This window comes from Banduia mediterranea, assembly GCF_031846245.1.
Classification (GTDB): domain Bacteria; phylum Pseudomonadota; class Gammaproteobacteria; order Nevskiales; family Nevskiaceae; genus Banduia; species Banduia mediterranea.
The window spans coordinates 1-56,628 of the sequence record NZ_JAVRIC010000008.1 but is presented as its reverse complement, the minus strand read 5'-3'; the positions used below and the strand labels follow the sequence as shown (position 1 = coordinate 56,628).

Genomic DNA, 56,628 nt, shown 5'->3' with positions numbered 1-56,628 from the left:
GCTCAGCATGAAGACTCCGGTCGCCACGAACGAACGCGGCGACAGGCGCGCGATACCGCAGACGCCGTGCCCGGAGGTGCAGCCGGAACCGAGCCGCGTGCCGAACCCGACCAGCAGGCCGGCCAGGATCATCCAGGGCCAGGCCAGCGGCAGCTCGACCTGCCACTGAGCATTCAGCGCCGCGAATGCCAGCGCCCCCAGAAATAGTCCGGCCAGAAAACTGAGCCGCCAGGCAGGGGCCGTGGCGCGCGGCGGCAGCAATCCGCCGATGATTCCGGAAATTCCGGCGATCCGTCCGTTGAGGCCAAGCAACAGCACGGCGGCGAGCCCGATCATCAGGCCTCCGGCAAGGCCGGAGATGGGAGTGAATTCAGTCATCAGTGTGCCCTTTGTACATATACCCCTATGGGTATATTATACGAATTATTGGCCGAGGCGATGCGCACCCGCGACGCAGGTGAAATCGAATGACCGGATTGGAGCAGCGGGTGATTGACTGGGACGAAAAACGCGATGCGATGGTTTCCCGACTCAAGCGGATCGAGGGCCAGATGCGGGGCCTGCAACGGATGGTCGGCGATGGCGAGGACTGCGAGAAGGTCGCGCACCAGATGTCAGCGGCGCGCCGCGCGATGGACAAGGCCTTCTTCGAGTTGATGGCCTGTGCGGTCACTCAGGAAGTGGAGCGCCACCAGGCGTTGACGCCCGCGCTCGAGAGCGGTGTGAACGATGTCGCGAGGATACTCACGAAATATGGTTGAGGCGCTTCGCCAAGGCGCTTCGCCAAGGCGCTGTGGCGGCGGCTGACACCAACAATCCGATTTCAGGAACAAGCATGATATTCCGCCAATTCTTTGACTCCGAATCAAGCACCTATACCTATCTTCTGGCGTCCGCCGTCGGGCGTGAGGCGCTGATCATCGATCCGGTCAAAGAGCGGCTTGCACACTATCTGCAGGCGATCGAGGATCTCGACCTGAAGCTTGTCAAGGCGATTGATACCCACACGCATGCCGACCACGTGACGGCGCTGGGCGATCTGAGAGAGAGCCTGGGCTGCGTCACCGTCATGGGCGAATACACCAAGGCCGAGTGCGTCTCGATGCACGTGACCGAAGGCGAGATCGTGGACGTCGATGGTCTGCGCCTGCAAGCACTATATACGCCCGGGCATACCAACGAATCCTTCAGCTTCGTGCTCAAGCCGCAGTCCCCCGAGGCGGTCTTCACCGGCGACGTCCTGCTGATCCGCGGCACCGGGCGGACCGACTTTCAGGGCGGCAGTGCCGACCGGAGCTGGGATTCCATCGTCAACAAACTGTTCGTGCTGCCGGACGAAACCACGCTCTACCCTGCGCATGACTACAAGGGCTGGACGGCGTCTTCGATCGGTGAGGAGAAGCGTCACAATCCGCGGCTGGCCGGCAAGACCCGGGACGAGTACGTCCGGATCATGGAAAACCTGAACCTGCCGAACCCCAAAATGATGGACGTGGCGGTTCCGGCCAACCTCGCCTGCGGGCAGGAATAGCCGCGTGTTGTTGGCCGCTGCGCTCGGGGCCCTGGTCGGTCTTGTTCTGGCGCTGACCGGTGCCGGTGGCGCCATCATCGCCGTACCCTTGCTGGTTTTCGGGTTCGATCTGGACCTTGCCCAGGCTGCGCCGATCGCGCTGCTGGCGGTTGCCGCTTCGGCGGCGCTCGGCGCCGTGCTCGGACTGCGCGCAGGTATCGTGCGCTATCGGGCGGCGATTCTGATGTCGGTGGTCGGGAGCTTGCTCACCCCGCTGGGTGTGCTGCTGGCGCATCGCCTGCCCGAGCAATGGCTGAGTCTGGTGTTTGCACTGGTGCTGATCTTCGTCGCGCAGCGGATGTTCCTGCAGGCGCGCAGCGAGCTGTGCGGCGTGCCGCCGATCACCGCAAGGCCGGGTACGGCGGCCTGCAAACTCGACCAGGACAGCGGCCGCTTTCGGTGGACTGCCCCGTGCGCGCGTGCCTTGGCTCAGGCTGGCGTTATCACCGGTTTGCTTTCGGGTTTGCTGGGCGTGGGTGGCGGATTCGTCATCGTGCCGGCGTTGCGCCGTTCAAGCGACCTTCCGATGAACTCGATCGTCGCCACGTCCTTGCTTGTGGTGGCGATCGTATCCAGCAGTGCGGTGCTCGGCGCGGTCGCGGCCGGCAGGCTGGAAGCCGCCGTAGCGGCGCCATTTGCGGCGGGCGCCGCGCTGGCCATGCTGACTGGAAGACTCGTCGCCGGCCGCATCGCGGGGCCGCGATTGCAGCAGGGGTTTTCAGTGGCGGCAGGTCTGGTGGCAGTCCTGATGATCGGCAGCTTGGTTGTCTGAGCGTCCGGCTTCAGTGGTTCAGCGTCGATGCAAAGAAATCCCAGACGATCTCGCCACTGTCCACGGTCAGATTAGTCCCGCCCAGGCGTCGCTCGATCATCGGCATGCGAATCGCCAGCCCTGGCCAGACGTGGCCGGCGCCGTGCATGACGTACTGAACGCTGCGGTTGCCGCCCGTACATTTTTCGCGTGTGCGCGTTTCCACGCGTGTATCGCCGCTGCCGGTGACGGTGCGGGTGTCGAGGCTCTCGGAGCAGCCGGCGTGGTCCGCCCAGAAATCGAACGTGGCCTCCGCGGACAGCAGCGCCGGTTGTGCGACGCCGTTTTCGAGCTTGCCGGCGGCCTGTCCGCCGTACGGGATGATTGGATCGTCGGTGCCGTTGATCGCCAGCCAGGGCAGGGATTTGGACGGCCGGCACTGTGCGGCGAGTGTGCTCGGCAGATTGGAGATGACGCTGGCGGCGGCGCGGAGCCGCTGCGCGGATTGGCAGGCGTAGTACATCGTCATGAAGCCGCCGTTGGAGACGCCGACCATGAAGACGGCCGAGGCGTCGCCGTGGTCGCGGCGCAGCACATCGTCGATCACCGCGTTGAGAAAGGCGATGTCGTCGGCATTCGAGGCATCCCCGGCGAGGGTGACACCACGCCCGTCGTTCCAGTGTTTGTTGACGCCCTGCGGCGCAACCATGAGATATCCTTTTTCACGGGCCAGGCTCGGCAGGCTGGTCTGCTCCCAGGTCTCGCGCGCCGTCTGAGTGCCGCCGTGCAACAGCACCACGACCGGAAACGGGCCAGGCCCCGAGGGAACCTGCACCAGATAGCTGCGCGCCGTGCCATCCTGATACAGCGTGCGTTCGCTGGCCGAATCCACATCGCCTTTCGCCGGCAGCGCGTCGAGTGCGGAATTCTGCTGGACCGCGCGTGTCACGCGCACCGCCAGACAGCCGGACAGGCCGAGCACGCCTAGCGCGGCGAGCAGCAGGATGCTGGTGCGCAGCAGGATGAGGGGGCGTCGGGTCCGGGTCATGGTGGCTTTCTGCGGGGCGTGGGGCTGACAGTCAAACGCAGTTGCGGCCGGCCGCACAAGTCCGGTTCGCCGGGGCGGATCACGCAACTCAGGTGGAATGTCCGCTCGACACGAGAACCAGTGCAACCAGGATCGTGGTTTCGGCCAGTTCGACCAGGGCCCCGGCCACATCGCCGGTGAATCCACCCAGCTGTCGTATCGCCGCTGCGCGAAGCAGCCACAGCACGGCGGCGGCGGCGATCAGCGCGGGCATCGCCGCCAATGGTGTCGCCACAAGCGTGGCGAGACCGCCAAGGCCCAGTACCGGCACCAGGACATTCCTGGGCAGGTGTTCGGCCATCGCCGAACCGAGGCCGTCGCGCCGGACATAGGGTGTGCTCAGAAACAGCAGCGGGACCAGACCGCGGGCCAGCAGCGGCGGCAGCACCAGCGTCGGCCAGTCATGCGCGCTGCTCAAGGCGCCCAGCTTGAGTATCAGCACCAGTACGATCGCGCTGACGCCCATCGGACCGGCGGCGGCGTCTTTCATGATCGCCAGCATGCGTTCGCGATTGCCGCGTCCGCCGACGATGGCGTCGGCGCAATCGGCGAGTCCGTCGAGGTGCAGCGCGCCGCTGATGCCGACCCAGGCGCTCAATATCAGCGCGGCGCTCAGCAGCGGCGCCTGCCCGTCCAGCAGCCAGGAGAACAGCCACAGCATCAGGCCGATCAGCAGACCGACTGCGGGATACCACAGCAGCGAACCCGCGACAGTCTGCTGCGATGGACTGTCGGCGAATCGCACCGGAACGCGCGTCAGAAATTGCAGGGCAACCAGAAAGGCCCGCATCAGAGTTCGATCCGGGCGGCGAGCGCCACCTCGATGCTCAGCAGCTGGTTCAATGCGATGCCGTCCCGCTGCGCCAGCAACACCCGGATCGGGCCACCGTGCGTGACAATCAGCAGCCGTTTCGCGCCGTGCACCGCCGCCTGTTCGGACAGGGCCGCGAGCACGCGATCGCGCAGGCTCGACACCGCTTCGCCGCGCGGCGGCGGGTGCTGGTCCGGATCGGACCAGAAGCGGCCGAGCGCTTCGGGCACGCGAAGCTGCAGCTCGGCGGCGGTACAGCCTTCCCATTCGCCGAAATCCAGCTCGCACAGTCGCGCGTCGCTGGACATCGGGCGGTTCAGACGCTGCGCCAGCGCATCGGCGAAGTCGGCACAGCGCCGCAGCGGGGAACTCAGGATGTGATCCCAGTCCGCACCCGCCACGGCGATCTCCATTTGCGAGAAGCCTTGCCGGCTCAAGGCGATATCGCTTCGCCCGTGGTAGCGGCCGGGGCGCTCGGTTTCGCCATGACGCAGCAGGGTGATGGACATGCCCGACTCAGGCTTGGCGGCCGGCGACACCCGCTTCGGCGAAGGTCGCCATCTGCGCGTGCAGCAGACAGGCACTGCGCAGCAGCGGCACCGCCACGGCGGCGCCGCTGCCTTCGCCGAGCCGCATGCCGAGATCGAGCAGGGGTTCGGCGTCCAGGGCCTTGAGCAGGATGACATGGCCGGGTTCGGCCGAGCGATGTGAAAACAGCAGCCAGTCGCGTGTGTCGGGATTCAGGCGGCAGGCGGCAAGCGCCGCTGCACTGCTGATGAAGCCGTCCACCAGCACGGGTATGCCGAGCTGGGCACAGCCGATGTAGGCGCCCGCCAAGGCCGCGATTTCGAAGCCGCCGAGCCGGCGCAGCACCTCAAGTGGCGAATCCAGGTGCGGGCCATGCAGGGCCAGCGCGCGTTCGAGCACCGAGACCTTGTGTGCGACGCCGCGTGCGCCCAGACCCGTGCCGGGGCCGGCCAGCGCCGAGGGTGCGCCCAAGCCGTAGCCGCAGGCCAGCGCCGTCGCGGACGAGCTGTTGCCGATGCCCATGTCGCCACCGATGAACAGCTCGCAGCCATCGTCATGCGCGCGGGTCGCGCTGTCGTAACCCGCCTGAAGGGCCCGTGCAAGTTGTTCATGGCTCATCGCTGCCGTTTCCGCGAAGTTGGCGGTCGACGGTGCGATCAGCTGGTGCAGCACGCCCTGGGTTTGCGACGGTGAGCCCACCGTGCCTAGGTTCACGATCTCCAGCGCCGCACCAAGCTGGCGTGCAAGTACGCTGATGGCGGCACCGCCGCGCGCGAAGTTGTCGATCATCTGTGCCGTGACCGACTGCGGAAACGCGGATACCGGCTCGGCGGCGATACCGTGATCGGCCGCAAAGACGCTGATCCACACACGTTCCAAGGCCGGGCATTCGCGTTTCTGCAAGCCGGCCAGCCGGATCGCGAGGGTCTCCAGCAGACCGAGCGAACCGGGTGGCTTGGTCAGTTGCGCCTGTCGCGTCGCCGCGGCGGCGGTGCTGGAAGTGTCCGGGCGCCGGACGGAGCTGCGCAGCCAAGCGAGAGGATTGATGTCGCTCACAAGTCGGGGCCTTTGATTGTTCGGGGAATGCCGGCGGTCACGAAGACCACGCGCTCGCAGAGTGTGGCGAGGGCTTGATGCAGGCGCCCGGCCTGGTCGACATAGCGGCGAGTCAGCTCGCCGGTGGGTACCACGCCCAGGCCGGTTTCGTTGCTGACGAGAATGACCCCGCCGTTCAGCGCCGGCAGGCATTCGAGCAGCGCCTCGATTTCGCGGTCGGCAAGCTCCGCATCCTCGTTGCACAACAGGTTGCTTAGCCACAGCGTGAGACAGTCCACCAATAGGCACCGTCCGTTGGTGGCGTGCCTGCGCAGTACACGGGACAGCGCCAGCGGCTCTTCCAGCGTGGTCCAGTGCGAGGGGCGCGATTCGCGGTGATGGCCGATGCGCGCCCGCATTTCGGCGTCGCGCGCTTGCGCCGTCGCGATGTAGACCACCTCGCATCCACCTGCGCTGGCCAGAGTCTCCGCGTAGCGGCTCTTGCCGGAACGGGCGCCGCCGAGAACCAGGGTTTTCATTGAGCGGCTACGGCTGCCGGAAGCGGCGGGAATCGAACCCGCGTCCGCGATTGCCAGCACGCGCTCGACGTCCAGGTGATCTTCGAGGCAGTCGGCCAGCCGTTCCAGCGAGGCTTCGCGGCGGGCATCGGCGTCGAAGGCTTCGGGCGCGTCGAGACCGGCCCAGGCGAGCAGGGCGGCGCAGGCCTCGGCGCTGTCGAACAGACCGTGCAGGTAGGTGCCGAGGATGCGCCCGTCGCTGGAGATCGCGCCGTCGACGCGATCAGCGATGCGCACGGCCGGGCGGTCCAGCGCCGGGCCGTGGCTGAGGCCAGCGTGGATTTCGTAGCCGCGCAGCGCTGCGCCCTTGCCGAAGGCGAGATGGCCCTGAACCTGGCGCAGGGTCTTTTCCGCAGCCAGTTCGGAGTCCAGTTCCAGCCAGCCGAAACCTGCGCTGTCGCCGGCTTCGCTTTCGATCCCCAAGGGGTCGGCGATGCGCCGGCCGAGCATCTGCAGGCCGCCGCAAATGCCGATCAGCCTGCCGCCGTAGCGCAGATGCCGGTTCAGATAGTCATCCCAGCCGTGCTGCCGCAGGTGATCGAGATCGGCGCGCACGGACTTGGTGCCGGGCAGAATCACCAGATCGGCCGGCGGCGGCGTTTCAGACAGGGCGACGAAGCGGAAGTCCACCTGCGGGTGTGCGCGCAGCGGGTCGAAATCGGTGTGATTGCTGATGCGCGGCAGCACCGGCACCACCACGCGCAGCTTGGCTTCGCGCGTGGCCGGCGCCTGCGCGATGGCGTCCTCGGCATCCAGATACAGGCCATGCAGATACGGCAGCACGCCGAGCACCGGCTTGCCGGTGCGTGCCTCCAGCCAGTCCAGGCCCGGTTGCAGCAGCCCGATATCGCCGCGAAAGCGGTTGATGACGAAGCCGGCGACGCGCGCCTGTTCGCTGGGGCCGAGCAGCTCCAGCGTGCCGACCAGATGGGCGAACACGCCGCCACGGTCGATGTCCGCGATCAGGATCACCGGGCAGTCCACGGCCTCGGCGAAGCCCATGTTGGCGATGTCGCGGTCGCGCAGATTGATTTCCGCTGGAGAGCCGGCACCTTCGACGAGGATCGTCTGGTACCGCGTGCTCAGACGCGTGTGCGATTCGAGGACGGCCTGCATCGCGATGGTCTTGTAGTCGTGATAGGCGCGGGCGTCGAGATTGGCGACGGCGCGGCCGTGGACGATGAGCTGCGCGCCGATGTCGCTGTTCGGCTTGAGCAGGATCGGGTTCATGTCCACCGTCGGCGCCACGCCGGCGGCCTGGGCCTGCAGCGCCTGCGCGCGGCCGATCTCGCCGCCGTCCGCGGTGACGGCACTGTTGAGCGCCATGTTCTGGGGTTTGAACGGCGCCACCGCGATGCCGCGCCGTTTGAACACGCGGCACAGGCCGGCGACCAGGGTGGTCTTGCCGGCGTCGGAGGTGGTGCCCTGAATCATGAGGGTGCGGGCGGTCATGGTCGCTGTTCGCCTGACGATGCGCCGCGGAATCGCCGGGGGGCACCGGGCCAGTAGCCTCCCGAGGCTTCAAGCCCAATGGTCCGAGAAGCGTTCACGCCGCTGACCTCCGCAAGCCCGCCAGCGCCAAACCCAAACGCCGCCAGTCATCATCAAGCCCCGGCAAGCCAAACCGCAATCCCAGTCCCGAAAACCGCCGCACCAGTATTCCCGAGCGAGCCAGGGCCAGCGCGATGGCATCGGCATCGCCCGTCGGAACCCACTGGAACAGCGCGGTGCCACCGGCGGCAACAAGCCCGTAGTTTCCCAATAAATCCCGCAAGCGCGCGCTGTCCCAAGCCAGACGTTGACGCTGCGCCCGTCGCCACTGCCGATCGCGCAGTGCGGCGCTAGCCAGGACTCGTGACGGCCCACTGAGCGTCCACGGGCCTAGCGCTTCCGCCAACACCACCCGTAGCGCGGGCGCGGCGAGCACGAAGCCGACGCGTGCGCCGGCCAGGCCGAAGAACTTGCCCAGCGAGCGCAGCACGATCAAGCCGTCCGGCAGTTGCGGACCCGCGATGCTCAGTTCCGGTGTGGCGTCGACAAAGGCCTCGTCGACGATCAGCCAGCCGCCGCGTGCGCTCAGTCGCGCATGCCAGTCCCGCAGTCGCGAGGGGGCAATGTGGCGACCGTCCGGGTTGTTGGGATTGACGACGACGAGGACATCGACGCAGTCGATGCCTGTCTCAAGTTGTTCGATCGTCACGGTCGCAAGCGCGTGGCCGGCGCGGCGCCAAGCCTGTTCGTGTTCGGCGTAGGTCGGGGCCAGCACGGCGACACGGCACGGTGCACGCAGACCGGGCAGCGCCTGGATCGCGGCCTGGGAACCGGCGACCGGCAGCGCGGCGGCGCCGTAGTGGTCCTGCGCGGCCTCGGCGAGGCCGTCTTCGTCTTCCGGCAGACGCGACCAGCTTTGCGGGGGAATGTCGAAGGCGCGTTCCACGGCCCAGCTGTGCGGCGAAATGCCGGTCGAAAGATCGAGCCAGGGTTCGACCGGAATGCCGAAGTCGTGCGCCGCCCGGCGCAAGCGTCCACCGTGCTCAAGCATGGCCGGACCACCGCGCGAGCAGCCAAAGGCAGGCCAGCCACAGGACGACGCTGCCGTGGACGAGACGCAGGCTGCGGTCGATGTCGCCGACTTGCGGGATCGCACCGGTGCCGAGCATCGGCCTGAATCGTGGTTCGCCGTGATATCGCGCCGGTCCGCCGAGCTGCACCAGCAGGGCGCCGGCACCGGCCGCCATCACCGGGCCGGCGTTCGGGGATTCCCAGTGTCGCGCCTGCGTACGCCAGCAGCGCAGCGCACTGCCGGTGCGGCCGAGCAGGGCGTAGCTCAGCGCCGTCAGACGGGCCGGGATAAAATTCATCAGATCATCGAGGCGTGCGGCGAAGCGGCCGAAGTACACATGGCGTGGCGTTCGGTAGCCCCACATCGCGTCCAGGGTGTTGCACAGGCGGTAGGCGATTACGCCGGGGCTGCCGGCGATGGCAAACCAGAACAGCGCGCCGAACACCGCGTCGCTGCCGTTTTCGAGCACGGATTCGACGGTGGCGCGGGAGACGCCGACGGCGTCGAGTTGGGTGCAGTCGCGGCTGACGATGCGGCCGACGGCATGGCGGGCACCGTCGAGATCGTCCCGTCTCAGGGCCTCGCGGACGGCCAGCGCGTGATCGCGCAGGCTGCGCTGACCCAGGGCCAGCCACAGCATCAGCACGTCGAAGGCGAGGCCGGCGTAGGCGCCGGTCGCGAGGCTCATACGCAGAGCGAAACAGGCCATGACCGCCGGGGCGATGGCCAGCACGGCGGCCAGCGTGCCGCGAAGCCTCTGTTCGGGCGCACCGGTCTGCGGTCGAGCCAGTCGGTGTTCCAGTGCCGATGCGACGCGGCCGAAACCGACCAGGGGATGCCAACGTCGCGGTTCGCCAAGCAGGCCGTCGATGACCACGGCGAGGCTCATGGTCAAGACCAGGCTCATGCGAACAGCGCCGCGCAGGTGTGCGGATTCGAGGCGAAATACAGGTGCACGTAGGAGGCGGTGAGGCGACCTCGTCGGTAGACGGCTTCTTCGGAGTGCCGGCCGTTGGGATTGTGCGCGCGGGCGATCGGACTCAGCGGCGTGTCGAGGCTGGAATAGTGAAAGCTGTGGCCGCGCAGCTCGCCGGCGCCGAGGTCCACGGCTTGCAGACCGAGGGCTTGCAGGCGCGCCTGCATCGTGGTGGCGCCCGGCAGCAGACCGAACATGCGATGCGTTTGTCCGTCGCCATCGCTCAGGGTTTCGAACAGGCTCATCATGCCGCCGCACTCGGCGAGGATCGGCTTGCCGGCGGCGTCGAAGGCGTGCAATGCCTCGCGCATTCCGGCATTGGCGGCAATGGTGCCGGCGTGCAGTTCGGGGTAGCCGCCGGGCAGGTAGACGGCGTCCGCATCCGGCAGGGCCTCGTCGGCCAGTGGCGAGAAGAAGCGCAGTACAGCACCGAGCGCGCGCAGCGTGTCGAGGTTGGCCGCGTAGAGAAACGAGAACGCGGCGTCTTGCGCGACTGCGATGCGGCGGCCGGCAAGCCGGCGTTCGAGCCTGGGCTCCGGCTCAGGTTCGAAGGCGACCGGGATGATGGCGTCGAAGCTCAGCGTCTCGCCGAGCGCGTCCGCGACCCGGTCGAGCCGCGAATCGAGGTCCCGGATTTCCGCCGCCTGCCTCAGTCCGAGATGCCGTTCGGGCAGCGCGAAGTCGGCGGAGCGCGGCAAGGCGCCGAGAAAGTGCAGCTCCGGTGGCAGACTGTCGCGCAGCATTTCGGCGTGTCTGGCGCTGCCCACGCGATTCGCCAGCACACCGTGAAACGGCAGATGGTCGCGATAGCGCGCCAGCCCCGTGGCCAGCGCGCCGAAGGTCTGGGCCATGGCGGAGCCGTCGATCACCGCGAGTATCGGAATGCCGAAGCGCTGGGCCAGATCGGCGCTCGACGGATTGCCGTCGTAGAGGCCCATCACGCCTTCGATCAGCAGCAGGTCCGCGTCGGCGGCGGCCTCGGCCAGCAGGCGGCGGCACTGCGCCTCGCCGCACATCCACAGGTCCAGTTGATGGACCGTGGCGCCGCTGGCCTGTTGCAGAATCATCGGGTCGATGAAGTCCGGCCCGGTCTTGAACGCGCGCACGCGCAGACCCTGCCGCCGCGCGCGGCGCGCCAGCGCGGCGGTGACGGTGGTCTTGCCCTGGCCGGATGCCGGGGCGGATATCAGCAGGGCGCGGCAGGCGGGCACTACAGCTCCACACCTTTTTGTGCGCGTATCCCGGCCTGAAAGGCGTGCTTGACCACCTGCATTTCGGTGACGGTATCGGCGGCCTCGATCAGCGCCGGCGGTGCCGCGCGGCCGGTGACCACGGCGTGCTGGCGCGGCGGGCGCGCCTGCAAGGCCGCCACGACCTCGTTCACGTCGAGATAGTGGTATTTGAGCGCGATGCACAGTTCGTCGAGCACCACCAGATCGAGTTCCGACCGCGCCAGCATGCCGCAGGCCACGTCCCAGGCAGCGCGCGCGGCGCGGGTGTCGCGCTCGCGGTCCTGCGTTTCCCAGGTATAGCCCTCGCCCATGACGTGGTATTCGACCATGTCGAAACGGCGGAAGAAGGCTTCCTCGCCCGTGGAAAAGCGGCCCTTGATGAACTGCACCACGCCCACGCGCAGGCCGTGACCGAGACTGCGTGCGACCATGCCGAAGGCCGAGGAACTCTTGCCCTTGCCGTTGCCGGTGAGCACCAGCAGCACGCCGCGTTCGGTCTGCGCCGCGTCGATGCGTTCGTCCACCACCGACTTCTTGCGCTGCATGCGCGCGCGGTGGCGCGTCGCCGGCGTGTCTTCGCTCATCCTGCGGCGGTGCGCTGTTTGTGCGCTTCCGCCCTGGCGAGCCGCAGCGCGACGTCCGCGACTGCGGCCAGGCCGACATAGGCGCTCAGATGCAGGAGCTTGCCCGGGTAGTAGCGCAGGATGCGTTCGCCGAACCCGGCGAGACTGCTGTCTTCGTAATGGCCGGAGAAGAAGTAGAAGCCGCCTCCGGAACACAGGTAAGCGATGAAGGCCGAGCCCGCCAGGGCCAGGGCCAGCACCAGCAGATCGCCGGCGCGCCCCTGGCTATGGCGGCGCAGCAGCCGGCCGCCGCCCCACAGTGCGGTGTAGGCCGGCAGCAGCGCCCAGTAGGCCGGCGACAGGCACCAGTCGCTGATCGTGCCCGCGGCCAGCGAGCCGAGATCGATCAGCAAACCGAGCGCGAAAAACGCCGGCACGGCCCAGAACGGGCGCAGGTAGAAGCCCGCCAGAAACAACACCGCCCAGGACGCGCTGGGCAGGGCGTGCACGCTGACGAAGTGCTCGCCGCGCGTGAGCAGCATCAGCGCCGCCAGCAGCGCGGCGATGATCCATTGATGGCGAAGGCCGGGAAAGCTCATGTGCGCGACTCCGAGGGGCGCAGGCCGATGACCACACTGAGGTGGACCACCGCGGCGAAAGCGATATAGCTCATGGTGACGAACAGGAAATGCCCGTAGTACATGAAGAAGCGTTCAAGGTACTGGGCGAGATTCGGTTCGGCATAGCGGCCGCCCAGCCAGTAGAACGAGGTGTTGGAGATCCAGTAGGCGAGGCTGGTGGCGATGAAACTGCAAGCGACCAGCTTGAGCAGCCCGACACGGTTCAGCGCTGCGCCGCGCAGCAGCCGGCCGCCGAACCAGAGCACAGCGTGCGTCGGAACCAGGAACCCATAGGCACCGGTTACGCAGAAATCGCTGATGCCGGCGTAGTGGATCGCCCAGTAGTCGACCAGTACCGCCTCGATCATCAACAGCGGGAAGGCCCAGCGGCTGGCGCCGGCGAGGTAGAAGCCGCCGGCGAAGAATATCGCCCAGGAACCGTCCGGCACCGGGACGAAGTGATGGAAGCGCGTGGCCGCCATGAGCACGGTCAGTACGGCGAAAGCGCCGACTTGTGCGCGGCGGGACAGGGGTGATGTCGTCATTTCAAAACCCTCCGTGGGTCTACAGATCCGGCGTATAGCGCAGGCCGAGGTAGTAGGTGGCGCCCTCCTGGGCATAAGTGGCGGCGGTTTCGTAGTCCTTGTCGAACACGTTGTTGGCCGAGGCCTGCACGCGCCAGCACGGCAGCAGCTGCCAGCCGAGGCGCAGTGCCAGGGTGGTGTAGCCGCCGAGTTCGGTGCTGTTGGCGAGGTCGTCGTAGCGCTTGCCGGTGGCGTTGACGGTGGCGCCGAGGCTGGCGCGGCCGAGATCGTAATCCAGGTCCAGGCGGGCGGTCCGTTCGGCGCGGCGCGGCAGGGTGTTGCCGTGGCTGGCGCCGTCGGCGCGGTTCTCCGGGTCCATCCAGCTCAGGTAGGCGCGGCTGCGCACGCCGGCCAGCAGCGTGCTGAGTTGCAGTTCGGCACCGTGAATCACTGCCTTGTCGACGTTGCCGGGCGATTCGCTGGCGGAGTCGTAGGCGATCAGATCGTCCAGCTCGGTGCGGTAGGCATCGAGCCGCCAGTCGATACTGGCGATCATGCCGCCCAGACCCAACTCGACGCTCTTCGATTTTTCGGGCGAAAGTCCGGCGTTACCGTAGCCGGGGAAATACAGTTCGTTGAAAGTCGGCGCCTTGAAGGCGGTGCCGTAGCTGGCATTGAGACGCAGCGCAGGCAGCAGGTGAAAGCCCCAGGCGACAGAGCCGGTCTCGTTGTTGCCGAATTGTTCGTTGTCGTCGTGGCGCAGGCTGGCCTGCAGCTCGTGACGGCCGAAGTCGCCCTGGTACTGGAGATAGCCGCCGGTGTTGTCGCGCGAGTCGACCGCGTATTCGGTGGTGCCGTCGACTTCGTCGTCCTGGTAGTCCAGGCCGAGGCTGAGCAGTTGGGTGGCCGCGACTTGCAGGTCGTTCTGCCAGGCATAGTAACTGCGCCGGGTTTCGAAGCTGCTCAAATAGGTGTCGGCCTTGTAGTTGTCGGCCTCGTCGCGGCTCTGGCCGGCGTGCAGCGAGACCTTCCAGACGGTCAGCGGCGAAAAGCGCAGGTCCGCGCCGAAGGCCTGCTGGCGGTTGTCCGAAAAATCCTGGTAGCTGCCGTCGAATTCGTTTTCGCTGTCCGCGCGCAGATACGTGGCGGAGAGGTCGGTGCCGTTGTCGAAGCGCCAGCCGGCGCGCAGCGAGCCTGCGATGTTCTCGTAGCCGTCCTTGTCCGGTTCGCCGACGCTGGGACGGGTGTTGATGCCGTCGGTATCGCGGCCGGAGAGGCTGGCGGCATACCAACCGCCGCGGCCGACGTCGCCGCGAATGCCGAATTCCCCACGCAGGCTGTCATGGCTGCCGCCGCCGACGGCGAAGCTGGCGACCGGGTGGCCGTCGCGGCCGCCGCCGCGGCGTGTGAAGATCTGGATGACGCCGCCGATCGCCTCGGAGCCGTAGAGGCTGGAGCGCGGGCCGCGCACGATTTCGATGCGCTCGATCTGCTCGAGCGGAAGGTCCTGGATCGCGAAGCCGCCGGAGGTGGCAGAGCCGACCTTGATGCCGTCGATCAGCACCAGCAGGTGGTCGGATTCAGTGCCGCGCATGAAGATCGAGGTGGATTTGCCGGGACCACCGTTGTTGGCGATGGAAATGCCCGGCAGGCCGGCGAACAGGTCGGTGACATCCTGCGGTTGCAGGCGTTCGATCTCGGTGCGGGTGATGACGGTGACCGGCGCCAGCGAATCGCTGAGCACGGCGTCGGTGCGGGTCGCGGTGACCGTGACCGGGTCGAGTTCGATGTTGTCGGACAGTTCGGGTGCGGTGGCAGCCTGGGCCAGTACGGGACCGGCGATGAACAGCGCGAAGCTCGCTGCCTTGAATCGATACTGCATTTTTGTAGTCTCCCTGCCGATCGCCCCACGCGACGGCGCAAGTGGTCCGAGAACGACAGGGATGGGCAGGATTTCGGGCTCGGTGGGTGCACGCACGGCGGCAGCCAACCTTGACCGGCCACGCCCACCGCGAGCCATTCGCTGGTTTCAGGCCGGTCTCCGGGCTCACGAGTGTTTGGAGGTGACGCCTTCCCATGCCGAAGCACAGTGGCTGCAAGTCACATCCGCTCGTTTACCGTTGCGGGGGCAGCGCCGGAATAGTGGTTCCACCGAAGTGGTTCACGCACCGGCTTCCCGTTTCACCCCGTGTCGAAGGATTCGACGCGGGACACCTGAAACTGGCCGGGATCGTACGCAGTCGCACCATTGCCGGCAAGAGTGGGCCTTCATGCCGAGACCGGACTGACATCCACCGAGGTGTGACGGACACAGCGCCCAGACCCGGATGCGAAATCGAACCGCACGACCCGGTCGAACGAGTACGCGGCCGGCAACTGGAAGCGCGCGCATCAGCCGGAACCGGTTCTGCCTTGGCTGGAGCGCTTCCACCAGTGGCGACGCGGCTGAGCCTGGTCCGGCCCGAAGCTGAATCGGGCGGTTCATCGGGACTTTCCCTTTACGCACCGGGACGCCGCGCTTATCATTCGCGCCCGGTTGGACTCGGGGGTCGTCTTGCGGCCCCCGAGTCGTATCCACACTCTGAAAATTGGATTGGACCTGGCGTCGATGCCCTCGCTTAAACCGGCCTTACTCGCACTTGCCGATGGATCTGTTTTCAAAGGCGTTTCCATTGGTGTGACGGGGCAGACGGTTGGCGAAGTCGTGTTCAACACGGCGATGACCGGCTACCAGGAGATCCTCACCGACGCTTCCTATCTCGAACAGATCGTCACGCTGACCTACCCGCATATCGGCAACGTCGGCAGCAATGACCTGGACGCCGAATCGGGCCGCGTTCAGATCGCCGGCCTGGTTGTGCGCGAAGTGCCGCGCCCGCACAGCAGCTGGCGATCGACTCTGGATTTCAGCGAATACCTGAAGCAGCAGAACGTGGTGGCGATCGCCGGGATCGACACGCGTCGGCTGACACGCATCCTGCGCGAAAAGGGTGCCCAGAACGGCTGCATCGTCGCCGGCGGACGCATTTCCGAGGCCGCGGCCTTGAAAAAGGCGCAGGCCTGGGGCGGCCTCAAGGGCAAGGATCTGGCGCAGCTTGCCAGCACCGACAAGGCCTACGTCTGGGATCGCAGCACGTGGCGCCTTGAAACCGACGAGGACGCCGAATCGGGTGACGGCCGTTTTCACGTCGTGGCCTACGATTTCGGCGTCAAGACCAACATCCTGCGGATGTTCGTGGACCGCGGCTGCCGTGTCACCGTGGTGCCGGCGAGGACCCGCGCTGCCGACGTGATGCGGCGCAAGCCGGACGGCGTGTTCCTGTCCAATGGCCCCGGCGATCCGGAGCCCTGCGACTACGCCATCGACGCTGCCCGCTATTTCATCAAGAAACAGCTGCCCTTGTTCGGCATCTGTCTCGGCCACCAGATCCTCGGCCTGGCCGCCGGCGGGAAAACGTCGAAGATGAAATTCGGCCATCACGGTGCCAATCACCCGGTGCAGGATCTCGAATCCGGTCGCGTGCTGATCACCAGCCAGAACCACGGCTTCGCGGTCGACGAGGCGAGCCTGCCCGACGATGTGACGATCACGCATCGCTCGCTGTTCGATGGCTCGAATCAGGGCCTGGCCCTGAGCAACGCGCCGGCCTTCAGCTTCCAAGGGCATCCCGAAGCCAGCCCCGGCCCGCACGATGTCGGCTATCTGTTCGACCGGTTCATCCAGTTGATGGAAGCCGGCAAGCCGGAACCCGGGAAAAGCTGATGGCAGCGTCGCATTTTCGCGAACTTGAGGTATGGCGGTTGGCGATGGATCTGACGAAGGCGGTTTATCAGCTCAGCGCAGGCTTTCCGCGCGATGAGCGCTTCGGTCTGACCGCGCAGATTCGGCGCGCCGCAGTATCCGTTCCCTCCAATATTGCTGAAGGGAATGCTCGACACACCCCGCGCGATTACGCACGTTTTATTGCAATCGCTGCGGGATCGACCGCAGAGCAGCAGACTCAGCTGCTTTTGGCGCAGGAACTCGGATTCGGTCAGGCTGACCTTGCGCGGGGCGCTCTTGATCTGTGTGAGCGAGTGAGTCAGATGCTGTCCAAATTGCACCGCGCGCTGGAACACAAATCGACTTCCGGATACGGAAGCCCGGGTCCCGAGCAGTAAAAAATGCCCAAACGCACCGACATCCAAAGCATCCTCATCATCGGCGCCGGCCCCATCGTTATCGGCCAGGCCTGCGAGTTCGACTATTCCGGTGCCCAGGCCTGCAAGGCGCTGCGCGAGGAGGGGTACCGGGTCATTCTCGTCAACTCCAATCCGGCGACGATCATGACTGACCCGGAAATGGCCGACGCGACCTATATCGAGCCGATCCGCTGGCAGACGCTGGAACGCATCATCGACAAGGAGCGCCCGGACGCGGTGCTGCCGACGATGGGCGGGCAGACCGCGCTCAACTGCGCGCTGGACCTGGCCAAGCACGGTGTGCTGGAGAAGTATGGTGTGGAACTGATCGGCGCCAATGAAGAGGCGATCGATCTGGCGGAGGATCGCGAGAAGTTTCGCGATGCGATGACCGAGATCGGACTCGGCTCGGCCCGTTCGGCGGTCGCGCATTCCATGGAACAGGCGCGGCAGATTCAGGCCGACATCGGCTTTCCGGTCATCATCCGGCCCAGTTTCACGATGGGCGGTTCCGGCGGCGGCATCGCATACAACGTCGAGGAATTCGAGGAAATCGTGCTGCGCGGCCTCGATCTGTCGCCGACCGATGAAGTCCTGATCGAGGAATCCCTGCTCGGCTGGAAAGAGTTCGAGATGGAGGTGGTTCGCGACCACAAGGACAATTGCATCATCGTCTGCTCGATCGAGAACCTCGATCCGATGGGCGTGCACACCGGCGATTCGATCACGGTGGCGCCGGCACAGACGCTCACCGACAAGGAATACCAGCTGCTGCGCAACGCCTCGGTGGCGGTACTGCGCAAGATCGGGGTCGATACAGGCGGCTCCAATGTGCAGTTCGCGATCAATCCGGACGATGGCCGCATCATCGTCATCGAAATGAATCCGCGCGTGTCGCGGTCCTCGGCGCTGGCGTCCAAGGCCACCGGTTTTCCGATCGCCAAGGTCGCGGCCAAGCTGGCGGTGGGCTATACGCTGGACGAACTGCGCAACGACATCACCGGCGGCATGACGCCGGCGTCCTTCGAGCCCTCGATCGACTACGTGGTCACCAAGGTGCCGCGCTTCACCTTCGAAAAATTCCCGCAGGCCGATTCGCGCCTGACCACGCAGATGAAGTCGGTCGGCGAGGCCATGGCGATCGGTCGCAATTTCCAGGAATCCCTGCACAAGGCCTTGCGCAGCCTCGAAACCGGCAGCGACGGCTTCGATCCGGTGATTGGCGACTACGACAGCGAGGCCACGCGCACGCGCATACGCGAGGAACTGGCGACGCCGCGCGCGCAGCGCCTTTGGTACGTCGGCGACGCCTTCCGTGCCGGTTTCACGCTGGACGAAGTGCAGCGCTACACCCGTATCGACCCGTGGTTTCTCGACCAGATCGAGGAACTGATCTCGGTCGAGTCCGAGATTGCCGGACAGCGGATTTCGCAGATCGAGGCTGATGTGCTGCGTCGCTACAAGCGCCTGGGTTTCTCCGACCGACGTATCGCCACCTTGATGCGGGTCAAGGAGGAATCGGTGCGTGCGCGCCGCCGTAAGCTCTGCGTGCGCCCGGTCTACAAGCGGGTGGACACCTGCGCCGCCGAATTTCCGTCGTCGACCGCCTACCTGTATTCGAGCTACGACGAGGAATGCGAAGCCGCGCCGACGGACCGCGACAAGATCGTGGTGCTCGGCGGCGGGCCGAACCGCATCGGGCAGGGCATCGAGTTCGACTATTGCTGCGTGCACGCGGCGCTGGCGCTCAAGGATGATGGTTACGAAACCATCATGATCAACTGCAATCCGGAAACCGTGTCCACGGACTACGATACGTCGGATCGCCTGTATTTTGAGCCATTGACGGCCGAGGACGTGCTCGAGATCATTGAGCTCGAAAAGCCCAAGGGCGTGATCGTGCAGTTCGGCGGGCAGACGCCGCTGAAGCTGTCGCGCCAGCTCGAAGCGGCCGGTGCGCCGATCATCGGCACCACGCCGGATTCGATCGATCTGGCCGAGGACCGCGAACGCTTCCAGAAGCTGGTCGACAAGCTCGGTCTGTTGCAGCCGCCGAATGCGACCGCGACCTCCGAGAAGCAGGCGCTGACGCTGGCTTCCAAGGTCGGTTATCCGCTGGTGGTCAGGCCTTCCTATGTGCTCGGCGGCCGCGCCATGGAAATCGTTCACGATGATGATGACCTCAAGCGCTACATGAACGAGGCCGTGCACGTTTCCAACGAATCGCCGGTACTGCTCGACCGCTTCCTCAACAATGCGATCGAGGTCGATGTCGATGCGCTCTCCGATGGCAAGGACGTCGTGATCGGCGGCATCATGGAGCACATCGAGGAGGCTGGCGTGCATTCGGGCGATTCGGCCTGTTCGCTACCGGCCTATTCGCTGTCGAAGAAGGTGCTCGACGAAATCCGTACCCAAGTCACCAAGCTCGCGCACGGACTCGAGGTCTGCGGCCTGATGAACGTGCAGTTCGCGGTGCAGGACACCAAGGTGTATCTGCTGGAGGTCAATCCGCGCGCCTCACGCACCAGCCCGTTCGTGTCCAAGGCCACCGGGCGGCCGCTGGCCAAAATCGCGGCGCGCTGCATGGTCGGTCAGTCGCTGGCTTCGCAGGGGATCACCCAGGAAATCGTGCCCAAACACTATTCCGTGAAGGAATCGGTGTTCCCATTCGGCAAGTTCCCCGGCGTGGATGCGCTGCTCGGCCCGGAAATGCGCTCCACCGGTGAAGTCATGGGCGTGGGTAGCCACTTCGGCGAGGCCTTCAACAAGGCCCAGGCCGGCGTCGGCATGATCGTGCCTTCCGAAGGCACGGCGTTCCTGTCGGTGCGCGATCAGGACAAGAAGCGTGCGATCGAGCTGGCGCGGGTGCTGGCGGCCCGTGGGTTCCGGATCGTTGCCACGCGCGGTACGGCGGATTCCATCGTGGCGGCTGGCATCGACTGCCAGACGGTCAACAAGGTCAAGGAAGGCCGCCCGCATTGCGTGGACATGATCAAGAACGGCGAGATCCAGTTCATCACCAACACCACCGAAGGCAAGCAGTCGATCGAGGAATCCAGATCGATTCGTGCTGCCGCGATTCAGCACAAGATCTGCTATTTCACGACGATGGCAGGCTCGCTGGCGGCGGCGATCGCCATGGAGCACCTGGACAAGCAGCAGGTCAACCGCTTGCAGGACCTGCACTCACAGCTGGGCTGACCGGCGCGAACACGCCGGTATCGCTCGGGTTCAGCCCGATTTGGTTAAACTGATGATTCGCATCGCGGCAAGGCCTCTCCTTTTCGCGTACGACGAACTATTTCCGTAAGCTCTCAATCATGCAGAAAGTACCCCTGACATTGCGTGGGGCCGAAAAGCTCCGCGAAGAACTTCGTGTCCTCAAATCCGAGACGCGGCCGCAGATCATTGCCGCCATCGCGGAGGCGCGCGCACACGGCGATCTCAAGGAGAACGCCGAATATCACGCCGCACGTGAGCAGCAGTCCTTTGCCGAAGGGCGCATCGCGGAAATCGAGGCCAAGCTTTCCAATGCCCAGGTCATTGACGTCACCCAGCTCGATGCGGGCGGCAAGGTCGTGTTCGGCTGCACCGTCGAACTGGCTGACATCGTCAGCGGCGACGAAGTGCGCTATCAGATCGTCGGCGAAGACGAGGCGGACATCAAAGGCGGTCAGATTTCGGTGAATTCGCCGATTGCACGGGCGCTGATCGGTAAGTTCGAAGGCGACGAAGTCGCAGTGCGGGTACCGGCGGGCGATCGCGAATTTGAAATCGTCAAAGTTCTGTATATCTAGCCCAAATTCGGTCCAGTTCAGGGCCGCGATTGCGACTGCGCGTGGGTAAGAAACGCAGCGCCAGTTCCAAGCGCTGGCTCGCCGAGCACGAAGCCGATCCCTACGTGCAGCGGGCGCGCGCAGAAGGCTGGCGTTCACGTGCGGTGTATAAGCTGGCCGAACTGGACGAACGAGATGGCCTGTTGCGCGCCGGTTCGACGATTGTCGATCTGGGCGCTGCACCCGGCGGCTGGAGTCAGTACGCACGGCGGCGCTTGGGCGACCGCGCGCGCATCTTTGCGCTGGACATCCTCGATATCGAGCCGATTGAAGGGGTGCATTTCATTCAAGGCGACTTCCGTGAGGAATCCGTACTTCAAGAGTTCGAGGCCTTGCTCGGCAATGCCGAGGTCGACCTTGTTTTGTCGGATATGGCCCCCAACTTAAGTGGAGTCGATGTGGCGGATCAGGTCGGATCGGTGCATTTGGCTGAGCTTGCGCTCATGTTCGCGCGCGAGCGCTTGCGACCGGGCGGCAATTTCCTGACCAAGGTGTTTCAGGGGGAAGGTTTCGACACCTACCTCAAAGAAGTTCGCGAATCATTCGATAAGGTGATGATTCGAAAGCCAAAAGCTTCAAGACCGAGAAGCCGGGAAGTGTATCTGTTTGGAAAATCACATCGAAGCTGATGTCTTAATTAATTGGCAGGCCGACAGTCGCGGGTGTAATGTCGGAATGACCGGAAACAGGCTGTCCGGACGCATTGGTGCGCCCGGTCGGGTGTTGGCAGGCGCGAAATCGCCGGCACCGTCCAGTGAGGAATTGCTTTGAACGATCTTGCTAAGAACCTGCTGCTTTGGGCGGTGATCCTCGTCGTCCTGATGAGCGTGTTCAAAACCTTCTCGGAACAGGGAAGCCCCCAACAGCAGCTTCGCTACTCTGACTTCCTGTCCAAGGTCGAGTCCGGCAGCGTCGAGAGCGTGTCCATCCGGCAGGATGGCAACATCGAAGGCCAGCTGCGCGACGGTTCCAAGTTCTCCACCTTCAGCCCAGAGGACGACGCTTCGGCCCTGGTCGGCGACCTCAAGCGCAACAGTGTTTCCTTCGACGGAAAGCCGCCGGAGAGCACGCCGCTGTTGCTGCAGCTACTGATCAGTTCGTTTCCGATCCTGTTGCTGATCGCGGTGTGGATCTACTTCATGCGCCAGATGCAGGGTGGCGGTGGCGGACGCGGAGCAATGAGCTTCGGCAAGTCCAAGGCGCGCATGCTCAACGCCGATCAGGTGAAGATCACCTTCAATGATGTTGCCGGTGTCGAGGAGGCCAAGCAGGAAGTCTCCGAACTCGTCGATTTCCTGCGTGACCCAGCCAAATTCCAGCGTCTGGGCGGCAAGATTCCGCGTGGTGTGCTGATGGTGGGCTCGCCGGGTACCGGCAAGACCTTGCTGGCACGCGCCATCGCTGGCGAAGCCGGTGTGCCGTTCTTCACGATCTCCGGCTCCGATTTTGTGGAGATGTTCGTGGGCGTGGGTGCCTCGCGCGTTCGTGACATGTTCGAGCAGGCGAAGAAGCATGCCCCGTGCATCATCTTCATCGACGAAATCGACGCGGTCGGTCGCCATCGCGGGGCCGGCCTGGGGGGCGGTCACGACGAACGCGAGCAGACGCTGAACCAGTTGCTGGTGGAAATGGATGGCTTCGAAGGCAGCGAGGGCGTGATCGTCATCGCCGCCACCAACCGCCCGGACGTGCTGGACCCGGCCTTGCTGCGCCCGGGTCGTTTCGATCGTCAGGTCGTGGTGCCGCTGCCGGATGTGCGTGGCCGTGAGCAGATCATCAAGGTGCATATGCGCGCAGTGCCTCTGGCCGACAACGTCAAGCCGGACGTGATCGCGCGCGCCACCCCAGGATTCTCCGGCGCCGATCTGGCCAATCTCGTCAACGAGGCGGCGCTGTTCGCCGCGCGCGCCAACAAGCGTCTGGTCGAGCACGAAGACTTCGAGCGCGCCAAGGACAAGATCATGATGGGCGCGGAGCGTCGTTCGATGGTCATGTCCGAGAAGGAAAAACGCCTGACCGCCTATCACGAGGCCGGTCACGCGATCGTCGGCCTGTCGGTACCGGACCATGATCCGGTCTACAAGGTCACGATCATTCCGCGCGGTCGCGCGCTGGGCGTGACCATGTTCCTTCCGCTGGAGGATCGCTACAGCTATTCCAAGCAGCGACTCAATAGCCAGATCTGCTCGCTGTTCGGCGGTCGCCTCGCCGAGGAAATCATCTTCGGCATGGACAACGTGACGACCGGCGCCTCCAATGACATCGAGCGCGCCACCGACATCGCCCGCAACATGGTGACCAAGTGGGGCCTGTCCGATCGGCTCGGGCCGCTGTCGTATTCCGAGGACAATGGCGAGGTCTTCCTCGGCAAGAGCGTGACGCAGACCAAACACGTCTCCGACGAAACGGCGCATTCGATCGATCGTGAAATTCGCGAGATCATCGATTCGAACTTCGCGCGGTCGCGCAAGATTCTCGAAGACAATCTCGACAAGCTGCACACGATGGCCGAAACGCTGGTCAAATACGAGACGATCGATTCCGAACAGATCGCCCGCATCATGCGCGGCGAGCCGCCAGGTCCGCCGGAAAGCTGGACCGACCCGGGCCCGAACGAGCCGCCGTCCAAGCCGGCGCCCAGCGCCGGACCCGCGCCGGGTATGCGCCCTGCTGGCCAGACCTGAAGCCGGAAGCGCGTCGTTCAAGACGTGCCATTCAAGAATGGGCCGGCCCAGCGCCGGCCTTTTCATTTCCCGATCTGGACATGTATTCCGAACTCTCCCTGCCAACACGCGCGCTGAGCCTTGAGCGGCCCTTGGTCATGGGCATCCTCAATGTCACGCCGGACTCGTTCTCGGACGGGGGGCGATACGTTGATTTGGACGCGGCCTTGGCGCAGGCGCGAGGCATGATCGCCGACGGCGCCAGCATCATCGACGTCGGTGGAGAATCCACGCGGCCCGGCGCGCAGCCGGTCGACGCTGTCGAAGAAATTCGCCGCGTGGTCCCGGTAATCACCGCGCTGCGTCACGAGAGCCGCTGTGTGCTGTCGATCGATACGCTGAAGCCGGCGGTGATGCGGGCCGCCTGTGAGGCCGGAGCGGAGCTCATCAACGACGTGAATGCCTTGCGATCGCCGGGCGCGCTGGACGTGGCGCGCGACTCTGGCGCGGCGGTGTGTCTGATGCACATGCTCGGCGAACCCCGCACGATGCAAGTCGAGCCTCGATATGATGACGTGGTCATCGAAGTGCGGACCTTTCTCGAGCGGCGTATCCATGCCTGTGTCAAGGCCGGCATCGCGCCGGCCAGGCTGCTGGTCGATCCAGGTTTTGGTTTCGGCAAGACGCTGGGGCACAACCTGGCCTTGTTGGCGGAGCTTCACCGCTTTACCGCGCTTGCTCCAGTGTTGATCGGCGTCTCGCGAAAATCCATGTTCGGGCGGCTGCTGGGGCGATCGGTCGACGAGCGGCAGGCTGCGAGTTTGGCGGCAGCACTGCATGCGGTCGGGCAGGGCGCGGCCATTGTGAGGACACATGACGTGCGTGAGACTATGGATGCTCTGACAGTGATCAACGCGATCGCGAACCCGAATACATGAGTCGTCGATATTTCGGAACCGATGGAATCCGGGGCCGCGTGGGTGTGGCACCCATGACGCCAGCCTTCGCTCTGCGCCTGGGTTGGGCTGCCGGGCGCGTGCTGGGCCGTGGCGAAGGCGCGACGGTGCTGATTGGCAAGGACACGCGTCGCTCCGGCTATCTGTTCGAGTCCGCGTTGGAGGCGGGCCTGGCGGCCGCCGGGATTCAGGTGCGGCTGCTCGGGCCGCTACCGACACCGGCGATCGCCTATCTGACGAAGGCCGTGGGTGCTCAGGCGGGCGTCGTCATTTCGGCATCGCACAACCCCCACTATGACAACGGAGTGAAGTTCTTCGGCGCCGATGGTGGCAAGCTCAGTGAGGCTCAGGAAGCCGCAATCGAAGCCTTGCTGGATGATGAGCCGGGTTGCGTCGAACCCGAGAAGGTCGGCAAGGCTTCAAGATTCAACGACGCGGTCGGTCGCTATGTCGAGTACTGCAAGTCTCGCTATGACGGGCCGTCGATGAGCGGTCTGAGGATCGTGCTGGATTGTGCGAACGGCGCGGCCTATCGTGCTGCGCCGTCGGTCTTTTCCGAACTGGGCGCGCAGGTCCGGGCGATTGGCGTCAGCCCGAATGGATTGAACATCAATGACGGCTGCGGTTCCACGCATCTGGGGCAATTGCAGGCCGCCGTTGTCGAGCAATCCGCCGACTTGGGGATCGCGCTGGACGGTGATGGCGATCGCTGCCTGATGGTCGATGCTCAAGGCAATGCCGTGGATGGAGACCAGATGCTGTACGTGATCGCACGCCATCAGCTCGCTCGCGGTGGCTTGACCGGGCCGGTAGTCGGTACGGTGATGAGCAATCTCGGGCTGGAACAGGCGATCCGGGCGATGGGGCTGGATTTCGAACGAAGCGCGGTCGGCGATCGCTATGTGTTTGAACGTCTGCTCGCGACCGGCGGTCGTCTCGGTGGCGAAACCTCAGGCCACATCCTGAGCCTGGACAAGGCGGGAACCGGCGACGGCATCGTGTCGGCCTTGCAGGTGCTTGCGGCGGCCCTGCTGGATGGGCGCAGCCTGGGCGACATCGTCTCCGGAATGCGGCAGTTCCCGCAGGTCTTGATCAACGTGAAACTGGCGCAGCGTAGCGACGCCAAGCTGGACACGCCGGCGATACAGGCCAGTATGGCGGACGCCGAACGGGAACTGGGTGTGCGTGGGCGCGTATTGCTGCGTGCGTCCGGAACAGAGCCGTTGATCCGTGTCATGGTCGAATCCGACGACGAGGCGCTGTCCAGGCGGGTCGCCGAGGCGATCGCGGACAGCGTACGCGCCACAGCGCCCGCCTGAGCCACCAAGACATGAGCAATCAGTAACCGGAAACAGGAGAAGAACGATGAGCCGACGCGCAATGGTCGCGGGGAACTGGAAGATGAATGGCAGTCTTGCCGGCAACGCCAGCTTGCTTGAGGGGTTGGTGGCAGCGATGCCCGGCCATGACCGGATTGATGTCGTGGTCTGTCCGCCAGCCTGCTATCTGGAATCCGTGGGCGCGCTTTGCGACGGCGGTCTGCTGCTGGGTGCGCAGAATCTGGCGGATCAGGGCAAGCCCGGCGCGTTCACCGGCGAACTGTTCGGCGGCATGCTCAAGGATGTGGGGTGCAGCCATGTCATCGTCGGCCACTCGGAACGTCGCGCACTTTATGGTGAGACCGACGAAGTCGTGGCGGCCAAGTTCAGGCTGGCGCAGGACAACGGACTGATCCCGGTCCTGTGTCTCGGCGAGTCGCTGGACGAGCGTGAGGGCGGGCAGACCGAGACGATTCTTGCGCGCCAGCTGAATGCCGTGATCGACCACGTGGGCATTGCAGCATTCGAGACGGCGGTGATCGCCTACGAGCCGGTCTGGGCAATCGGTACCGGCAAGACGGCCAGTCCCGAGCAGGCTCAGAGCGCTCATGCCTTCCTGCGCGCGCAACTGGCGGGACGTGATGCTAGAATCGCCGCCCTCGTGCGTATCCTGTACGGCGGCAGCGTGAAGCCGGACAACGCCAATGAGTTGTTCGGCCTCGAGGACGTCGACGGTGGTCTCATCGGCGGCGCCTCTCTGAAGGCCGCCGATTTCAATGCGATCTGCGCGGCAGCGCAATCGGCCTAAAATCTTGAGGTTTCAAAACTTTCGATGCATACCGCTCTGGTTATCATTCAGGTGCTCGTCGCCGTTGGCGTGATTGCGCTCGTGCTGTTGCAGCAGGGCAAGGGCGCCGATGCCGGCGCCGCATTCGGCGCGGGTGCCTCCGGAACCGTCTTCGGTTCCCGTGGTTCGTCCACGTTTCTGTCGCGGGCGACCGGGATCCTGGCGGCGGTGTTCATGCTGGTGAGCCTGGCCTTGGCTTATCTGGTCAATGATCGCGCGCTGTCCGACAGCGTTGTCGACCGTATGGCCGCCCCGGCCGCCGAGCAGCAGCAGACCTTGCCGCCGACCGACGAACTGCCGATGACGGCGCCGGAACCGCCCGAAGGGCCGTCGGAAATGGTGCCGCCCGAAGGCGATGCTCAGGCGCCACCGGCCGACGAGACGTCGCCAGCCATCCCGGAGTAAATAAATCGGCGCGAAACGGCGCGCAGGCCTTCCGTTTTCGGTGCGGCCTGATAGAATGCGCGCCCCGTTGCTCGCCGACGTGGTGGAATTGGTAGACACGCTATCTTGAGGGGGTAGTGGGGAAACCCGTGTGAGTTCGAGTCTCACCGTCGGCACCAGCTGCGTCCTCGGAAGCGTCTGGGCGGGTCAGCGGGTCGATGTGAAGTTTGTGGATGTTGTGGTTTTTGGAGTGCTTTCTGCGGTTTTGGCTTGAAACTCATGGCCTGAATGCGTAGGATGCGCGCCGACTCTGGTGCGGGGTGGAGCAGTCTGGCAGCTCGTCGGGCTCATAACCCGAAGGTCGCAGGTTCGAATCCTGCCCCCGCTACCAATCGGAGCAGTAAACGGCCCCGCTTTATCGGGGCTTTTTTTTTCTTAGGCGCGAATGACAGGACTGACGGAAAAACTGACGGCAATGCTGGAGCCGGTGATCGAGAGTCTCGGCTACGAACTGTTAATGCTTGAATTGACCGGTCAGGGTCACAATTCCGTTCTTCGTCTTTATATTGATTCGCCTGATGGAATAGATCTGGGCGACTGCGAACGGGTCAGCAGGGAAGTGGCCGGCGCGCTTGATGTTGAAGACCCGATCCCCCAGGCGTATCAGCTGGAAGTGTCGTCGCCCGGCCTCGATCGGCCGTTGGCGAAGCCGCAGCACTTCGAGCGTTTCGCGGGCGAGGAGGTCAAGATCAGCTTGTTTTACCCGCGTGACGGCCGCAAGAGGTTCGATGGTGTACTGCGGGGGATCAACGGCAGCCTGGTGCTGCTGGAGACGCCGGGGGGCGTGATCGAGCTGGAACTCACGGATATCGAGCGGGCACGCCTTGTGCCCCGGTTTTGACGTGGAGTAGTTAGCGTCATGAACAAAAACGTATTATTGGTCGCGGACGTCGTCTCCAACGAGAAAGGCGTCGAAAAGGACATCATCTTCGAGGCAATCGAAGCCGCGCTCGCGTCCGCGACAAAAAAGCGCTACGGCGAAAACATCGACGTGCGCGTCACGATCGATCGCTCGACCGGCGAATACGTGACGATGCGCCGCTGGCTCGTAGTCGATGACGAGGATCCGGAATTCGAATCCCCGGACCGCCAGATTCTCTATATGCGCGCCGAGCAGAAGCAGCCCGGCGTCGCGGTGGGCGAATACATCGAAGAGCTGCTGCCGAATGTCGAGTTCGGTCGTATTTCCGCCCAGGCTGCGAAACAGGTCATCGTGCAGAAGGTGCGTGAGGCAGAACGCTCACAGATCGTTGAAGCCTATAGCGACCGTGTCGGTGAGCTATTGACCGGCATGGTCAAGCGCTTGGAGCGCGGCAGCATCATTGTCGATCTCGGCGGCAACACCGAGGCAATCATCGCGCGTGATCAAGTCATTCCGCGAGAGCCGGTGCGTGTGGGCGATCGCATTCGCGGCTTCCTCTATGAGGTGAGCCCGCAGACGCGCGGCCCGCAGTTGTTCCTGTCGCGCACCTCGCCAGAGTACCTGATCGAACTGTTCAAGCTGGAAGTGCCCGAAATCGCGCAGGGCCTGATCGAGGTCAAGGGCGCCGCCCGCGACCCCGGCCTGCGTGCCAAGGTCGCGGTCCAGGCCAAGGACAAGCGTATCGATCCCGTCGGCGCCTGCGTCGGCATGCGCGGTTCGCGTGTGCAGAGCGTGTCCAACGAACTCGCTGGCGAGCGTATCGATATCGTTCCCTGGGATGACAACACCGCACAGTTCGTCGTCAATGCGATGGCGCCGGCCGAGGTCGAGTCGATCGTTGTCGATGAAGAAGCGCACAGCATGGCCATCGCGGTGGCCGATGAGAAGCTGGCGCAGGCGATCGGCCGCGGCGGTCAGAACGTGCGCCTGGCGTCCGAGTTGACCGGCTGGGTGCTCAACGTGATGACCGTCGAAGATGCGGCTGCCATGACTGAGAAGGAGAATGAGGCCGTTAGCCGAGCCTTCATCGAGCAGCTGGGCGTGGACGAGGAAATCGCTGTCATTCTGGTACAAGAGGGATTCACGACCCTGGAAGAGGTCGCGTATGTGCCGGAACAGGAGCTGCTCGAGATCGAGGAGTTCGACGAGGAAATCGTCGCCGAACTGCGCTCCCGCGCCCGCGACGCGCTGCTGACACGCGCAATTGCAAGCGCCGAGCATGTGGGTGAGGGGCAGGCGGGGGACGCATTGCAGTCGGTCGAAGGTGTCGATGACGACATGGCACAGAAGCTGACCGAGCACGGCATCAAGACGCGGGATGATCTCGCGGAACTGGGTGTCGACGAGTTGATGGAAATCATCGAAATTGACGAGGCACGCGCCGGCGAGCTGATCATGGCCGCACGCGCGCACTGGTTCGAAGAGCAGGCTTGAGCCCTTTTTGAAGAGGGTCATCGCTCGCCGCACCGTCGAACCACTGCCGATTGAACTGGAGTAAAGATGTCCACAGTCACCGTACGAGACTTTGCTACCGAGGTGAAAATCCCGGTGGACCTGCTTCTGACACAGTTGCAAGAGGCCGGAGTCGCCGTGGACAGCATCGATGCCCCGCTGTCGGAAGACGATAAGCGCGCATTGCTGACGCACCTTCATGGCAAGCGCGGCGCCAGCCCGGTGACCGCGACCGCTCCAAGTGGCGGTGATCCCAAGCGCGTCACTCTGAAGCGCAAGACCACCTCGGAGCTCAAGCTTGGCGGTGGGCGCGGTGCGTCCAAGACGGTGTCGATCGAAGTTCGCAAGCGGCGCACCTACGTCAAGAACGATGAGCCCGATCCGACGCAGGTCGCTGCCGAAGAGGCGCGTCAGCAGGAGGAGCGCGCGGCGATTGCCGCAGCCGCGGCGCGTGAAGCGGCCGAGCTGGAAGCCAAGAAACAGGCCGAAGCACAGTCGCAGGCCGTCAGCGCCGAAGCCGAAGAAGCGCGACGCAAGGCTGCACTGGACGCCGAAGCGGCCATCGCCGAGGAAGATGCGCGTCGCCGCCGTGAGGCCGAAGCGGCCGAAATTGCAGCCCGTGAAGCGGCCGCCAAGGCTGAGGAAGTGGCCAAATCCAAGGCAGCGCCGCCGATTGTGGATGCAGCGCGTCTTGAAGCGGAGGCGGCACGTCGCCGCGCCGAGGAAAATCTGCGTCGTGCCGAGGAAATGCGACGCCAGGAACCGTTACGCAAGCCGCCGGAGCGCGAGGCGCCGAGGTCGGCGGCGGGCCGCAAGGAACTGCACGTTGCCAAGGACAAGTCCGGCAAGCGTGACCGCAAGCGCAAGCAGAGCGGCGGCGGTCGGGTTCGCTTCGAGACGCAGCACGGCTTCGAACGGCCCACCGCGCCGGTTGTGCGCGAAGTGGAAGTGCCGGAAGCAATCACGGTGGGTGATCTCGCCAATCGCATGGCTGTCAAGACCGGGGAGCTGATCAAGGCGCTGATGAAGATGGGCGTGATGGCGACCATCAACCAGACGCTGGATCAGGACACCGCGGTTCTGGTGGTCGAGGAAATCGGGCATAAACCCAAGCCGGTCAGTGCGACTGCGACCGAGGACAGTCTGCTACAGGCGGTCGAAGGTGAGGTCAGCGATGCCCCCTTGGTGACGCGTCCGCCGATAGTGACGGTCATGGGCCACGTCGATCACGGCAAGACGTCCTTGCTTGATTACATTCGACACACGCGCGTCGCCGCGGGCGAGGCCGGTGGTATCACCCAGCATATCGGCGCCTACCACGTCCGCACCGGCAAGGGTGTGGTGACCTTCCTGGATACTCCGGGCCATGCCGCATTTACGCGCATGCGTGCCCGCGGTGCGCAGGTGACCGATGTGGTGATCCTGGTGGTCGCCGCAGATGACGGCGTCATGCCGCAGACGCGGGAGGCGATTCAGCACTCGAAAGCGGCCGGCGTGCCGATGATCGTGGCGATCACCAAGGTCGACAAGCCGGACGCCGATCTGGATAGCGTCAAATCGGCGTTGTCCAAGGAAGAGGTGTTCGTCGAGGACTGGGGCGGTGACGTCCAGTGCGTGGGTGTATCTGCTCACACCGGAGCCGGCATCGACGATTTGCTCGACGCTATCCTGGTGCAGTCCGAGCTGCTGGAGCTGACGGCGCCGGTGGATGCGCCGGCACGCGGGCAGATCATCGAATCGAGTGTCGAGAAGGGACGGGGTCCGGTCGCAACGGTCCTGGTTCGCTCGGGCACCCTGAATCAAGGTGACGTCGTCTTGTCCGGCCCGCATTTCGGCCGAGTCCGCGCGATGTTCGATGAAGCGGGCAAGCCGGTGAAAACCGCAGGTCCGTCGATTCCTGTACAGATTCTGGGCCTGTCCGGTGCGCCGGATGCCGGTGATGATGTCGTCGCCGTGGCCAACGAACGCAAGGCCAGGGAACTGGCCGAGCTGCGTGAGGTGAAGTTGCGCGAGCAGAAGCTGGCGCAGACTCAGGCCGTGCGCATGGAGCAGGTCTTCGCGCAGATGGGCGAGGGCGCTCGCAAGTCGCTAAACCTGATGATCAAGGCGGACGTGCAGGGCTCGTCCGGGGCGCTGCAGGATTCGCTGCTCAAGATTCCGAGCGCGGAGGTCAAGGTCAATATCGTCTCTGCCGCAGTCGGCGGCATTTCCGAATCCGACGTCGATCTGGCTCTGGCTTCCCAGGCGATCATCATCGGCTTCAACACGCGTGCCGACAGCGTGGCGCGCCGCCGCATCCAGGAAACCGGCGTCGATGTGCGCTACTACTCGATCATCTATGACGTGCTGGATGACGTGTCCGACGCCATCGCTGGCCTGCTCGGGACCGAAACTCGCGAACAGATCATCGGCATCGCCCAGGTGCGCGATGTTTTCCGTTCGTCCAAGTTCGGTGCGGTGGCGGGCTGTCTCACGATCGAGGGCGAAGTCCGTCGTGGCTTGCCGATCCGCGTGCTGCGCGACAGCGTCGTCATCTACGAAGGCGAACTCGAATCGCTGCGCCGGCACAAGGACGATGTCAGCAAGGTCGAGGCTGGCACCGAATGCGGTATTGCGGTGCAGAACTACAACGACGTCAAAGTGGGCGACCAGATCGAGTGCTTCGATCGCATCGAGGTCAAGCGTACCGTCAGTGCGCAGGCCGCGGGCGGCCGCGCCTAGAAGCGGCCACCGATTTCATCATGCCCAAGGAATATTCGCGCAGTCAGCGCGTCAAGGTTCAGATTCAAAGAGAGCTGACGCAGCTGATCTCCGAAGGCTATTCGGATGCGCGGCTGAGCCTGGTGACCTTCACCAGCGTTGAGCTGACGGCCGATTTGAGCAGCGCCCGCGTGTTTGTCAGCCGGATGGGCATGGATGTCAGCGAGGCGCTGGTCTTGCTCAAGGAAATGGCGCCGCGCATGCGCGGAGAGCTGGGCCGCAGGTTGCGCATGCGCCACGCGCCGGAGCTGTACTTCTTCAGTGATGAAGTGCCCGATACCGCCGACTGGATCAATCGCCTGATCCGCGACGCGGTCGCCGATGACGAAAGTCACCATAAGGACTGAGCGCGGGCTGCAATGGCGAGACGCAAGCCGGGTGCGCGAGACGTGCATGGCATCCTACTGCTCGACAAGCCGACCGGGATGACCTCCAACGGTGCCCTGCAGCAGGTCAAGCGAATGTATGGTGCCGCCAAGGCCGGACATACTGGCAGTCTTGACCCACTGGCGACCGGCCTGTTGCCGATCTGCTTTGGTCATGCGACCAAGCTGACGACCTATCTGCTGGAGTCGGATAAGCGTTATCGCGTGTGCGCCCACATGGGCAGCCGAACCGATACCGCGGATTCGGACGGCGAGATCGTCGAGCGGACGGATCGTATTGCAGGCGCGGAGGCTCTGCGCCCCGCAATCGCGGCGATGCTCGGCGAGATCGAACAGATCCCGCCGATGTATTCCGCGATCAAGCATCAGGGGCGGCGGCTTTACGAACTGGCGCGAAAGGGCGAGGCCGTGGAACGTCAGCCGAGGACGGTCACGATTCATTCCATGCAGTTGCTTTCGGTTGCGCAGTCGGAATTCGTGCTGGACGTGCATTGTTCGAAAGGCACCTATATCCGCGTGCTGGTGGAAGATCTGGCGCGCGCTGCCGGAACCCTGGCACATGTCACGATGCTGCGTCGCACCGAGGTGGCGCCGTTCTCGGGTGAGGACATGGTCGGCATCGCGCAACTGGAACAGGCCGCGTCGGAGGGGTGCGAAGCGCTGGACCGTCTGCTGGTGTCCCCGTCCGCAGCGTTCGCTGGGTGGCCGCAACTCAGTGTTGACGCCGACCGCGCGTTTTACCTGTCGAGAGGACAGGCGGTTCGCGTTGCCGGCGCGCCAAAAGAGGGCGCCGTCGCTGTGTTTGGACCGGACGCGCGTCTACTCGGCATCGCGGTGATCGATGCAGACGGCCTGGTGGCCCCACGGCGCTGGATGTCCTGAACTTTATTGCGGTTTTGCTTGTTTGTACCCCGGCGCACCGCTACAATTCCGCGCCTTAAAAGAGACTTGACAAGTTTGGAGCTTTGATTAAATGGCCTTGACCGTTGAACAGAAGCGCACCGTTCTGGAAAAATTCCAGCGTGCGCAGGGCGATACCGGATCGCCGGAAGTGCAGGTTGCGCTGCTGTCCGAGCGCATCAAGACGCTCGCCCCGCATTTCGAGGCGAACAAGAAGGATCATCATTCCCGCCGTGGTCTGCTCAAGATGGTGAACCAGCGCCGCAAGCTGCTGGATTATCTGAAGAGTGAAGATGCCGATCGCTACAAGATGCTGATCGCCGAGCTCGGCCTGCGCCGCTAAGCGCAGTCCACCCGCTATTCACTACATTGAGGAGATCACCATGGCGCTGAACCTAACGCCTACGGTCAAGACGTTTCCGTTTGGCAGCCATACTGTCAAGTTGGAAACCGGCGCAGTGGCACGTCAGGCCGGCGGTGCCGTCATCGTCAGCATGGACGAAACGGTCGTGCTGGTCACGGCAGTGGCCAGAAAGACGGCCAAGCCGGATCAGGACTTTTTCCCGCTGACGGTCGATTACCAGGAGCGCGCCTATTCCGGCGGCCGCATCCCGGGCGGCTTCTTCAAGCGGGAAGGCCGTCCCACCGAAAAGGAAACGCTGACCTCGCGGCTGATCGATCGCCCGATTCGTCCGCTGTTCCCGAAGGGCTTCCGCAACGAAGTCCAGGTGATCGCCACCGTGATGTCGCTGAATCCCGAAGTCGATGCGGACATTCCCGCGATGATCGGCGCTTCGGCCGCGCTGCGTCTGTCCGGCGTGCCGTTCCAGGGTCCGATCGGCGCCACGCGTGTCGGCTACGTCAACGGCGAGTATGTGCTCAACCCGTCGGCCACTGTGCTCGACACCGAGTCGCAGTTGGATCTTGTAGTCGCCGGCACCAAGGAGGCGGTGCTGATGGTCGAGTCCGAAGCCAGCCGCCTGTCCGAAGAAGTCATGCTTGGAGCCGTGCTGTTCGGCCACGAGCAGATGCAGGTCGCGATCAACGCGATCGATGAACTGGCCGCCGAAGCCGGCAAGCCCGCATGGGTCTGGGAAGCGGATGCTACCGCTTCCGCGATCGAGGCAGACCTCGCTGCGTATGAGGCGAAGATTGCCGATGCCTACTCCGTGACCGACAAGCAGGAGCGCCGTGATGCTCTGGGCGTCGTTCGCGCCGAAATCGTCGCTGCGCTGGGCAGCGGCGAATCCGCCAAATGGACGGAACGCCAGCTTGGCAATGCGTTCCACGACATCGAAGCCAAGGTCGTGCGCAATCGTATTCTCGACGGCAGTCCGCGCATCGATGGCCGCGACAACGCCACCGTGCGGGATCTGCAGATGGAAGTCGGCGTGTTGCCGCGTACACATGGTTCCGCCCTGTTCACCCGCGGCGAGACCCAGGCGCTGGTGGTCACCACGCTGGGCACCGGCAAGGATGCACAGCTGATCGATGCCATCGAAGGTGAATGGCGCGAGCCGTTCATGCTGCACTACAATTTCCCGCCGTACTGTGTCGGTGAGACAGGCCGCGTCGGTTCGCCGAAGCGCCGCGAGATCGGTCACGGCCGTCTGGCCAAGCGTGGCCTGGCGGCGATCATGCCGGACCTCGAAAAGGAATTCCCCTACGTGGTGCGTCTGGTTTCGGAAGTCACCGAATCCAACGGCTCTTCTTCGATGGCCTCGGTGTGCGGTTCCTGTCTGGCGCTGATGGACGCGGGTGTTCCGATCAAGACGCCGGTCGCCGGCGTCGCGATGGGCTTGATCAAGGAAGGCGACCGCTTCGCTGTGCTGACCGACATTCTTGGCGACGAGGATCATCTCGGCGACATGGATTTCAAGGTCGCCGGTTCGGACGACGGCATTACCGCGTTGCAGATGGACATCAAGATCAACGGCATTACCGGCGAGATCATGAAGCAGGCGCTGGCCCAGGCCAGGACGGCACGGCTGCATATCCTGGAAGAGATGGGCAAGGTCATCAATACGCCGCGCGAGGACATGTCCGAATGGGCGCCGCGCATCACCACGATCAAGATCAATCCGGACAAGATTCGCGAAGTCATCGGCAAGGGTGGCGCCACCATTCAGTCGATCACCAAGGAAACCGGGACCACGATCGACATCGCGGACGATGGCACGATCAAGATCGCTGCCGTTGACAAGACTGCGACCGAGGCGGCCATCGCGAGAATCACCGCCCTGACGCGTGAGGTCCAGGCCGGTGACGTTTACGAAGGTCGCGTGGCTCGTCTGATGGAGTTCGGCGCCTTCGTGACGATCATCCCGGGCAAGGACGGTCTGGTGCACATCTCTCAGATTTCCGACAAGCGTGTCGAGAAAGTCGAGGATGTGCTCAAGGAAGGCGACATCGTTCGCGTCAAGGTGCTTGAAGTCGACAAGCAGGGCCGTATTCGCCTGTCGATGAAAGCATTGGAAGTGCCCGTCGAATAAAGACTGAAACGCCTTAATTTAGTGCCGGCAGGGCTTGCCTGCCGGCACATTTAGGAGCACAATCAGTCTACTAATCGTACGTGCAAAAAAAAGCCTCCACATGGTGGAGGCCAAGGTGCGAGAAAGGCGCAAAGCCTTTCTGGAGGAGACTCGTTAATCTTCAAAGAACCAGAAAAGCAATCATTCGACCCGGCTCTGCCGGGTTTTTGTTGCCTGACTCTTGTTGCAGTGCACTATAAAGATGGTCCGACGGCTTGTCAATTCCTGGACCATGGATTCCGCAGCCGTTCCCGTGGCGCGGGGCAGCACGGTGAAATACTGATGACGCACTGTTCGTAAATCCACGGGCGCTCGCGCCTTGCGTGCGGAGCCGGTCAATTTTCTCGTCAAATGCATCGATCGGACCTGTTGATCGGGCTGGAGCCGGTGGGCTCAAGAATTTCACACAAAAAAAAGCCCTCTATAGAGAGGGCCAAGGTGCGAGAAAGGCGCGAGGCCTTTCTGGAGGAGACTGGTCACAGTCCGAAAGCGGTAACTGCGGGGGTGTCGCGTCGCTTTCTTACTGTTGATGCGGTGCAGTATAAAGATTGGTGGCTAGAGTGTCAACATCCGATGTTCAAAAAATTTCACATGAATTCAATTGGTTATTATGGATTCATAAAAACATGACGGATCGTTCATGAATTTTCGTCAGATATCGGAAATTTGCGCTCATGCTGCCCGACTTGCAATGCCAGTTTCGTGCCATTTTGCCTGCTCGAAGCGGTGATCCTTATTCCTCATCGGTCCGACCGCGCTGACTGCGAACCACTTTGGCGCGCGAGAGGTTGCGAAGAAACTCGCGTCTGACCGAACGCCATATCGGAACGTGTTCCTCGGCCATTTCACGCAGGGACTGTAGCGGCTGTTCTGCTTTGCCCAACATTTGTCGCAATTGCTCGGCAAAGGTGTGTTGCTGGTCCAGGAACAATTGCATCGACAGTTCCAGATATCGGCTGATGCTCGACTGCATCGGATCGCCGTAGAAGCGGATGACGTGCCGCAGCATCTCCGTCTGGAAGATCGGGTCGCCACCTTCCTCCTGCTCGGCGATGACCTGCAGAAGGATGCTGCGCGTGATGTCGTCCTTGCTGCGTTTGTCGATGACCTCGAAGTCGATGTTCTCCAGGACCAGCTGTCGGACTTCTTCAAGCGTGATGTAGCGACTGATCTCCGTGTCGTACAGGCGACGGTTCGGATACTTCTTGATGATGCGGACATCGCTCATGTTTGCGGCTGGCTCAAGTTATGTTGCAGTGCATTATACGAGTCGCGCGGCGAAAATTTCGTGGACGCCCGGAACGCGCTGAGGGGTCCAGTTCGCCTGTGCCCAGTCCATCACTTCCCGCACCGGGGCCGCCGCCAAGTCGGGCGGGGGCGTCTGGCCCAGAAATTCGAGCGCGTGGCTCAGGTTCCGGGCGGCGTCGCGCTGTTCAATCGGGGGGGCGTGATTCTGCTTGGACAGCTTGCGCCCCTCGGCGTCGGCCAGCACAGGAAGGTGGCGATAGTCAGGCTGGGGCCAAGCCAGTGCCCCCAGCAGCAGAATCTGCCGCAGGCTGGACGCCAGCAGATCGGCGCCCCGGACCACCTCGGTAATGCCCTGCTGGAATTCGTCGACGGCGCAGGCCAGTTGATAACCGAAGATGCCGTCGGCGCGGCGCACCACGAAATCGCCGATGTCTTTGGCCTGGCTGCGCACGACCTCGCCCTGCCAGCCGTCGGCCAGCGCGACGGTGCCGGCTCCGATCCGGAATCGCAGCGCATGGCCGTGCCGGTCCAACCCGGATTCGCGGCATGTGCCGCTGTAGACGGGGCCATCGGGTCCCTGGGCTGAAGTCTGTGCAAGCACCGCACGTGTGCAGGCGCAGGCATAGACCTGGCCGCTGGCGATCAGCGACTCCAGCGCTTCGCCGTACTCGTGGAGATGCTGCGATTGGCGCCGCGGTTGTCCATCCCAATAAAGGCCATGCGCTTCGAGTTGTGCGCAGATCAGCGAGTCGGTGCCGGGGGGGCAACGCGGCGAGTCGAGGTCGTCGATCCGGAGTAGCCAGAGCCCGCGATGCCGCCGCGCTTCCAGGTAGCTGGCGAGCGCGGCGATCAAGGATCCGAGGTGAAGCGGCGCTGACGGCGTCGGCGCAAATCGGCCGCGATAGGCTCTGGCAGCCGAGGCGAAGGTGCTTGGTGGGTGCATGCGCGAAGTATCGGCATGGGGTGCGGGAATGCTCAAGTTTGTCGTTCAATCCGCTTCGTGAGCATAGGCCGGCAAGGGTCTTGACAGGCCGGGCTTGTGTGCGCCGGGTCACGCGATCCAGGAAGCGAACTGCTATGCTGACGGCGTACCTGATTGATGACCGAACAAGCTGTCCTCGTGGACCCCGATCCTGGACAAGGAAGTGCCCGCACGGAGCCGTCCCCGCTGCAGGCGATACTCTTCGATATGGATGGCACGCTGGCGGATACCGAGCGACTCGGGCATCGGCCGGCCTACAATTCCGCCTTCCGGAAAATGGGACTTGGCTGGTACTGGAGCCCCAAGCTGTATCGCAAGCTCTTGCAGCAACCGGGTGGGCGTGAACGCCTGCAGCACTACCTCAAGCGTTATCGCCCCGATCTGGGCAGCCACGCCGCGCGCGTCAAGGCCGACGCGCGTGCTTGGGTCGACGAAGTCCATCACCTCAAGTCGGAACAGTTCTCGAATCTGGTGCGCGATGGTTCGGTGCCGCTGCGTCCGGGAGTGGCCCGCCTGATACACGAGGCGCGTGCGCGCGGCGTGCGTGTGGCCATCGTCACCAATGCCAGCCGCGCGAGTCTGTTGCCGCTGCTGCGGCATACGATCGGACCGGAACTCGAATCCGAGATCGACGTGGTGATCTGCGGCGAAGACGCGCCGAACAAGAAGCCCGAGCCGGACCTCTACCTGTTGGCACTACAGCGTCTCGGAACCAGTGCTGCGGCTTGTGTGGCGGTGGAGGACTCGGCGATGGGCATGGCCGCCGCGGTGGCTGCGGGGATCAGGACCTTGGTGACGGTCAACGAAAACACCCGCAACGAGGATTTCGAGGGCGCATCATTGGTGGTCGATGGTCTGGGTGAACCCGGCGGTCACGTCAGCGTGCTGCGCGGCGGACTCAGCAACGGCTGCGTCAGGTTGTGCGATCTCGAAGCCTTGATGCTGCTGGGCTGAGAGGGCGGGTTTCGGCAGTCTCTCGCAGCGATTCAACTCAATGCAGACTTGGGTCTGCAAGCTAAGGACGGCAGGAAGTCGAGCATGCCGCGCGTCGGGCATATCAGGTGGGCCTGATCGTAGAAGCTGGCATCCACTGCGATCTCGCTGAAGCTGCAACCCGGCCCCCAGGCACGCATCGCATGTTGAAGACGCAGGTGCATCAGGAAGCGTTTCAGCACGACGCCCATCTGCTGTCGAAACAGATGCGCGAGCCGCGATCCCGACAGTTGCATTTCCGCCGCAATCGCGGCCACTGTGGGAACTTCTGGCGCTTGGCTACGCAGGCGGCGGCACAGTTGAGCGATGCGTGAGTCCGGCGCGGATTCGAGCGGGTGGAGGTCGAACGAGGCCGTCAGCGCGTCGCACAGAATGTTACGGATCGAACCGCAATCAAGGTTCCGCAATCGCGACGGAGACAGTGCTTTCTGTATGGAGCTCGACGGGGCGGGCTGCGGAATCAGGACGTCCGCATTGTCCAGCGCCGTAAACAGCAATCGACACAGTCCGTGGTCCGGATCGACATGCACGATCGTCACGGCTGTCTCTGCGTTCAGGCTTTGCACGACATCCGGGCCGACCTTGAAGCCGGAGGTCGAACTTCGAGTCGGAAATCAGCAGGGACAGTGCGAGGTGGTGGTGCGGGCGATTGTGCAGGCGATTGTGCAGGGTGCCACTTGCGGCATGGTCGTTCCCCTCACCCACCGCTCGCATTCGCGAGCGGGCGAGGGCAGGTCGGCATCACGCTGCGCGTGATTCACGCTATAGCACGAAGTCCGCACGACGGGCCTCTTGAGGCTCACTCGACGACTCAGGCCTGGGACTTGCCCTTGCCCGGCGAGCCGATGAGTTCGTGCTGGACGAATAGCGGGCCGATCAGCAGGAACACCAGATCGTCTGCGAACGACGGCTTTGCGCCCTCGACCTTGTGCCCGTAGAACTGCAGCGCCCAGGCTGCAAGCCAAAGGCTGGCACAGATCACGAGCATGGAACCGCCGGTCGATTCGATCGCCAGGATCACGGCGAAACTCACGGCGCTCCAAGCCAGCATCGAAACGAAGCTGGCGGCGGACAGGCGGGCGTAGAACACGAGAGCCAGCACCGCCGCCAGCGTGGCGAGATTCACGCCGTTGGCGGCAACACCGTCCAGACCCAGCCATCGGCCGATCGGAACCAGCCAGAACAGCCCGAGTGTCGCGAAAAAAATCACCGGCACGCAGACATAGTGAATCAGGCGATTGGTCGGATTTCGGTGGCTCTTCGAGTAATCAGTCAGAAATTGTTCCAGCGAGCGCACGGCTGTCTCCGGCATTGAGTCGATGAAGGGATTCTGCGTGCTGCGGGCGACATTGTCTTGTACGAACACTTCCGGAAGGACCTGAGCATGAGGCGCCGCCTGAACGGCCTCAGGGCGTTTCGCCGGCACCGGTCGGGTCCACATGCCAGGCGGCCGGCAGAATCGCGCCGTGCCAGCCGTCCTGCCGCTGTTCGGCCACCACATGGGTGTAGACGCCGCCGCGCACATTGAAGACGGCCGTTACCCGCATCCAGCGCGGCGCCAGCGCGGCGACCAGATCGTCGAGAATTTCATTGGTGACGGCTTCGTGGAACTTGCCCTCGTTGCGGAAGCTCCAGATGTAGAGCTTGAGTGCCTTGAGCTCGACGCACAGGGCGTCCGCCACATATTCCAGATAGATCGTCCCGAAGTCGGGTTGTCCGGTCTTGGGGCACAGGCAGGTGAATTCCGGTATCCGCATTCGGATCGTGAAATCACGCTGCGGACTGGGGTTGGGGAAGGTCTCGAGGGTCTTGCTGGGCGAGCTTGTCACGGTCAAACGGGCCTCGTGGCGGAAGGCTGCGCATTGTACGGGCTGATCGAGGCAAATACGCATTCATACAAGCGTCACCGATCCACTACACTTGCGGGCTTTCCAGCTCCGAAACTCTGCACGCAGCGCGCCTGGGGGCGGGCCGCCTTTCAAGAACGAATGCGCCTTTCGCAAATCAAACTGGCCGGCTTCAAGTCCTTTGTGGACCCCAGCGTATTGCCGCTGCCGTCCAATCTGACATCCATCGTCGGGCCCAATGGCTGCGGCAAATCGAATGTGATCGATGCGGTGCGCTGGGTGCTCGGCGAATCCAGCATGAAGCAGCTTCGCTCGGAGTCGATGGACGATGTGATCTTCAACGGCTCGCGGACCCGCAAGCCGGTGGGACGCGCTTCGGTCGAGTTGATGTTCGACAACGCCGATGCAACGGTGCAGGGGCCCTACGCGGCCTACAACGAGATCGCGGTGAAGCGCGAGCTGACGCGCGACGGCGGTTCCCAGTATTACCTCAACGGTTCCAAGTGCCTGAAGCGCGATGTGCTGGATCTGTTTCTCGGCACCGGTCTGGGCAATCGCACTGGTTACGCGATCATCGAGCAGGGCATGGTTTCGCGCATGATCGAGGCCAAGCCGGAGGAACTTCGGATGTGGCTGGAAGAGGCCGCCGGAATTTCCAAATACAAGGAGCGCCGCCGCGAAACCGAATCCAGGATTCGCGGGACGCGCGAAAACCTGTCGCGACTCAATGACTTGCGTGGCGAACTGCAGGCGCGACTGGATACGCTGCGCCGGCAGGCGGCCAACGCCGAGAAATTCAAGGAACTCAAGGAGCAGGAACGTCTCCTCAAAGCGGAGCTGCTGGCCCTGCGGGTGCGTGAACAGGAGCGCGCCTGCGCCATTCAGGAAGCCGCAATCAGCCAGTGCGAGAATGTGCTCGAAGCGGCGCGCGCCGCGGCGCAGTCCCAGGTCGAAGCGCGCGGCCTTGCGGAAACCACGCATCGAGAGGCCAATGCCAGCCTGACTGCCGAGCAGAGTCGGGTTTACGAGGTCGAGGCCGAACTGGCGCGGCTTGAACAGAATCTGCAGCACGCCCACGAACTCAAGACCCTGAAGCAGCGCGAGATCGACCAGCTCGCGCTGCAACTGCGCGATCTGGAGCAGCGCAATGCTCAGGAAGCCGCGCGGCTGGAGTCGCTGCGTCGCGCCGAGCAGGCGCAGGCTGAGCAGGCCGAGCAGTCCGTGGCGCGGGAAGCCGCCGCCCAGTCCGCGCTGATCGAGGCCGAGGAGGTGCAGGCCACGGTGCAGACGCGCTGGGAGGAATTCACGCAGCGCGCCGAGGCGCCGCTGGTGCAGACCGAGGGCGAGCGCGTGCGTGCGCGTGAATTGGAGCGGAGCCTGTCGCAGGCCGATGAGCGCCTGCAGCGCGTGCAGAAGGAGCATGCCGCGCTGGATCTGTCGCCCCTGCAGTCCAGCCTGTTCGATGTCGACGAGGAACTGGCCCGGCTGCAGGTGGAGATCGAAAACGGCCAGGCGCGTTTGCAAATCCTCGATGAATCCCTGACCCAGCTGCGCGAGGAGCGTTCGGCCCTGGACTCGGCGCTGCACGAATCCCGGCAGACGCTGCAATCCTCGCGCGGACGCATGGCTTCGCTGGAAACCCTGCAGAACGCGGCCCTGCGCCAGGACGACCAGGCACTGGGCGAATGGCTCAAAAGTCTGGAATTGCAGGAAGCTCCGCGTCTGGCGAGCATTATTCAGGTCGAGGCGGGCTGGGAGTCGGCCGTGGAATACGTGCTCGGCGATCTGCTGCAGGCGCCGATCGCGCCGCAGACGAGCACGCTCGAACAAACCCGGTTGGGACCGAAAACCGGTGCAGCGCTGGTGGCCGCTTCCGAATCCGATGGCGCGGTCGCGCCGGGCCGGCTGGCCGCCCGCGTACGCGGACCGGCCGGCGCGCTGGCCTGGTTGCAGACCATCCATTGTGCGGACTCGGCCGAGGCCGCTGCGCAACTGCTGCCGTCGCTGCCGGCCGGCGAATCGGTGATCGACACCGACGGTGTCTGGCGCGGCCACGGCTGGGCTCGTTTCCCGCGCGCGGAGCAGGACAAGGGTGGCGTGATCGCGCGCGGCCGCCTGCTCAAGCAATTGCGCCAACAGGCCGAAGAAGTCGCCGCACTGGTGCGCGAGCGCGAGCAGCAGCTCGATGCTGCGCGCCAGCGCATGCAGGCGATGGAAGCCGAGCGCCGCGAATTGGCGGGCCGTTTCGATCAATCCCGTCAGCGCCAGGCGCAGCGCATGGCCTACCGCCAGGCGCAGGCGGTACGACTGGAGCAGATTCAGACGCGTTCCCGCCAGTTGCAGACGGAGATCGAGGCGCAGACCCAGGCTCGTGAAGAGCGCGCGCACGAACTGGCCGAGGCACGATCCAATCTCTCGCAGCTGGAGGCGGTGGCCGAGCGTCTGCGTGGCGAACGTGTGGAACTGCAGCAGGCGCAGGCTCAGGCACGAGACGCACTGAATCAGGCACGCGGCGAAATGGCGCGTGTCCAGCAAGGCCGCAATCAGACGCAGGTCCAGCTGGCGTCCACGCGCAGTTCGTTGACGGCGCTGGAGCAGGCACTGGAGGAACTCAGCGGCCGTCGTGAATCCCTGGCCGAACAGCATCACGAGCAGCTGCAGCAGGCCGCCGAACTCGATCAACCGATCGCCACGCATCGTGACGAGCTGGAAGCTGCGCGTGCCGCAACGCAGGCGGCCCGGGACGCTTTACGTGCTGCGCGCGAACGCTGCGCCGCCGCCGAGGCCAGACTTTCGGAAGTGCTGCAACAGCAGCGCGCCGTGGACATGGCGGTGGAAGCCGCGCGCGAGCGCCTGCAACAGACCCAGCTCGATTCGCAGGCGGCGCTGGAACGGCGGCGCGCGCTCACCGAGCAATTCACCGAGACCGGGTTCGAGTACGCGGCTCTGGTGGCCGAATTGAGCGAAGATTCCACGCCTGCGGTGTGGGAGGAAAAGCTGGCTTCGATGGCACGGCGCATCGAGCGGCTCGGCGCGATCAATCTGGCAGCGATTCAGGAGCTGGAAGAAGCTGGCGGCCGCGAGTCCGTGCTCACCGAGCAGTACGAGGACATCACCGCCGCGCTGGAAACCCTGGAGGAAGCGATCCGCAAGATCGACAAGGAAACCAAGGATCGCTTCAGGCTGACCTTCGACCGCGTCAACGCGATCTTCCGCGACCGCTTCCCCAGGCTGTTCGGCGGCGGCGAAGCCAATCTCGAACTGACCGGCGAAGACCTGCTCGATACCGGTGTACGCGTCATGGCGCGCCCGCCGGGCAAGCGCAACACCACGATCCACCTGCTGTCGGGTGGCGAAAAGGCGATGACCGCCGTGGCCCTGCTGTTCGCCCTGTTCGAACTCAATCCCGCACCTTTTTGTATGCTCGACGAAGTCGATGCCCCGTTGGACGACGCCAACGTCGGTCGCTTCGTGGACGTGATCCGGGAGATGTCGACCAACGTGCAATTCATCATCATCACCCACAACAAGATCACGATGGAACTCGCGGAACATCTGCACGGAGTCACCATGCAAGAGCCGGGCGTGTCGCGGCTGGTGAGCGTCGACGTCAATCAGGCACTGGAGTTGGCCGGAGAAGCCGCATGAGCAGCTTGCACTTGTCGCTGTTGATCCTCGCGATCGCGGTATTGATCGCGCTTTATTTGATCGGGCGCCACAAGGCCAACGCCGATCGTCCCAAGCCGAGCAGGAAGCGCCGCAAGCGTGAAGTGTCCGGCAGCGTCAAGACACCGCCGCATGCGGCCGAGGCTGCGGACCAGATGGACCTGTGGAAGAAAGCGCCGGGCAATGGTGCGACCGGCGGCGAGGCATCCGGAAGCGGCACCGGATTCGACGAGTTCGGTGTCGGCCAGCCGCGCCGTCGCGGCGAGCCGCGGCTCGACCCGATTCTGACCGGGCAGCGCGCCGCTGCCGTGGCGCCCGAGCCCGTCGCGGACAGCGAGCCGGACCTGCCGCCTGTGCAGCCGGAATACATCGAAGAACCCGCCGTGCCGCCCGAAGCTGTCGCAGAAGCGCCGGTGCCGGCGACGCCTGAACCGCCCGAGCCGCCCAAGGCAATCGACGAAAAGATCGTCGCGTTCTACATCGCCGAACGGGAAGGCACCTACATCGACGGCGTGCAGATTCACCGCGCACTGCAAAGCGCCGGCCTGCGCTACGGCGACAAGATGAAGATCTACGAGCGTGTCGCCAGCGATGCGCAGGGTCGCAGCAAAACCGTGTTCGGCGTGGCCAGCCTGCTCAAGCCGGGACATCTCGACCCGGCCGAGGCCAGCGAGTTCAGCACTCCGGGTCTGTCGATGTTCATGGTTCTGCCAGGGCCGGTGGCCGCCGAGCAGGCCTACGAGGATTTCCTCGACACCGGCCGCGAGCTGGCCGAGGCGCTCAATGCGCAGCTTTACGATACCAAGCGTGCCCCGCTGACCGAGGCACTGGCCGCCCAACTGCGCACCGAAGTGCAGGGCTGGGCCACCGACAACGAATGAGCGCGTCGCCCAAGTCGCAGGTGCGCGCAGCTGCCCTGCGCCGCGAACTGGCCGAACACAATCATCGTTACTACGTGCTCGACGATCCGAGCATTCCGGACGCCGAATACGACAGGCTGTTTCGTGAACTGCAGCAACTCGAATCCGAACACCCCGAACTGCGGACCGAGGATTCGCCGACGCAGCGCGTGGGCGGCGCGTCCTTGCAGGAATTCGAGTCGGTTCGTCACACGGTGCCGATGCTGTCGCTCGACAACTGTTTCAGTGAAGGCGAACTACGCGACTTCGACCGGCGTGTGCGCGCGGGACTGGGTCGCGACGACGTTGTCTACGTCGCCGAACCCAAGCTCGACGGTCTGGCGGTGTCGCTGCAGTACGAGAACGGTCGTCTGGTGCGCGGCGCGACGCGCGGCGACGGCGAAACCGGTGAGAACATCACCGCCAATCTGCGCACCATCCGTGCGATTCCCTTGACGCTGCGCGGCGAAGGCTATCCGACGCGGCTGGAGGTGCGCGGCGAGGTCTACATGCCGCGTGAAGGCTTTCGCCTGATGAACGCGCGCCTGGAGGCCGAAGGCCAAAAGCCCTTCGTCAACCCGCGCAACGCCGCCGCCGGGAGCCTGCGCCAGCTTGATTCGCGGCTGACGGCGAAGCGTCCCTTGAGCTTTTTCGCCTATGCGCTTGCCCAGATCGAAGGCGGACCGCTGTTCGATAGCCACTTCGAGGTCATGGAAGGTCTGCGGGCCTGGGGCTTTCCGGTTTCGACCCTGATCGAAAAACTCGATGGCGTGGACGCCTGCCTCGATTACTACCAGCGCATCGGTCGCGCGCGCGCGACCCTGGCGTTCGATATCGACGGCGTGGTCTACAAGCTCGACGATCTCGCTGGCCGTGAGGAACTCGGTTACCGCTCGCGCGCGCCGCGTTGGGCAATCGCCCACAAGTTTCCGGCCGAGGAAGCCGTGACCACCCTGCGCGATGTGGAATTCCAGGTCGGCCGCACCGGCGCATTGACGCCGGTGGCGCGGCTGGAGCCGGTGTTCGTCGGCGGCGTCACCGTCTCCAACGCGACGCTGCACAACATGGATGAAGTGATCCGCAAGGACATTCACATCGGCGATCAGGTGATCGTGCGCCGGGCCGGCGACGTGATCCCCGAGGTCAAGGGCGTGATCGTGGAACGGCGTCCGGACGATGCGCGTGCCGTCGAGCAGCCGCTGGCGTGCCCGGTCTGCGGCGGCAAGGTTGAACGCGAAGAAGGCGAATCGGCCGCGCGCTGCACCAATGGCCTGTCCTGCCGCGCCCAGTTGCATGGTGCCTTGCTGCATTTCGTGTCACGCCGGGCGATGGATATCGATGGTCTTGGTGACAAGCTGCTGAGCCAGTTGATCGATGCCGGCGAAGTGAAATCGCCGGCCGACATCTATCGTCTGGACGCCGAGAACCTGGTGGGCCTGGAGCGCATGGGCGACAAATCCGCGCAGAACCTCGTGGATGCGATCGAACGCAGCAAGCAGACCACGCTGGACCGGTTTCTCTACGCGCTCGGCGTGCCGCAAACCGGCGAGAGCACGGCGCGCGAGCTGGCCCGGCATTTCGGTGAGCTCGACGCCTTGCTGACGGCCGCGCAGACCGATCTGCCCACCGCGCACGCCGAACGCGACAAGGATCGCTGCCCGCTGCTGCAGGCGGTGCCGGACATCGGGCCGATCGTCGCCGCCCATCTCTGCCATTTCTTCACCGAGGCACAGAACCTCGAAGTCATCGACCGTCTGCGGGCGGCCGGTGTGCACTGGCCCAGTATCGAGCAGGCACCGGTCGAAGGCCCGCTGGCCGGGCAGAGCTTCGTCATCACCGGCACCCTGCCGGGCATGAGCCGCGATGAAGCCAGTGCGCTGATCGAGGCGCAGGGAGGCAAAGTCAGCGGTTCGGTATCGAAGAAGACCGACTACGTGCTGGCCGGCGAAGCGGCCGGCTCCAAGCTGGCCAAGGCCGAAAAGCTCGGCGTTCCGGTGATCGATCTGGAAGCGCTCCGGCGCCTGATCGAAGATCCGGCCTAGATTGCCGGCCCGGAGCCGGGCTGGCGTGATGCAGAACGTTCATGGCGGGAACAGGCGCGGGCCGCGCTAATGTCGATTCAGCTCAGCCCAGGTCAGGATATGCCGAGGTTTCACCGGAGCCCGGAATGCTGGCGCGCGAATGCCGGCTCTGGCCGTAGCTAGAATCGCGCGATGACGGATTGGAGTGGAATCTTGGGGTCGGCCGTGCGCGCGGTGATTGCCGGCAGCTTGCTGTTTCTGTGCCTGCCGGACTGGCCGTCGCTGAAGCTGCGTGCCGAACTGGCGGCGCTTCCGGACTACGACTACTTGCAGGAGGCGCAGGCGCTCCGGGCCGAAGCGCGCTATTCCGAGGCGCTGCTGGTGGTCGATGCCGGACTCGAGGCAGGCGACTCGGTCGCCGAACTCGGGTCGTTGCGCGAACGCATCATCACGCAACGGGACAGTTGGGCACGCCGTGTGCGCGAAGTCGGTCGCGGCGCTCTGACCGGGCAGGGCGAGAGTGTCGAGGCGCTGGGCGGGGCCGTGGTCGCCGATCTGTTCGTGTTCGGTGACATCCGCGATCTGGTGATTCAGTCCGGTCGCGCGATTCGCGGCGAGGAGGTCGACGACATCATCGTCGCGCTGTCGGGGGCCGGCATCGTGCTGACCGTGGCGCCGGAGCTGGATCTCGGCGCCGCCTTGCTCAAGTTCGCGCGACGCAGCGGGTCGATGACCCGGACTTTCGCCAAGTCGCTGGCGAGATTGTCGCGAACGGCGCTGCGTGAGCGCCGCGCTGCGCCGCTGGTCGATGTCGTCGAAGACGCGACGCGGCTCGGCCGCCGTGCCGGGCCGGCGCCGGCCCTGAGAATACTGCGCAATGTCGACGACGCCTCGGAGCTCAAGCTGGCGACGCGCTATGCGCAAACACCAGGCGGAAGTTTCGCGCTGTGGCTATCGGGTCGCGGCGGGATCGAAACGCTCAAGCTCGGCGACGAAGCCGGCATCTGGCTGGCCAAGGCATCACGCAAGGGCAGCCGCGGGCTGGCGCTGCTCGCCGATCAGCGACGCTTGCTGATGCGACCGCATCCGCTGCTGGGTTTGTTCAAGGGCGTCTACAAGGGCAATGTGCCGGACTTCATCGCGGCCGCTCTGCAACGCTGGGACGCCGCGCTGATGGGATTCTTCGCCGCCTGGCTGGGGTTCGAAGGGCTGCTGTGCTCCGGCCGTTGCGGACGCAAGTGGCGTCGCCATCGTCGCCGCAGGGTACCCGCTCAGGCCTGATCGTTTGCGCGCGGCGCTGGCGCGCAGTGCTATCTTCGCGCGGGGACTTTTGATTCGGAATTCCGCTTGCAATACATCGATCCAAGATGGGTGTGGACCGTCGCCATCGTCGTGTCCGGCCTGGGGCTGTCCTGGTTGATCGGCTATCTCGGTCGCACCCTCAACGAGGGACGCTTCCGCTGGCAACAGACGCTGCGTGGCTGGCTGGGCGTCGCGCCGGGCAAGGAACTGGGCGAACTCGGCTGGCTGTTCCTGGCCGTGCAGTTGCTGTTGTGGCCGCTGGCCGCCTGGAAGTTGTTGCAGGTCTGGGGGCTGTCCGAGATCGGCGAATCGCTGCGCGAGCATCTCACGCGTGGCGGCCTGCACATCGGCAGCGTGCAAATCGTGCCGGCGCAGTTGCTGCTGGGCCTGTTCTGGTTCGCGCTGCTGTTCACCTTCACGCGACGGCTCAAGCGCAAGATCGAGCTGGACTGGCTGCCCAAGACCCATGTCGAGCCCTCCACCCGCGATTCGGTGGCCACGCTGTTCGGCTACGCCACCTTCGTGGTGGCCGCGATCGTGGGGCTGTCCGTGGCCGGTCTGGATTTCAGCAAGCTCGCGATCGTGGCGGGTGCCCTGTCGGTCGGCATCGGCTTCGGACTTCAGAACATCGTCAACAACTTCGTGTCCGGGCTGATCATCCTGTTCGAGCGGCCGGTGCGCACCGGCGACTACATCACCGTCAACGGCAACGAGGGCTTCGTGCGGCGCATCCGCATTCGTTCCACGGAGATCGAAACCGTGGGCCGCGAAAGCATCGTGGTGCCGAATTCGGATCTGCTGTCCAATGCCGTCGCCAACCTCAATTTGCGCGACAACGTCGGTCGCATCAACGTCGCCGTGGGGGTGGCCTATGGTTCGGATACGCGGCGTGTGCGTGAGTTGCTGCTGGAGGTCGCCAGTCGACACGAGGTCACGATCAAGGCAGGGGAGTTGCCGGACGTTCCAGGGCCGCAGGTGCTGTTCACCAACTTCGGCGACAGTTCGCTGGACTTCGAACTGCGCGTGTTCATCCATTTCGTGGAGCGGCGCTTCATCGTGGCGAGCGACCTTCGATTCGGGATCGACGACAGTTTTCGCCGCAACGGCATTTCGATCCCGTTCCCGCAGCGCGATCTGTGGCTCAAGCAGGTACCGGCGCCGATCATGGACGCGGCCGATCAGGCCTTGCCCGGCGAAGCTTCCTCCGGCGATCGCGCCTGAATCGAAAGGGCGTGAATCTCGCGTCCCATCAGCTCGGACACGGCGTCGTAGACCGCGCGGTGACGGGCCAGCGGCGCCATGCCGCGAAACGCCTGGCTGACGATGTGAACCCGATAATGCCCAGCCCCGCTGGCGGCCCCGGCATGGCCGGCGTGCAGCGCGCTGTCATCCCCGATGTCGAGTTGCTGCGGCGCGAAGCGCTGGGTCAAACAGTCTCGAATGGCGGCGATACGATCCATGTCAGCGCGGAAACACCTTCACGAACGGCTGCACCAGCACCTCGGAGAACACACCGGCCTGGGCGTAGGGGTCGGCCGCGGCCCAGGCTCGCGCCGCGTCGATCGAGTCGAACTCGGCGACAATGAGGCTGCCGTGAAAGCCGGCGGCACCGGCATCGGCCGAATCGACCCGTGGTCGCGGTCCGGCGAGAATCAGCCGGCCCTGGTCCTGCAGCGCCTGCAGATGGTCCAGGTGCTTGGGGCGCGCCAGTGCGCGCGCGTTCATCGAATCCGGCGCGTCCGTTCCGAGAATCATGTAGAGCATGCGGCCTATTCTTCCTTCGGCAGATAGCGCGCCACGAACGGGGCGTGGGCGATCAGGAAGGCGAAGGTCAGCGCGGTGAAGCCGAACACCTTGAACTTGACCCAGGTGGCCTCGGAAAATTCCTGCGCCACGAACAGATTGAGTACCGCCAGACCGACAAAGAACACCGCCCAAGCCAGGTTGATCTTGCGCCACAGTGCTTCGGGCAGGTCCACCATTTTGCTGCCGAAGCGCTGCATCAGCACTTTCTGGCCGAAAAGCTGGCTGCCCAGCAGCGCCAGCGCGAACAGCGCGTAGATGGCGGTTGGCTTGAACTTGATGAAGCGCGGGTCATGAACGTAGAGCGTCAGCCCGCCCAGGGCCGCGGCCACCAGCAGGGTGATGAAGTGCGTCTTGTGCAGGCGCCGTTCCAGGATTCCATAGGCGATCACCACCAGCGCCAGGCTGGCGATGAGCGCGATGGTGGCCTGATAGATGTCGCCGAGGACATACGCGGCAAGAAAGGCGACGGCCGGCAGGAAATCCAGAACTTGTTTCATGCGCTGATTATAAGGTGGGTCGGTCACGAGTAGGACCGAGCACGGCAAGAAACCCTACAATAGGGCATGGCAGACTGGATTTCCGTTCATCCCCTGAATCCGCAGAAGCGGCTACTTGCCCAGATCGGCGCGCATCTGCGCAAGGGCGCGGTGATCGCGTACCCCACGGATTCCTGTTACGCCCTGGGTTGCCACCTCGGCGACAAGGCCGCTTCGGACCGGATTCGGGCGATCCGCCAGTTCGACAAGCACCATCTGTTCACCCTGGTGTGTCGCGATCTTTCGGAAATCTCGACCTATGCCCGCGTCGACAATGCCCAGTTCCGGCTGCTCAAGTCGATGACGCCGGGGCCGTACACCTTTGTGCTCCAGGCCACCAACGAAGCGCCGCGGCGCCTGCAACACGAGAAGCGCAAGACCCTCGGCCTGCGCATTCCGGACAACGCCATCGCGCAGTCCTTGCTGGAGGCACTGGGCGAACCCTTGCTGTCCGTCACGCTGATCCTGCCGCCGGACCATCTGCCGGTCAGCGATCCGGAAGAGGTACGAGCCCAGCTCGACCGTCTGGTGGACGTGGTCGTCGTCGGCGGCAATTGTGGCTACGAACCCACCACGATCCTCGACCTGACGGATGGCGAGCCCAAGCTGGTCCGCCAGGGCAAGGGTCGTGTGGCCTGGATGGAGCATGCCTCGGACTCGCAATACGACTGAGCCGACCGAAGCCCGATGACGCCACCCACAAGATCGATTCCGCGATGAGTTCGTCGTTTTCCCTGATTCAGCAGCTTGCGATCTATGCGCTGCCCGTCCTGCTGGCGATTACCTTGCACGAGGTTGCTCACGGCTGGGCGGCGCGTGCCTTCGGCGATCACACGGCCGCCAATCAGGGGCGCCTGAGCCTGAATCCGCTGAAGCACATCGACCCGGTGGGTACGCTGCTGCTGCCGGCCGTCACCTTGTTGCTGGGCGGAATGTTCTTCGGCTGGGCCAAGCCGGTACCGGTGGTCGAGAGCAATCTGCGCAATCCGCGCAAGCACATGGCGCTGGTGGCCGCGGCCGGACCGATGTCGAACCTGGCGATGGCCATCGCTTGGGGCATGATCCTCAAGATCGGCCTGACGCTGGGTCGCGGTGACGGTCTGTGGATGGGGCTGATGTACATGGCCAACGCCGGGATCATGATCAACGTGATTTTCATGGTGCTCAATCTGATCCCGATTCCGCCGCTGGACGGCGGTCGTGTGCTCTCTGGTTTTCTGCCGCCGCAGCAGGCCTACAAGCTGAGCCGGATCGAGCCCTACGGCATCGCGATCCTGTTCGGCCTCATCATTCTCGCGTCCATGGTGCCGGCGTTCGGCGCGCTGTTCTGGTTCCCGTTCGGGTTCATGGAAATGCTGGTGCGCTCGGTTCTCGGGCTGTAGCGCGAAATCGGCAAGTCCCGACCACCTCGATCAATCGAATCAAGAATTCCCGTGAGCGAAACCGAAAATCGACAAGTCGTGTTGTCCGGCATCCAGCCCTCGGGGCACCTCACCATCGGCAACTACCTGGGTGCGCTGAAGAACTGGGTGAAGTTGCACGAGGAGTTCGACAGCTACTACATGCTGGTGGATCTGCACGCGATCACCGTGCGCCAGGACCCGGCCGTGCTGCGCGAACGTTGCTACGAATTCATCGCGCTGTATATCGCCTGCGGCCTCGATCCGAAGAAGAACGTGCTGTTCGTGCAGTCGCATGTGCCGGCGCACGCGCGTCTGGCCTGGGTGCTGAACTGCTACACCCAGTTCGGCGAGCTGTCGCGCATGACGCAGTTCAAGGACAAGTCGGCCAAGCACGCCGACAACATCAACGCCGGCCTGTTCAGCTATCCGGTGCTGATGGCGGCGGACATCCTGGTCTACAACGCGCATCGGGTTCCGGTCGGTGAGGACCAGAAGCAGCACCTGGAACTGACGCGTGACATCGCGACGCGTTTCAACGGTCTCCATGGCGATGTATTTACCGTGCCCGAGCCGATGATTCCTCCGGTGGGGGCGCGCATCATGGGCCTGCAGACGCCGACCGCGAAGATGTCCAAGTCCGAGGATGCGGAAACCAACGCGATCTACCTGCTCGACGAGCCCAAGCGCATCGAACGCAAGATCAAGCGCGCGGTGACGGACATGGAAGGCAGCATCCGCTACGACCTCGCCGAAAAGCCTGGTGTCTCCAATCTGATGAGCATCCTGTCCGCCTGTACCGGCGACAGTTTCGACGCGATCACGCGCGCCTATGACGGCCAGGGCTACGGCAGCTTCAAGCAGGCCGTGGCCGATGCGGTGATCGCCCAGCTGCAACCGGTGCAAAAGCATTATCACGAGATTCGCGCCGACCAGGACGCCCTGGATGCGGTACTGCGCGACGGCGCCGAGCGCGCCTCGGCGCGCGCCGAAGTCTGCCTGGCACGGGTGCACGAAGCCCTCGGTTTCATCCCGCAATGACGATCGAGGGCGCCGTCGCCATTGCCGAGGAGCACAAGCTGCCCAAGGTACGCGGCGCACTGCTCGACAAGCTGCCGGAGGATCTGTACATCCCGCCGGACGCGCTGGAAGTCTTCCTGGACGCCTTCGAGGGTCCGCTGGATCTGCTGCTGTACCTGATCCGTCGCCAGAATTTCGACATTCTCGATATCCCGATCCTGGCGGTGACCCGCCAGTACATTCAGTACATCGAATTGATGCAGGAATTGCGGCTGGAACTGGCGGCCGAATATCTGGTGATGGCGGCGCTGCTGGCCGAGATCAAATCGCGGGTCTTGCTGCCGCGCAGCGCGCCCGAAGACGAACTCGAAGAAGACCCGCGGATGACGCTGGTGCGACGCCTGCAGGAATACGAACGCTTCAAGACCGCCGCCGAGAATATCGAAAATCTGCCGCGCAGCGGTCGCGAGATCTTCGTCGCGCACGCCAAACCGGAACGCACCGACGTTGCCGTGCCGCTGGCGGTGCCGTCCTTGCGCGAGCTGGTACTGGCGTTTCGCGACACCTTGCAACGGGCCGAGCTGCGCGGGGCGCATCAGGTGCAGCGCGAGCCCTTGTCGGTGCGCGAACGCATGAGTCATATTCTGTCCCGCCTCAGCACCAGTCAGCCCTCGCTGTTCAGTGATCTGGTCGATCCGAACGAAGGCAGGCTCGGCATCGTGGTGAGTTTTCTGGCCGTGCTGGAACTGGTCAAAAGCGCGATGATCGAACTGCGCCAGGATGGATCCTTCGCCCCCTTGCTGCTTGGCGTCGCGCGGCCCGGCGCCGACGCCGACGTTGCCGCAGCGGTCTGAACCCTTTTCCCGCATGTCCATGGAACCCGACGAACAGCCATTCGAGAATGCGCCGGACGCGAGCCCGTCGTCGTCGCCGGAATCGGACGCGCAGGTCGACCGTATCCTTGAAGCCCTGCTGCTGTCCGCAGACGGCCCGATGTCGGTTGATCAGATTCAGCGCCTGATCGGCGAGGAATTGGGATTGCTGCGCAAGGACATTCGCGCCTCGATCCACCGCCTGGAAAGCCAGTTCGAAGGGCGCAGCGTGGAACTGTGCGAAGTCGCCAGCGGCTTTCGCATCCAGGTGCGTCGCGACTATGCCGGCTGGGTCTCGCGGCTGTGGCAGGAAAAACCGCCACGCTTTTCGCGTGCCCTGCTCGAAACCCTGGCCCTGGTCTGCTACCGCCAGCCGATCACGCGCGGCGAGATCGAGGACGTACGCGGCGTGTCGGTGTCCAGCAATATTCTGCGCACCCTGCAGGAACGCGGCTGGGTGCGCGAAGTCGGCGTCAAGGAAGTGCCCGGTCGCCCGGCCTTGTTCGGGACGACCGCGCAGTTTCTCGACGACTTCAATCTGAAGTCACTCGACCAATTGCCGGACTTGCCTGAGATCAAGGATTCGGAACAGCTCGAAGCCGCGCTGCTGCGGCTGGGCAGCGTGACACCGCAGCCCGAGACAAGGAATGAAGGCGAGGCGGACGAGTTTTCCCCGGACGAACCGGACGAGCGCATGCCCGAGTCCGAGCCGCCCGCGGACGACATCGACGAAGACCGTCGCCCTGCCAATCAGGTTCACTGACGGACTCACCGAGCGCGAACGAACATCATGGAACGCATCCAGAAAGTACTGGCCGGTGTCGGCCTGGCGTCGCGCCGCGAAATCGAATCATGGATCGCCGCCGGGCGCGTCGCCGTCAATGGCAAACCGGCCGAACTTGGCCAGAAAATCGGCGCGGGCGACCGCGTTCAGGTCGACGGTCGCTTCATCCGCACGGCCGTGAAACCGCAGCCGACGCGGGTGCTGCTGTACAAGAAGCGCGTCGGTGAGCTGGTTACGCGAGACGATCCGGAAGGGCGGCGCACGGTGTTCCGCAAGCTGCCCAAGCTGGAATCCGGCCGCTGGATCGCGGTCGGCCGGCTCGACATCAACACCTCGGGTCTGCTGCTGTTCACCAATGATGGCGAGCTGGCGCGGCGGCTGATGCACCCCAGTTATGAGATCCAGCGCGAGTACGCCGTCCGCGTTCTGGGCGAAATCGACGAGGGCACGCTCAAGCGCCTGCGTCAGGGCGTGGAACTCGATGATGGCCCGGCTCGATTCGAGCGCATCATCGCCGCTCAGCGCCCGGCAGACGAGGAAGACGAGGAATCCGCCAATCGCTGGTTCCAGGTCACGGTGAAGCAGGGCCGCAACCGGGTGGTGCGACGGCTGTGGGAATCCCAGAACTGTCAGGTAAGCCGGCTGATCCGTATCGGTTACGGGCCGATTTCGCTGGGGCGTGGCATCAAGTCCGCCGGCTATCGTGAGGCGACACCCGATGAACTCAAGGCTCTGCGAGCGGCGGTCAAGTTCTGAAGCCGGGCACAGACCCCGAAACTTCCGAGATAAAGCAACCCCGTTTCTGCAATTTCTCACTGATTCTTCGTTGGTCTCTTGCTCGGTTTACTCCATCGTGAGGTAGACCTTACCGGTCACCCACTCCTCGGAAATCCCCATCGCCACTGCGGTCACCAGGCGCAGGCAGGCGTCCTCGTTGGGGAAGAGCGTAGCCCAGAGGAATACCGCTTCAGGGGTCGGCTATACGCTGAAGGACAGGCAGAACAGCGCCGTCGTGCAGGCATCCTGGGAATCGATTGCCGCAGCCACCCACGCAATCGAAGCTTGGCAGGCAATGATGTCGAGCGCTCTGAGTAGCGTCCTTGTCTAGCGCGTCCACGAACGCTACGAAATGCTTGCCAATGGCCGACCGACCCAGCCCGGCTTGCGCGACCTGTCGGCCTTGCAGACGATCGAGCAAGCGGGGCCAACGATT

The 56,628-nt window shown here is 64.3% G+C and carries 53 protein-coding genes, 2 tRNA genes, 1 pseudogene and 1 riboswitch (1 of these 57 only partly in view); of the genes and pseudogenes, 34 read left to right on the top strand and 22 right to left on the bottom strand.

What is annotated here, in order from left to right; genetic code table 11:
- Positions 1 to 378, bottom strand: partial view of a YeeE/YedE family protein gene (locus RM530_RS07570; protein ID WP_311364614.1) — the 5' portion only. Its footprint begins 45 nt before the window's first position; only the first 378 of its 423 coding nucleotides appear in the window; its start codon is at positions 376 to 378; the stop codon falls past the left edge of the window.
- Between the two features lie 89 nt (positions 379 to 467).
- Here RM530_RS07570 and RM530_RS07565 point away from each other — a divergent pair, with 89 nt between their 5' ends.
- The 3 genes from RM530_RS07565 (at position 468) to RM530_RS07555 (ending at position 2,342) form a co-directional block, all read left to right on the top strand.
- Positions 468 to 761 carry a metal-sensing transcriptional repressor gene (locus tag RM530_RS07565; protein ID WP_311364613.1) on the top strand — a complete coding sequence of 98 codons (294 nt, stop codon included), beginning with the start codon at positions 468 to 470 and terminating at the stop codon, positions 759 to 761.
- Between the two features lie 74 nt (positions 762 to 835).
- Entirely contained in the window at positions 836 to 1,531 is a 696-nt protein-coding gene (locus RM530_RS07560) for an MBL fold metallo-hydrolase (protein ID WP_311364612.1), read from the top strand.
- Between the two features lie 4 nt (positions 1,532 to 1,535).
- Positions 1,536 to 2,342, top strand: coding sequence for a sulfite exporter TauE/SafE family protein (locus RM530_RS07555; RefSeq protein ID WP_311364611.1), 807 nt, complete (start codon positions 1,536 to 1,538; stop codon positions 2,340 to 2,342).
- A gap of 10 nt (positions 2,343 to 2,352) precedes the next feature.
- Here RM530_RS07555 and RM530_RS07550 read toward each other — a convergent pair whose 3' ends face one another.
- The 13 genes and pseudogenes from RM530_RS07550 to btuB form a co-directional block, all read right to left on the bottom strand.
- On the bottom strand, positions 2,353 to 3,369 hold the full coding sequence (locus RM530_RS07550; protein WP_311364610.1) for a CE1 family esterase: 1,017 nt from the start codon (positions 3,367 to 3,369) through the stop codon (positions 2,353 to 2,355).
- Between the two features lie 88 nt (positions 3,370 to 3,457).
- Complete coding sequence (locus RM530_RS07545; RefSeq protein WP_311364609.1) at positions 3,458 to 4,198, bottom strand: adenosylcobinamide-GDP ribazoletransferase; 741 nt, start codon at positions 4,196 to 4,198, stop codon at positions 3,458 to 3,460.
- Positions 4,198 to 4,728 carry a histidine phosphatase family protein gene (locus RM530_RS07540; protein ID WP_311364608.1) on the bottom strand — a complete coding sequence of 177 codons (531 nt, stop codon included), beginning with the start codon at positions 4,726 to 4,728 and terminating at the stop codon, positions 4,198 to 4,200. The genes RM530_RS07545 and RM530_RS07540 overlap by 1 nt, the downstream gene beginning before the upstream one ends.
- A 7-nt stretch (positions 4,729 to 4,735) precedes the next feature.
- A complete protein-coding gene (gene cobT / locus RM530_RS07535) occupies positions 4,736 to 5,794 on the bottom strand; it encodes a nicotinate-nucleotide--dimethylbenzimidazole phosphoribosyltransferase (protein WP_432276083.1) in 1,059 nt (352 codons plus the stop codon).
- Between the two features lie 5 nt (positions 5,795 to 5,799).
- Positions 5,800 to 6,321: a bifunctional adenosylcobinamide kinase/adenosylcobinamide-phosphate guanylyltransferase gene (gene cobU / locus RM530_RS18665; protein WP_349256193.1), complete on the bottom strand. Its 522-nt coding sequence runs from the start codon at positions 6,319 to 6,321 to the stop codon at positions 5,800 to 5,802.
- A 51-nt stretch (positions 6,322 to 6,372) separates the two neighbouring features.
- Positions 6,373 to 7,812: pseudogene (locus RM530_RS07530) on the bottom strand (cobyric acid synthase); the annotation flags it as partial.
- 94 nt (positions 7,813 to 7,906) lie between these two features.
- Positions 7,907 to 8,902, bottom strand: a complete 996-nt coding sequence (gene cobD / locus RM530_RS07525; protein ID WP_311364605.1) for a threonine-phosphate decarboxylase CobD — start codon at positions 8,900 to 8,902, stop codon at positions 7,907 to 7,909.
- Positions 8,895 to 9,830, bottom strand: coding sequence for an adenosylcobinamide-phosphate synthase CbiB (cbiB, locus tag RM530_RS07520; protein ID WP_311364604.1), 936 nt, complete (start codon positions 9,828 to 9,830; stop codon positions 8,895 to 8,897). Before cbiB ends, cobD begins: the two co-directional genes overlap by 8 nt.
- A complete protein-coding gene (locus tag RM530_RS07515; protein WP_311364603.1) occupies positions 9,827 to 11,110 on the bottom strand; it encodes a cobyrinic acid a,c-diamide synthase CobB in 1,284 nt (427 codons plus the stop codon). The genes cbiB and RM530_RS07515 overlap by 4 nt, the downstream gene beginning before the upstream one ends.
- A complete protein-coding gene (cobO, locus tag RM530_RS07510; RefSeq protein WP_311364602.1) occupies positions 11,110 to 11,715 on the bottom strand; it encodes a cob(I)yrinic acid a,c-diamide adenosyltransferase in 606 nt (201 codons plus the stop codon). The genes RM530_RS07515 and cobO overlap by 1 nt, the downstream gene beginning before the upstream one ends.
- Entirely contained in the window at positions 11,712 to 12,293 is a 582-nt protein-coding gene (locus RM530_RS07505; protein WP_311364601.1) for a hypothetical protein, read from the bottom strand. Before RM530_RS07505 ends, cobO begins: the two co-directional genes overlap by 4 nt.
- A complete protein-coding gene (locus tag RM530_RS07500) occupies positions 12,290 to 12,859 on the bottom strand; it encodes a hypothetical protein (protein WP_311364600.1) in 570 nt (189 codons plus the stop codon). The genes RM530_RS07505 and RM530_RS07500 overlap by 4 nt, the downstream gene beginning before the upstream one ends.
- Positions 12,860 to 12,878: 19 nt before the next feature.
- The gene (gene btuB / locus RM530_RS07495; RefSeq protein ID WP_311364599.1) at positions 12,879 to 14,720 is read right to left on the bottom strand and encodes a TonB-dependent vitamin B12 receptor; all 1,842 of its coding nucleotides are present in this window, start codon (positions 14,718 to 14,720) and stop codon (positions 12,879 to 12,881) included.
- Positions 14,721 to 14,853: 133 nt separating this feature from the next.
- Positions 14,854 to 15,071, bottom strand: a riboswitch (cobalamin riboswitch).
- A 375-nt stretch (positions 15,072 to 15,446) separates the two neighbouring features.
- Here btuB and carA point away from each other — a divergent pair.
- From carA to pnp, 19 genes are all read left to right on the top strand, one after another.
- Complete coding sequence (carA, locus tag RM530_RS07490) at positions 15,447 to 16,601, top strand: glutamine-hydrolyzing carbamoyl-phosphate synthase small subunit (RefSeq protein WP_311364598.1); 1,155 nt, start codon at positions 15,447 to 15,449, stop codon at positions 16,599 to 16,601.
- Positions 16,601 to 16,999: a four helix bundle protein gene (locus tag RM530_RS07485; protein ID WP_311364597.1), complete on the top strand. Its 399-nt coding sequence runs from the start codon at positions 16,601 to 16,603 to the stop codon at positions 16,997 to 16,999. The genes carA and RM530_RS07485 overlap by 1 nt, the downstream gene beginning before the upstream one ends.
- Positions 17,000 to 17,002: 3 nt before the next feature.
- A complete protein-coding gene (gene carB, locus RM530_RS07480; protein ID WP_311364596.1) occupies positions 17,003 to 20,224 on the top strand; it encodes a carbamoyl-phosphate synthase large subunit in 3,222 nt (1,073 codons plus the stop codon).
- A gap of 119 nt (positions 20,225 to 20,343) precedes the next feature.
- Positions 20,344 to 20,820, top strand: coding sequence for a transcription elongation factor GreA (gene greA, locus RM530_RS07475; RefSeq protein WP_311364595.1), 477 nt, complete (start codon positions 20,344 to 20,346; stop codon positions 20,818 to 20,820).
- 41 nt (positions 20,821 to 20,861) lie between these two features.
- A complete protein-coding gene (gene rlmE / locus RM530_RS07470; RefSeq protein WP_311364594.1) occupies positions 20,862 to 21,488 on the top strand; it encodes a 23S rRNA (uridine(2552)-2'-O)-methyltransferase RlmE in 627 nt (208 codons plus the stop codon).
- Between the two features lie 138 nt (positions 21,489 to 21,626).
- Positions 21,627 to 23,543: an ATP-dependent zinc metalloprotease FtsH gene (ftsH, locus tag RM530_RS07465; protein ID WP_311364593.1), complete on the top strand. Its 1,917-nt coding sequence runs from the start codon at positions 21,627 to 21,629 to the stop codon at positions 23,541 to 23,543.
- 80 nt (positions 23,544 to 23,623) lie between these two features.
- Positions 23,624 to 24,460: a dihydropteroate synthase gene (gene folP / locus RM530_RS07460; protein WP_311364592.1), complete on the top strand. Its 837-nt coding sequence runs from the start codon at positions 23,624 to 23,626 to the stop codon at positions 24,458 to 24,460.
- On the top strand, positions 24,457 to 25,797 hold the full coding sequence (glmM, locus tag RM530_RS07455; RefSeq protein WP_311364591.1) for a phosphoglucosamine mutase: 1,341 nt from the start codon (positions 24,457 to 24,459) through the stop codon (positions 25,795 to 25,797). The genes folP and glmM overlap by 4 nt, the downstream gene beginning before the upstream one ends.
- Before the next feature lie 46 nt (positions 25,798 to 25,843).
- The gene (tpiA, locus tag RM530_RS07450; RefSeq protein ID WP_311364590.1) at positions 25,844 to 26,605 is read left to right on the top strand and encodes a triose-phosphate isomerase; all 762 of its coding nucleotides are present in this window, start codon (positions 25,844 to 25,846) and stop codon (positions 26,603 to 26,605) included.
- Between the two features lie 24 nt (positions 26,606 to 26,629).
- Positions 26,630 to 27,049: a preprotein translocase subunit SecG gene (secG, locus tag RM530_RS07445; protein WP_311364589.1), complete on the top strand. Its 420-nt coding sequence runs from the start codon at positions 26,630 to 26,632 to the stop codon at positions 27,047 to 27,049.
- Positions 27,050 to 27,122: 73 nt separating this feature from the next.
- A tRNA-Leu gene (locus RM530_RS07440) sits at positions 27,123 to 27,207 on the top strand.
- Positions 27,208 to 27,342: 135 nt separating this feature from the next.
- A tRNA-Met gene (locus RM530_RS07435) sits at positions 27,343 to 27,419 on the top strand.
- Between the two features lie 54 nt (positions 27,420 to 27,473).
- Positions 27,474 to 27,929: a ribosome maturation factor RimP gene (rimP, locus tag RM530_RS07430; RefSeq protein WP_311364588.1), complete on the top strand. Its 456-nt coding sequence runs from the start codon at positions 27,474 to 27,476 to the stop codon at positions 27,927 to 27,929.
- An 18-nt stretch (positions 27,930 to 27,947) separates the two neighbouring features.
- Positions 27,948 to 29,444 (top strand): transcription termination factor NusA, encoded by a 1,497-nt coding sequence (gene nusA / locus RM530_RS07425; RefSeq protein ID WP_311364587.1) that lies wholly within the window; start codon positions 27,948 to 27,950, stop codon positions 29,442 to 29,444.
- Between the two features lie 66 nt (positions 29,445 to 29,510).
- Entirely contained in the window at positions 29,511 to 32,183 is a 2,673-nt protein-coding gene (gene infB, locus RM530_RS07420) for a translation initiation factor IF-2 (RefSeq protein ID WP_311364586.1), read from the top strand.
- A 20-nt stretch (positions 32,184 to 32,203) separates the two neighbouring features.
- A complete protein-coding gene (rbfA, locus tag RM530_RS07415; protein ID WP_311364585.1) occupies positions 32,204 to 32,569 on the top strand; it encodes a 30S ribosome-binding factor RbfA in 366 nt (121 codons plus the stop codon).
- Between the two features lie 12 nt (positions 32,570 to 32,581).
- Positions 32,582 to 33,490 (top strand): tRNA pseudouridine(55) synthase TruB, encoded by a 909-nt coding sequence (gene truB / locus RM530_RS07410; RefSeq protein WP_311364584.1) that lies wholly within the window; start codon positions 32,582 to 32,584, stop codon positions 33,488 to 33,490.
- Positions 33,491 to 33,581: 91 nt separating this feature from the next.
- A complete protein-coding gene (gene rpsO, locus RM530_RS07405; RefSeq protein WP_311364583.1) occupies positions 33,582 to 33,851 on the top strand; it encodes a 30S ribosomal protein S15 in 270 nt (89 codons plus the stop codon).
- Between the two features lie 40 nt (positions 33,852 to 33,891).
- Positions 33,892 to 36,000, top strand: coding sequence for a polyribonucleotide nucleotidyltransferase (gene pnp, locus RM530_RS07400; RefSeq protein ID WP_349256191.1), 2,109 nt, complete (start codon positions 33,892 to 33,894; stop codon positions 35,998 to 36,000).
- Between the two features lie 772 nt (positions 36,001 to 36,772).
- Here pnp and phaR read toward each other — a convergent pair.
- Together phaR and gluQRS are read right to left on the bottom strand one after the other, a co-directional pair.
- Positions 36,773 to 37,267, bottom strand: a complete 495-nt coding sequence (phaR, locus tag RM530_RS07395) for a polyhydroxyalkanoate synthesis repressor PhaR (protein WP_311364582.1) — start codon at positions 37,265 to 37,267, stop codon at positions 36,773 to 36,775.
- A gap of 33 nt (positions 37,268 to 37,300) precedes the next feature.
- On the bottom strand, positions 37,301 to 38,230 hold the full coding sequence (gene gluQRS / locus RM530_RS07390) for a tRNA glutamyl-Q(34) synthetase GluQRS (protein ID WP_311364688.1): 930 nt from the start codon (positions 38,228 to 38,230) through the stop codon (positions 37,301 to 37,303).
- Positions 38,231 to 38,386: 156 nt separating this feature from the next.
- Here gluQRS and RM530_RS07385 point away from each other — a divergent pair, with 156 nt between their 5' ends.
- Entirely contained in the window at positions 38,387 to 39,223 is an 837-nt protein-coding gene (locus tag RM530_RS07385) for an HAD-IA family hydrolase (RefSeq protein ID WP_311364581.1), read from the top strand.
- A gap of 32 nt (positions 39,224 to 39,255) precedes the next feature.
- On the opposite strand, the gene RM530_RS07380 is transcribed toward RM530_RS07385, so the two are convergent.
- The 3 genes from RM530_RS07380 to queF all read right to left on the bottom strand — a co-directional run bounded on the left by RM530_RS07380 (position 39,256) and on the right by queF (position 41,091).
- Entirely contained in the window at positions 39,256 to 39,801 is a 546-nt protein-coding gene (locus tag RM530_RS07380; protein ID WP_311364580.1) for an AraC family transcriptional regulator, read from the bottom strand.
- Between the two features lie 272 nt (positions 39,802 to 40,073).
- A complete protein-coding gene (locus RM530_RS07375; protein WP_311364579.1) occupies positions 40,074 to 40,574 on the bottom strand; it encodes an Mpo1 family 2-hydroxy fatty acid dioxygenase in 501 nt (166 codons plus the stop codon).
- Between the two features lie 94 nt (positions 40,575 to 40,668).
- Complete coding sequence (queF, locus tag RM530_RS07370; RefSeq protein ID WP_311364578.1) at positions 40,669 to 41,091, bottom strand: preQ(1) synthase; 423 nt, start codon at positions 41,089 to 41,091, stop codon at positions 40,669 to 40,671.
- Positions 41,092 to 41,250: 159 nt separating this feature from the next.
- On the opposite strand from queF, the gene smc reads away from it, so the two are divergent.
- The 5 genes from smc to RM530_RS07345 all read left to right on the top strand — a co-directional run bounded on the left by smc (position 41,251) and on the right by RM530_RS07345 (position 50,218).
- A complete protein-coding gene (gene smc, locus RM530_RS07365; protein WP_311364577.1) occupies positions 41,251 to 44,757 on the top strand; it encodes a chromosome segregation protein SMC in 3,507 nt (1,168 codons plus the stop codon).
- Positions 44,754 to 45,656, top strand: a complete 903-nt coding sequence (locus tag RM530_RS07360; RefSeq protein ID WP_311364576.1) for a cell division protein ZipA — start codon at positions 44,754 to 44,756, stop codon at positions 45,654 to 45,656. The genes smc and RM530_RS07360 overlap by 4 nt, the downstream gene beginning before the upstream one ends.
- A complete protein-coding gene (gene ligA / locus RM530_RS07355; RefSeq protein WP_311364575.1) occupies positions 45,653 to 47,716 on the top strand; it encodes an NAD-dependent DNA ligase LigA in 2,064 nt (687 codons plus the stop codon). Before RM530_RS07360 ends, ligA begins: the two co-directional genes overlap by 4 nt.
- A gap of 192 nt (positions 47,717 to 47,908) precedes the next feature.
- Complete coding sequence (locus RM530_RS07350) at positions 47,909 to 48,976, top strand: hypothetical protein (RefSeq protein WP_311364574.1); 1,068 nt, start codon at positions 47,909 to 47,911, stop codon at positions 48,974 to 48,976.
- A gap of 66 nt (positions 48,977 to 49,042) precedes the next feature.
- Positions 49,043 to 50,218, top strand: a complete 1,176-nt coding sequence (locus RM530_RS07345) for a mechanosensitive ion channel family protein (protein ID WP_311364573.1) — start codon at positions 49,043 to 49,045, stop codon at positions 50,216 to 50,218.
- On the opposite strand, the gene RM530_RS07340 is transcribed toward RM530_RS07345, so the two are convergent.
- From RM530_RS07340 to ispZ, 3 genes are read right to left on the bottom strand one after another with little or no spacing between them, the layout of a single operon-like run.
- Entirely contained in the window at positions 50,176 to 50,457 is a 282-nt protein-coding gene (locus RM530_RS07340) for a BolA family protein (RefSeq protein ID WP_311364572.1), read from the bottom strand. The genes RM530_RS07345 and RM530_RS07340 overlap by 43 nt on opposite strands.
- A 1-nt stretch (position 50,458) precedes the next feature.
- Positions 50,459 to 50,761, bottom strand: coding sequence for a YciI family protein (locus RM530_RS07335; RefSeq protein WP_311364571.1), 303 nt, complete (start codon positions 50,759 to 50,761; stop codon positions 50,459 to 50,461).
- Positions 50,762 to 50,766: 5 nt separating this feature from the next.
- Positions 50,767 to 51,300 carry a septation protein IspZ gene (ispZ, locus tag RM530_RS07330; RefSeq protein WP_311364570.1) on the bottom strand — a complete coding sequence of 178 codons (534 nt, stop codon included), beginning with the start codon at positions 51,298 to 51,300 and terminating at the stop codon, positions 50,767 to 50,769.
- A gap of 66 nt (positions 51,301 to 51,366) precedes the next feature.
- Here ispZ and RM530_RS07325 point away from each other — a divergent pair, with 66 nt between their 5' ends.
- Genes RM530_RS07325 through RM530_RS07300 form a run of 6 tightly spaced genes read left to right on the top strand, consistent with a single transcriptional unit; the run spans position 51,367 to position 56,171 of the window.
- Entirely contained in the window at positions 51,367 to 52,011 is a 645-nt protein-coding gene (locus RM530_RS07325; RefSeq protein ID WP_311364569.1) for an L-threonylcarbamoyladenylate synthase, read from the top strand.
- A 44-nt stretch (positions 52,012 to 52,055) separates the two neighbouring features.
- On the top strand, positions 52,056 to 52,721 hold the full coding sequence (locus tag RM530_RS07320) for a site-2 protease family protein (protein WP_311364568.1): 666 nt from the start codon (positions 52,056 to 52,058) through the stop codon (positions 52,719 to 52,721).
- 51 nt (positions 52,722 to 52,772) lie between these two features.
- The gene (gene trpS / locus RM530_RS07315; protein WP_311364567.1) at positions 52,773 to 53,780 is read left to right on the top strand and encodes a tryptophan--tRNA ligase; all 1,008 of its coding nucleotides are present in this window, start codon (positions 52,773 to 52,775) and stop codon (positions 53,778 to 53,780) included.
- Positions 53,777 to 54,613: a segregation and condensation protein A gene (locus RM530_RS07310; RefSeq protein WP_311364566.1), complete on the top strand. Its 837-nt coding sequence runs from the start codon at positions 53,777 to 53,779 to the stop codon at positions 54,611 to 54,613. The genes trpS and RM530_RS07310 overlap by 4 nt, the downstream gene beginning before the upstream one ends.
- A gap of 13 nt (positions 54,614 to 54,626) precedes the next feature.
- The gene (gene scpB / locus RM530_RS07305) at positions 54,627 to 55,394 is read left to right on the top strand and encodes an SMC-Scp complex subunit ScpB (RefSeq protein ID WP_311364565.1); all 768 of its coding nucleotides are present in this window, start codon (positions 54,627 to 54,629) and stop codon (positions 55,392 to 55,394) included.
- Between the two features lie 27 nt (positions 55,395 to 55,421).
- Entirely contained in the window at positions 55,422 to 56,171 is a 750-nt protein-coding gene (locus RM530_RS07300) for a pseudouridine synthase (RefSeq protein ID WP_311364564.1), read from the top strand.
- Positions 56,172 to 56,628 lie beyond the last annotated feature (457 nt).

Bases quoted from the DNA above. Each gene is read 5' to 3' on its own strand.
- RM530_RS07565 (WP_311364613.1), top strand. From the start codon at position 468: ATGACCGGATTGGAGCAGCGGGTGATTGACTGGGACGAAAAACGCGAT.
- RM530_RS07560 (WP_311364612.1), top strand. From the start codon at position 836: ATGATATTCCGCCAATTCTTTGACTCCGAATCAAGCACCTATACCTAT.
- RM530_RS07550 (WP_311364610.1), bottom strand. From the start codon at position 3,369: ATGACCCGGACCCGACGCCCCCTCATCCTGCTGCGCACCAGCATCCTG.
- RM530_RS07545 (WP_311364609.1), bottom strand. From the start codon at position 4,198: ATGCGGGCCTTTCTGGTTGCCCTGCAATTTCTGACGCGCGTTCCGGTG.
- RM530_RS07540 (WP_311364608.1), bottom strand. From the start codon at position 4,728: ATGTCCATCACCCTGCTGCGTCATGGCGAAACCGAGCGCCCCGGCCGC.
- cobU (WP_349256193.1), bottom strand. From the start codon at position 6,321: ATGAAAACCCTGGTTCTCGGCGGCGCCCGTTCCGGCAAGAGCCGCTAC.
- cobD (WP_311364605.1), bottom strand. From the start codon at position 8,902: ATGCTTGAGCACGGTGGACGCTTGCGCCGGGCGGCGCACGACTTCGGC.
- cbiB (WP_311364604.1), bottom strand. From the start codon at position 9,830: ATGAGCCTGGTCTTGACCATGAGCCTCGCCGTGGTCATCGACGGCCTG.
- cobO (WP_311364602.1), bottom strand. From the start codon at position 11,715: ATGAGCGAAGACACGCCGGCGACGCGCCACCGCGCGCGCATGCAGCGC.
- RM530_RS07505 (WP_311364601.1), bottom strand. From the start codon at position 12,293: ATGAGCTTTCCCGGCCTTCGCCATCAATGGATCATCGCCGCGCTGCTG.
- RM530_RS07500 (WP_311364600.1), bottom strand. From the start codon at position 12,859: ATGACGACATCACCCCTGTCCCGCCGCGCACAAGTCGGCGCTTTCGCC.
- btuB (WP_311364599.1), bottom strand. From the start codon at position 14,720: ATGCAGTATCGATTCAAGGCAGCGAGCTTCGCGCTGTTCATCGCCGGT.
- carA (WP_311364598.1), top strand. From the start codon at position 15,447: ATGCCCTCGCTTAAACCGGCCTTACTCGCACTTGCCGATGGATCTGTT.
- RM530_RS07485 (WP_311364597.1), top strand. From the start codon at position 16,601: ATGGCAGCGTCGCATTTTCGCGAACTTGAGGTATGGCGGTTGGCGATG.
- carB (WP_311364596.1), top strand. From the start codon at position 17,003: ATGCCCAAACGCACCGACATCCAAAGCATCCTCATCATCGGCGCCGGC.
- greA (WP_311364595.1), top strand. From the start codon at position 20,344: ATGCAGAAAGTACCCCTGACATTGCGTGGGGCCGAAAAGCTCCGCGAA.
- folP (WP_311364592.1), top strand. From the start codon at position 23,624: ATGTATTCCGAACTCTCCCTGCCAACACGCGCGCTGAGCCTTGAGCGG.
- glmM (WP_311364591.1), top strand. From the start codon at position 24,457: ATGAGTCGTCGATATTTCGGAACCGATGGAATCCGGGGCCGCGTGGGT.
- tpiA (WP_311364590.1), top strand. From the start codon at position 25,844: ATGAGCCGACGCGCAATGGTCGCGGGGAACTGGAAGATGAATGGCAGT.
- secG (WP_311364589.1), top strand. From the start codon at position 26,630: ATGCATACCGCTCTGGTTATCATTCAGGTGCTCGTCGCCGTTGGCGTG.
- rimP (WP_311364588.1), top strand. From the start codon at position 27,474: ATGACAGGACTGACGGAAAAACTGACGGCAATGCTGGAGCCGGTGATC.
- nusA (WP_311364587.1), top strand. From the start codon at position 27,948: ATGAACAAAAACGTATTATTGGTCGCGGACGTCGTCTCCAACGAGAAA.
- infB (WP_311364586.1), top strand. From the start codon at position 29,511: ATGTCCACAGTCACCGTACGAGACTTTGCTACCGAGGTGAAAATCCCG.
- rbfA (WP_311364585.1), top strand. From the start codon at position 32,204: ATGCCCAAGGAATATTCGCGCAGTCAGCGCGTCAAGGTTCAGATTCAA.
- truB (WP_311364584.1), top strand. From the start codon at position 32,582: ATGGCGAGACGCAAGCCGGGTGCGCGAGACGTGCATGGCATCCTACTG.
- rpsO (WP_311364583.1), top strand. From the start codon at position 33,582: ATGGCCTTGACCGTTGAACAGAAGCGCACCGTTCTGGAAAAATTCCAG.
- pnp (WP_349256191.1), top strand. From the start codon at position 33,892: ATGGCGCTGAACCTAACGCCTACGGTCAAGACGTTTCCGTTTGGCAGC.
- phaR (WP_311364582.1), bottom strand. From the start codon at position 37,267: ATGAGCGATGTCCGCATCATCAAGAAGTATCCGAACCGTCGCCTGTAC.
- gluQRS (WP_311364688.1), bottom strand. From the start codon at position 38,230: ATGCACCCACCAAGCACCTTCGCCTCGGCTGCCAGAGCCTATCGCGGC.
- RM530_RS07385 (WP_311364581.1), top strand. From the start codon at position 38,387: ATGACCGAACAAGCTGTCCTCGTGGACCCCGATCCTGGACAAGGAAGT.
- RM530_RS07375 (WP_311364579.1), bottom strand. From the start codon at position 40,574: ATGCCGGAGACAGCCGTGCGCTCGCTGGAACAATTTCTGACTGATTAC.
- smc (WP_311364577.1), top strand. From the start codon at position 41,251: ATGCGCCTTTCGCAAATCAAACTGGCCGGCTTCAAGTCCTTTGTGGAC.
- RM530_RS07360 (WP_311364576.1), top strand. From the start codon at position 44,754: ATGAGCAGCTTGCACTTGTCGCTGTTGATCCTCGCGATCGCGGTATTG.
- ligA (WP_311364575.1), top strand. From the start codon at position 45,653: ATGAGCGCGTCGCCCAAGTCGCAGGTGCGCGCAGCTGCCCTGCGCCGC.
- RM530_RS07340 (WP_311364572.1), bottom strand. From the start codon at position 50,457: ATGGATCGTATCGCCGCCATTCGAGACTGTTTGACCCAGCGCTTCGCG.
- RM530_RS07335 (WP_311364571.1), bottom strand. From the start codon at position 50,761: ATGCTCTACATGATTCTCGGAACGGACGCGCCGGATTCGATGAACGCG.
- ispZ (WP_311364570.1), bottom strand. From the start codon at position 51,300: ATGAAACAAGTTCTGGATTTCCTGCCGGCCGTCGCCTTTCTTGCCGCG.
- RM530_RS07325 (WP_311364569.1), top strand. From the start codon at position 51,367: ATGGCAGACTGGATTTCCGTTCATCCCCTGAATCCGCAGAAGCGGCTA.
- RM530_RS07320 (WP_311364568.1), top strand. From the start codon at position 52,056: ATGAGTTCGTCGTTTTCCCTGATTCAGCAGCTTGCGATCTATGCGCTG.
- RM530_RS07310 (WP_311364566.1), top strand. From the start codon at position 53,777: ATGACGATCGAGGGCGCCGTCGCCATTGCCGAGGAGCACAAGCTGCCC.
- scpB (WP_311364565.1), top strand. From the start codon at position 54,627: ATGTCCATGGAACCCGACGAACAGCCATTCGAGAATGCGCCGGACGCG.
- RM530_RS07300 (WP_311364564.1), top strand. From the start codon at position 55,422: ATGGAACGCATCCAGAAAGTACTGGCCGGTGTCGGCCTGGCGTCGCGC.